This window comes from Duganella sp. Leaf61 (genome assembly GCF_001421905.1).
Lineage (GTDB): Bacteria > Pseudomonadota > Gammaproteobacteria > Burkholderiales > Burkholderiaceae_D > Rugamonas > Rugamonas zoogloeoides.
The window spans coordinates 398,348-443,800 of sequence record NZ_LMLM01000031.1 but is presented as its reverse complement, the minus strand read 5'-3'; the positions used below and the strand labels follow the sequence as shown (position 1 = coordinate 443,800).

Genomic DNA, 45,453 nt, shown 5'->3' with positions numbered 1-45,453 from the left:
ATTGACAGTCGATAAGTGTGAACGCTTGATGATGAGTGCTACTCTAGAAAGGAGGTGATCCAGCCGCACCTTCCGATACGGCTACCTTGTTACGACTTCACCCCAGTCACGAATCCTACCGTGGTAAGCGCCCTCCTTGCGGTTAAGCTACCTACTTCTGGTAAAACCCGCTCCCATGGTGTGACGGGCGGTGTGTACAAGACCCGGGAACGTATTCACCGCGACATGCTGATCCGCGATTACTAGCGATTCCAACTTCATGCAGTCGAGTTGCAGACTACAATCCGGACTACGATACACTTTCTGGGATTAGCTCCCCCTCGCGGGTTGGCGGCCCTCTGTATGTACCATTGTATGACGTGTGAAGCCCTACCCATAAGGGCCATGAGGACTTGACGTCATCCCCACCTTCCTCCGGTTTGTCACCGGCAGTCTCATTAGAGTGCTCTTTCGTAGCAACTAATGACAAGGGTTGCGCTCGTTGCGGGACTTAACCCAACATCTCACGACACGAGCTGACGACAGCCATGCAGCACCTGTGTGCAGATTCTCTTTCGAGCACTCCYMAATCTCTCSRGGATYTCTGCCATGTCAAGGGTAGGTAAGGTTTTTCGCGTTGCATCGAATTAATCCACATCATCCACCGCTTGTGCGGGTCCCCGTCAATTCCTTTGAGTTTTAATCTTGCGACCGTACTCCCCAGGCGGTCTACTTCACGCGTTAGCTGCGTTACCAAGTTAATTAAAACCCGACAACTAGTAGACATCGTTTAGGGCGTGGACTACCAGGGTATCTAATCCTGTTTGCTCCCCACGCTTTCGTGCATGAGCGTCAGTTTTGACCCAGGGGGCTGCCTTCGCCATCGGTGTTCCTCCACATATCTACGCATTTCACTGCTACACGTGGAATTCTACCCCCCTCTGCCAAACTCTAGCCTTGCAGTCACCATCGCCATTCCCAGGTTGAGCCCGGGGATTTCACGACAGTCTTACAAAACCGCCTGCGCACGCTTTACGCCCAGTAATTCCGATTAACGCTTGCACCCTACGTATTACCGCGGCTGCTGGCACGTAGTTAGCCGGTGCTTATTCTTCAGGTACCGTCATTAGATCTCTGTATTAGAAARACCCGTTTCTTCCCTGACAAAAGAGCTTTACAACCCGAAGGCCTTCTTCACTCACGCGGCATTGCTGGATCAGGCTTGCGCCCATTGTCCAAAATTCCCCACTGCTGCCTCCCGTAGGAGTCTGGACCGTGTCTCAGTTCCAGTGTGGCTGGTCGTCCTCTCAGACCAGCTACTGATCGATGCCTTGGTAGGCTTTTACCCTACCAACTAGCTAATCAGATATCGGCCGCTCCAGGAGCATGAGGTTCTTGCGAATCCCCCACTTTCATCCTKAGATCGTATGCGGTATTAGCGTAACTTTCGCTACGTTATCCCCCACTCCAGGGTACGTTCCGATATATTACTCACCCGTTCGCCACTCGCCGCCAGGTTGCCCCGCGCTGCCGTTCGACTTGCATGTGTAAGGCATGCCGCCAGCGTTCAATCTGAGCCAGGATCAAACTCTTCAGTTCCACTCGCCGCCAGGTTGCCCCGCGCTGCCGTTCGACTTGCATGTGTAAGGCATGCCGCCAGCGTTCAATCTGAGCCAGGATCAAACTCTTCAGTTTAATCTCTGTTTATTTGCCGATTTCTCGGCACCGTCTTTCGACGGGTCGCTCACTCAAAATACTGACAGGCCACTATTTTCATAGCGCCTATTTCATTACTTCTTGTGAACATTTGATAWTTTAAGTATCACTCGGCACCGTCTTTCGACGGGTCGCTCACTCAAAATACTGACAGGCCACTATTTTCATAGCGCCTATTTCATTACTTCTTGTGAACATTTGATAWTTWAAGTATCACGCTGCAAGCAGCGTGYGCACTGTCATCAAACGTCCACACTTATCGACTGTTAATTTTTAAAGAACTTATTCGGTRCTGCGTTTCGCGTCGATCGTTTTGTCTGCCGCGAAGAAGRAAGAGTATGAAGCGTTTAGCTTGTTTCGTCAACCTTCTTTTTTCTCGCTTTACTTAACATTTACATGCGGTGTTCTGCGAGGGGGCGAATTATAGCCAAGCCCGCAGGGGCTTGGCAAGAGGCTTTTTTACACGGTGCCGGCAACGTCCGGATACAGTCGTACCAGGGTCGCGGAAATGATTTGCTTGATCAGTAATGCTGCGCGGTCGCCGGTGATGGCGACCTTCTCGCGGCGCACGTCTTGCCACAGTTCGACCAGGCCGGCGTCGTGCTGGCTGACGACCTGCTCCACTTCTTCCTGCCAGAATGCCGGCGCTTCGTTTTCAACAAAATTGCCACGACCCCGGCCGAAGTGCGCCACGGCCAGATAGCGCAGCACACCGACAATCACCAGGTTGCGCATGAACGCGTCGGTAAACTGCACGGCGGCCACGTTGCGGTCGGTGCTGGCGTTGAAACCCCAGGCGGCACCGGCAAACGTCAGCGCACCGACCACGCCGCCGATGATGGCGCCGCCGCCCAATGTAAGGCCGCCAGCCATGACGTCGGCCGACAAGCCGGTGGCAGCACCCGAGAGCATGGCGCCCAGCAAGCCGGCCTGCGCCTTGTCGATCGGTGCACGCACGGCAAAACTCTCGCGCACGCGTTCGTTGATCTTGCCGGCGTCGGTGGGATCGAGCTGGTGCAGGATCAGCAGTTCGCGCGTGCTGTCGATGGACCGCTGGTTCAGGCGCGCAACCAGCGTGGCCATCGCCCGGTCCTGGCGCTGCTGTTCTTCGTTCTTGCCGATGCCCACCACCTTGAGCGCGGACTTGAGCATGCTCTTGCCCTCTTCCACGACCTGCTCGCTGTCGCGTGCGGCCGTGGACAATTGCGCAGCCAGCAGGTGAACGGCGCGGTCGTAGCGCTCGGTGTTGCGCGCCTGCCAGGTGGCAAACAGCCGGGCGTAACCCGCCTGCAACGACACGTCGAGCAACTTGCCCACGGTGTCGTAGAACACGCGCTCGTGCACCCAGCAGCGGGCAAAGGCGTCCAGCGCCAGAACTTCCCGCACGGCCGGATACTGGCGCAGGTGCTGGCGCCAACGCTCCTGCTCGGCGTGTTCCTCGCCTACCGGGCGCGGCCGGCCCACCTGGTTGAGCAGCACCACTACCGGCTTGTCCAGCCATTCGAGGATTTTCATTTCCGCCGGCAGGTAACCAGTGTCGCGTGGATCTTCCGACGAATTGACCAAATAAAGCACGAGGTCGGCCGATTCGCGCGCCGTGCGCATTGCTTGCTGGCTGAGCCAGAATGGCCGGTCGCGGTAGCGGTCGATCACTTCGCGCAGGAACCAGCCGACCGGGTTACCCGATTGGCCCAGCCGCTTGAGCAGGCGCACCGAGTCGCCAAAGCCCGGCGTATCCCACAGTTGCAGCGAGTCTCCCTGCGGCGTGGTTAATAAAGTGTGCGATTCGGCAAAGATGGTGACATGGGCAGCGTCGCGCACTTCGCCGATATCGACGCCGACCAGGGTGCGGGCCAGCGTGGTCTTGCCATTATTGGTGTGCGAAATCAGGGCAAACTGGATCTGCACACCGTCTTTTTGTATGGAAACGGTCATTGTGGTGTCGAGAGTGGCAGCCCGGCTTCGAGCGGATGGGCGCCGGGGTTGAGCAAGTTGACTACCGTGGCCCTGGTGTGATGGAAGTGGCAGAACTGCTGCCACAACGCCACGCGCTCGGCCAGGCGGGCGCGGTCGTCGGGGTGGTCGCCCATGCGCTCGACGTAGCTCGATTGATCGAGCAGCACGGCGATGCCGCGCGGCGATGACTTGACCAGGTAGTCGAGGAAGGCGCCGTGGTTTTCCTTCTCCGGCGTGGCGGTGATGTTGAACAGCACGGCGGTGATATTAACGTTGGGGTCGGTCAGATCGACTTCACGCAGCAGTTCGCGTGCATCTTCGCCATAGGCGCTTGATGGCCGCAACATCATGCGGCCCTGCTCGCCGAACGCCATCACCGCGACCTGCACCAGGCCCTGGTGGCGCGCCTCGTCCACGGTAAAGCTGTAGGGCAGCACGCGCAGCAGGCCGCCGGTGGACACGCCGATGGTGTCATTGAGGCGACGGAAATAAGGATGGTCGAGGTCGAGCGGGAAGCGTTTGGCGAAATGCGCCGCGCGCAGGTTGTAGGCCAGCGCCAGCAGCAGGCGTGGCAGCACCACGAACAGGAAAATGGTCGCCGCATATAAATGCACCCAGCGCGCACCGCCCTCGGCTGCCGTGGTCTGCGGGAAGCGCAGCGCCTCGATCTCGGCCAGGGTAAAGCCTTGCAGGTTAAATACAAACATCGCCGGCGCGAACAGGAAAGACAACAGGCCATGCACTTGCGACGCATTCAGGAAGGTGCTTTCCCAGCCGGCGCCGTACTGGGCCAGCAAGCCGCGCGCATACAGCGAGGCGACGGCGCCGATGGAAAACAGCGCCGCGCTCAGGTGCACGGTGCGATTGAGACGGGCTGCCGTCAGCTTGGCGCCCAGTTGCGCCCATTCGCCCATAAAGCTGAGCAAGGCGGTGGAGAGTACCGGCGGCATCTTGCGCGGCAGCGCCAGCTTGCCCACGCTCAGGCGACGCACCATGCCGTCCTTGGGCCAGCCGGGCGCGCGCGATGGAACCACCAGGCTGATCAGCAATCCTATATAAACCACAAAGTTCCAGGCAAGGATCAGCAGCAAGGGAGCGGAGAGCAGATCGACGCGGTGCGGATCGGTGATGCGGTCGAGCGCCACGCCCAGTACCAGGGCCAGCAACGGCAGCGCCCAGGTGAGCCCTTGCAGGCCGTAGCGGCGCTTAGCGAAACTGGCAAAGGCAGGATTGCGCTCGGCCAGGCGCTTGAGCAGCAGTTCCGAGCGCTGCTGCAGGAAATCGTCGCCGGTCACCTCGGCATGCTTGCCGGAAGCCTGCCATTGCGCCAGTTCGCGCGCGCTGCGGCTGGCGTACAGGCGGTCGTCCTCGCTGAGAATTTCTTTCTTTTGATCGGTGGTCTCGATGGCGCGGACCATCACCACATCTCTCGCGATTAGCTCGTTCATGGAATCCCCGTTATGAGTTAAACAACCTGACAACCGGGATTGTGGCGTACTTTATGAAATCAAGCCAACGCTGCACGCCCTTTACGTGAGCCGAGTATCTCATACAGAAAATAGACGATGGCGACCGCGATCCAGACCGACCACAGAGTGTGAGTGAGGAAATGAGCGCCGCGCAACTGCTGCATCCAGCCCACGGCAAAGCCGAACGCCAGCATGGCCGCACCGACAGCCGCTGCCATGCGCGGGCGCGCGGGCAGCCAGAACACGACCACCGCCAGCAGCCACAGCGCGCTCGACGCGTGGCCGGCCGGCAGGCAGTGACCGGAAGGTATCCCGGCCGGCATCATTTCCAGTAAGCGTACATACGGCTCGTTGCCGCCATAGCGCTGCAAATCCCACGGGCAGTGCGAATCGCTGAAACGCTTGAGCAGGCTGATCGCCGCCGGCACCAGCAGCGCCGACAGCGCCAGCACGCGCATGCCGGTGCGGTGCGCCACGGTCCAGCTGCGGAACGGCTTGAAGCAATCCCAGCTGGCCACACCGACCACCGTAAAACCCAGTACCTGCAGCACGGTTTTCAAAATTTCGTGGTTGAAGCGCTCGGCCAGCCACGCGTGCTGCCAGGGAAACACGTTACGGGCGCGGTCGAACATGGCGTCGGCCAGGGCCAGGTCGATATCGGTGTTGTTGCCGATCCATAGTATCAGCAGGCTTGACACCAGCAGCGCCCACTCCACCGGCCGCAGCAGGCCGATGCGGCGAGATGTCGAAGGCGTATCAAGGCTGGTTGGCAAGGGTACAGGCATGGAACATATCCAGTTGCGGGTTATACACGGCGGTGTTGATGTTCAACATGCCCAGGAACGAGTGGAACACATTATCGTGGGAGAAATCCTGATCGCGCCGCGCTTCCATGCAGCGCTGGTCGATATTGAAGCGGTCGCGGAAGTTCTGATCCAGCCACAGCATGAACGGGACGTGGCGTTGTTCTTCAGGCGAAATGATGTACGGCGCGCCATGCAGGTACATATTTTTCTCGCCCAGCGATTCGCCATGGTCGGAGAAATACATCATGGCGGTATCGACGTTGCTCTCGGCGCCGGCAGCGCGCAGCATGTCGATGGTCTTGCTGAGGAAATAGTCGGTGTACAGGATGGTGTTGTCGTACGCCGCGACGATCGACTCGCGCGAGCATTTTTCCAGCTCATTGCTGCTGCACACGGGGCCAAAGCGCTGGAACGCTGGCGGGTAGCGCTTCCAGTAGGCCGGGCCGTGGCTGCCCTTCTGGTGCAGCACGATCACCAGGTCGCGCCGGGCGTTGCGGATGATGTCGGGCAAGCCTTGCAGCATGCGCTCGTCGTAGCACTCGTCCTTGCCGCAGAACGGATCGCCGGCTTTGACCTCCGACATGTCTTCGTAGGTGACGCGGTCGCAGGCGCCCTTGCAGCCGGAATTGTTATCGCGCCACAGCACGTCGATGCCGGCGTGGCTGATCACGTCCAGCAGCCCCTCCTGGGACTTGGCCTTGTCTTCCGAATACTTTTCCCGCGTCATGCCCGAGAACAGGCAAGGCACGGAAATCGCCGTGGCCGTACCGCACGAATAGACATTCTTGAAATTGATCAGGCCAGCCTGGTGCGACAGCAGCGGGTTGGTGTCACGGCTGTAACCGTTAAGCGAGAAATTCATGGCGCGCGCAGTCTCGCCCACCACCATGATGGTCACCGTGCGGCGCGGCACCTGCACGCCCGGCGTCGGATGATCGGGGGGTTGCGACCACAGCTTGCCCTTCATGGCGTCGCGGCCCATCGGTTCGATCACCAGCGGCTTGGCAAAGTGATGCTTGAAATAGCTGTTGGTTGCCTGGATGACATTGGTGGGCGTGAGCAGGAAGCGCATTTCGCGGTACTCGCGCACGGCCGGCGCCAGGGTCTTGAAAAAGGTCATCATCAAAATGCCGGCTGCACACACGGACAGCAGGACCACGATGGCATTGGTCACCACGCTCCGGGTCAACGACGGATAACGCAGCTTGACGTGGTACACGAACAGCGACGGCAACACGCCCAGCAGGCTCAAGGTGAACAACAAATCCCAGCTCAGCAGCTCCTCGGCTTCGTGCGGGTCGGTCTCCATCACGTTCTGGACCATGGCGGCATCGATGGCGATGCCGTAGCGGTTCATGAAATAGCTGGCGCCGGCTGTGACGAAAAACAGCACGATCAGCACCGGTTTGAGCAGGTAACGGAAACCGACCAGGCTCAAAAACGCGTTGAACACCAGCGCCAGCATGGTAAATGCGCCCAGGTACAGCGGAATATTGGAAGCGTGCAAGCCACCGGTGGCAACCACGAAAGTTTTCCAGAAGCTGAAGTTGTAAGCCAGTACCAGGAATATCGAGGCGGCCAGCGTTAGTTGCATCGGATGCAAGGTCAGCTTGCGCAGTCGCGGCAGGATGGCGGTGCGCAGTGCCAGCGGCACCTGCAAGGTCAGGTTGTGAACGTTCACGCGAGGCTCCAGAAGTCTAGCCTCTACCTTACAAACGCGGCGGTCAAATCGCCGTCATGGCGGCGTTAAGATTGCGTTAAACCAATTTTATATGTGTGGAAAACGAATCTCGAACACGCTGCCGCCCCCTGGCCTCTCGCTGTAATGCAGGCTGGCGCCCAGGTAAGCGCAGATGCGCTGCACCAGCCCCAAGCCGAGGCCGGTACCGGACGAGCCGCTGGCGCCAACCGGTGCCGCCTCGTGCAGCACGCGGGCGCGCGCGGCCGGTGGCAAACCGGGGCCGGTATCTTCGACGAACAGCGACCGGTCTTGCAGCATCACCAGCACTTCGCCCTCCAATGTATACAGGCAGGCGTTGCGCACCAGGTTGCCGACGGCAGCGATCATCAGTTCGCGCGGCGCGGTCACCGTGAAATCGGCGCCGCCTGCATACCGCACGCTCAACGGTTTATTACCCACCAGCGGCTGGCTGCGCGCGCACTCATCGGCAGCGAGCGCAGCCATCGACACCGGCGTTGCCTCCAGCTGCTCGGGCGAACGGGCCAGGCGCAGCAGCACGGTGACCGAATCGGATGCATCGCGCGCAGCGCGATAAATGCGCTCGGAAGCGGCCTGGATCGCCGGGTTGCCCGGCGCCTGCGCCATGATCACCTCGGCCGCGCCGCTGATGACGGTGAGTGGCGTGCGCAATTCGTGGCTGACATCGCCGGTAAAGAAGCGCTCGCGGTCCAGCACCTCGGTCAGCTCAGTGGTGCGGGCGGCAAAGGCGCGGGCCAGGATGCCCAGTTCGTCGGGACTGTCCTGCTGCGGCAGGTCGGTGCGGCGCGCCTGCACGGCCGTGGCCAGGTCCATGATGGGACGCACCACGCTGTTGCCGATAAACGCCCCGAACATCAGCGACGAGACCAGGAAACCGGCAAAGCCGACGGCAAACATGCTGTACACGACCAGCTCGATTTTTTCATATGCACTGGCGTGGTCCACCACCACGTAGTTGCCGGCAGGATCGCGCCCGGCCAGCACGTGCAGGTCAACACCATCGACCGTGATTTCATTGGCGCCCTGCGGCAAGCCGCGCAGCGACTGGGGAATCTCGGCGTCATGGAAGAAACTGAGACCGGCCGGCATTTCCACCGGCAAGCCGCCGGCCTGGCGCGGCGAGGCCCAAGCCGCCACTTCCTCGAGGCGTTCATCGACCAGCTTGACCTCGATGCCTTCGACCGCCACGGCCGCGATGATGGCAAAGAACAGGCTGGCGACGGCGGCAAACAGCAGGTAGGCGACGACGATGCGGCGGCGCAGGGATTTAAACTGGGACATCGGTAGCAAGCAATTTGTAGCCGATGCCGGACACGGTGCGCAGCATGGCGAAGTCGAAAGGTTTGTCGAGCACCTGGCGCAGCGCATGGATGTGCGTGCGCAAGGCGTCGCTGTCGGGGCGGTCCTCCCCCCATACTTGCTGTTCCAGCATGTCGCGCGTGACCAGCTTGGGCGCCTGGGTCATCAGGCACTTGAGGATAACGTAACCGGTCTTGGTCAGTACCAGCGGCGTGCCGGCGCGGTGCACCTCGAATTTCTCGGTATCGAAACGCAAATCGCCCACGGCCAGCACGGCCGCACCGGCGGTTTGCCCGCGCGCGCGGCGCACCAGCGCATTGAGCCGCACTTCCAGCTCCACCAGCGAGAACGGTTTGACCAGGTAATCGTCGGCGCCGCTGTCGAAGCCGGCCACCTTATCCTGCACCGTGTCGCGCGCGGTGAGCATCAGTACCGGCGTCGTCTGGCGCAGCTCGGTGCGGATCTTGTGGCACAGTTCCAGCCCCGTCATCCCGGGCAGCATGACATCGAGCACCATCACGTCGTACTCGTGCTGGGCCGCCAGCGCCAGCCCGGCATAGCCGTTGGCGGCCGAGTCGAGCACATGGCCTTTCGGCTCCAGGAAGGCGTACAGGTTGGCCAGGATGTCCGGGTTGTCTTCGATGATCAGGATCCGCATGGAGGAGACGTCACAGTCCGTCAAAGTTGGCCGGGCGCTTGGCCAGGAATGCCTGCATGCCTTCTTTCTGCGCCGGCGTGCCGAAAGCGGCCTGGAACAGGCGACGCTCGTAGGCCACGCCGTCGGTCAGCGGGGTCTCGAAGGCGCGGTTGACGGCATCCTTGACCATCATTGCCACCGAGGTGGGCATGGCGGCAATTTGCTCGGCAATCACCAGCACTTCCTCGATCAGCTTTTCGGCCGACACCACGCGCGACACCAGGCCGATGCGTTCGGCTTCGGCGGCGTCGATGGTGCGCGCGGTAAGCAGCATGTCCATGGCCTTGGCCTTGCCGATGGCGCGCGGCAGGCGCTGGGTGGCGCCGGCGCCGGGCGGCACGCCGATCTTGATTTCGGGCTGGCCGAACTTGGCGGTATCAGCGGCGACGACGAAGTCGCACATCATGGCCAGCTCGCAGCCGCCGCCCAAGGCAAAGCCGGCCACGGCGCCGATCACCGGCTTGCGCACCTTCAGGATGTGCTCCCAGTTGCGGCTGATGTAGTTGTCGCGGTAGGTGTCGGCATACGTGTAATCGACCATGGCGGCAATGTCGGCGCCGGCGGCAAAGGCTTTTTCGCTGCCCGTGAGGACGATGCAGCCGATGGCAGGATCGGCGTCGAACGTGCGCAAGGCGTCGCCAAGTTCGTCCATCATGTTGTCATTGAGCGCGTTGAGCGCCTTGGGACGGTTCAGGCGGATCAGCGCGGTCTTGCCGTGCACTTCGACGATCAGGTCTGCATATTGCATGATGTTCTCCAAGGTGGCATAGGTATGGCGTCGATTGTAGCGTCTATCCCGGCGCCGGGTATGATCGGTCTCCTGTCAGCGGGGATAGGCAAAACTTGTCAGTCGTGCCATAACGTGCGACAAGAAACGCGCCGAGATATTAGTCTCACTGCCATCAACCGCCAACTGGAGTGCGCCATGTTCAAATCGATTCTCTTCCCCACCGATGGCTCCGAGCTGTCGGAAAAAGCCACCGCCACTGCGGTGCAATTCGCCATGTTGCACCAGGCCCGCATGATCGGCATCACGGTCGTGCAACCGATCGCCATGACCCCGATCAGCGACGTGGGCGTGGTGGTGGACGTGGGCGACTTCTCGGTACAGATGCAGGAAGCCGCGCGCGAGCACATCGACAAGCTGGCGGCCGCCGCCAATATCGCCGGCGTGCCGTTCGAAGGCATCATTTCCACGTCCACCGTGCCGTTCGAGGAAATCATCGAAGCGTCGAAACGCTTCAATTGCGACCTGATCATCATGGCCACCCACGGCCACACTGGGCTGGACAAATTCCTGCTGGGCAGCCAGACCGACAAGGTGTTGTCGAACACCACCCTGCCGGTACTGGTGTTGCGTTAATTTTTGCGCTGATTATTTAGGCAGCAGCACCCAGACGTTGCCGCGCTGCTTCATGCGGCCGGCGTTTTCAGCCGCCTCGGTGCCGAAGCCGAAGAAGTAATCGACGCGGATGGCGCCACGAATGGCCCCGCCCGTATCCTGCGCCATCACCAGGCGCTGCATCGGGATATCGCTGTTGGCCTGAGTGGTGTTGAGGAAAATCGGCGCGCCCAGCGGCAGTTGGGTCGGATCGATTGCTACCGAGCGCTGCGGCGTCAGCGGCAAGCCCATCGCGCCTTTCGGGCCGATCTTCGGATCTGGCAGCCGCTCTTCCTTGAAAAATACATAACTCGGGTTGGCGTTGAACAGTTCCTGCATGCGGGTGGGGTGACCGGCGATCCACGCCTTGATGCCCTGTGCCGACGCCTGGTCCAGCCGCAGCTCCCCCTTCTCTACCAGGTATTTGCCGATCGACTTATACGGATGGCCGTTCTGGTCGGCGTACGCCACGCGCACGGTTTCCTGGGTATCGGTCAGTTGCACCCGGCCCGAACCCTGCACTTCCAGGAAAAACGCTTCCACCGGATCATCGACCCACAACAATTCCTTGCCCTTCAGTTCGCCCGTATCGATCTCGGCGCGGCTGGAATAAGGCACCAGTTTCTTGCCCACCAGCTTGCCGCGCAGGCGCATGCCTTTCAAATCGGGATAAACGCTGGCCAGGTCCACGGTGATCATGTCGTCGGGCACCTTGTACAGCGGCGTCTGGTATGGACCGCCCTTCTTGCGGGCGCCGCGCAGCAGCGGCTCGTAGTAGCCGGTGACCAGGCCGTCGGTGGCGCCATCGGGCGCGACCACCTGGTTCGGCACCATGAACGCCTCGAAGAAGGTGCGGATGGCCTTGTCGTCGTTGCCATTGACGGTGCGGGCGATGCTGCACGATTCTTTCCAGATGGTCTGCTTGGCCAGCGACGTGCACGAAGCCATGAAGGCTGGCCAGGCGGCGCGAACGTCGTCGCGGTCCCAGCCTGGCAGGGCCGAGAAGGTGCTGGGCACCAGTTGCAGCTTGGCCGGCGCGGTGGACGGGGTGGCCGGCGTGGTGGGCGTCGCTGGCGTGGCCGGCTGCGCGGGTTTTGCAGCCGGTGCCGGCGTTGCGGACTGGTCGGGTGGAATCGGGGTGGTGGTACAAGCGGCCAGCGCGAGCATGGCAACGCTCGCCGGAACGAGTAGACTACGGCGGGAAAAGTTCATGGGGAATCGCTATGTGGATATTGTTGTTGGAAGTGTGCGTGGCGCTGGGCCTGCTGGTGTTCCTGGTGTGGTGGACGATGTTCCACGGCCGAACCCGGCGCAAGAACAAGCACCGGGACCGTGACCGGGACAAACAGTAATCAGTGCAGCGTGCGCGGCAGCGACAGCACGAATTCGGGAATTTTCGCTTCGAACTGGTGGCCGTCTTCCGCCACGCAGAAGTATTCGCCCACCATCGAGCCCTGCGGCGTTTGCAGCGCCGAACCGCTGGTGTATTCGAACTGCTCGCCCGGTTGCAGCAGCGGCTGGTGGCCCACCACGCCCAGCCCGCGCACTTCCTCGACATGGTTGTTGGCATCGGTAATCACCCAGTGGCGCGAGATCAGCTGCGCCGCCACCGTGCCGGTGTTCTTGATGGTGATGGAATAGGTGAACACGAAACTCGTGCGCTCCGGGTCCGACTGCTCAGGCAGGTATTGGGTTCTGACTGATACAGTGAATTCGTAAGTGGCCATCAACTTTCCTTAATAGATACAATGTCTTTGAATGCAAGTCCTTCATTGCACCGCAAATCGGCAACCTGCGCAAGGACGACTTGGGACAAATCGGGCCTATCTGCTCTCTAATTAGGCAGAGCGGCCGCGACCAGCGTAAAATGACGCATCTTTTTTTACGCCAGGCCCATTGCGGCCCCCTGCCATGACCCAATACCGCATCGCACCCAGCATCCTGTCCGCCGATTTCGCCCGCCTGGGCGAGGAAGTGCGCAATGTCGTCGCCGCCGGCGCCGACATCATCCACTTTGACGTGATGGACAACCATTATGTTCCCAATCTGACCATCGGCCCGCTGGTGTGCGAAGCGATCCGTCCGCACGTGCAGGTACCGATCGACGTCCACCTGATGGTCAAGCCGGTGGACCGCATCATCCCGGACTTCGCCAAGGCCGGCGCCAACATCATCACCTTCCACCCGGAAGCGTCCGATCACGTCGATCGCTCGCTGCAGCTGATCCGCGACCACGGCTGCAAGGCCGGCCTGGTGTTCAACCCGGCCACGCCGCTCAGCTACCTCGAGCACGTGATGGACAAGATCGACATCATCCTGATCATGTCGGTCAACCCGGGCTTCGGCGGCCAGTCGTTCATTCCGCATGCGCTGAAAAAGATCGCGGACGCCCGTCGCCTGATCGATGAATCGGGCCGCGACATCATGCTCGAGGTCGATGGCGGCATCAAGATCGAGAACATCGCCGCCGCCGCTGCTGCCGGCGCCGACACCTTTGTCGCCGGCTCCGCCATCTTCGGCAAGCCCGACTACAAGGCCGTGATCGACGCCATGCGCGCCAACCTGGCCAAGGTCGGCGCTTGATGGCTAGCGTAATGGCTACCGTGCTGGCAGGCGTACGCGCAGCCATCATCGACCTCGATGGCACCATGCTCGACACCATCCCCGACTTCCACGTGGCGATTACCGGCATGCTGGCCGAGCTGGAGCTGCCGCCGGTAGCGCAAGAGCAGATCGCGGTCATGGTGGGCAAGGGATCGGAAAACCTGATCCGCGCCGTGCTGGCACTGCAACTGAACGAAGCGCCGCATTCGCCGCCGGTGGAAGCACGCTTCAACTTTGCGATGGAAGCGTACCAGCGCCACTACCTGGCGATCAACGGCCAGCACAGCGCGCTGTACCCGGACGTGCTCGAAGGCTTGACCGCCATGAAAGCAGCCGGCCTGCGCCTGGCCTGCGTGACCAACAAGCCGATCGCGTTTACCACCCCGCTGTTAAAACTCAAGGGTTTGAGCGGCTTTTTCGAGGTGGTGTACGGCGGCGACTCGCTGGCGCGCAAGAAGCCGGACCCGCTGCCTTTGCTGACCGTGTGCGCCGACTTTGGCCTGCAACCGGCGCAAGTGGTGGCGATTGGTGACTCGTCCAACGACGCGCAAGCGGCCCGGGCTGCGGGTTGCCCGGTGTTGACGGTACCGTATGGTTACAACCACGGTGAATCTGTACACGATATCGATTCCGATGGTATAGTTACCTCGCTGCTAGAAGCGGCTAGCCTGATTCGTTCGCAAAATATACCAACTTAGCAGAACACCTGACCGAAATGTCTCTCACCAAAAAACACACCGTCAACCAACCAGGCTCGATTGAGGCCTGGCTTTGGCGACGCTGGCAATCCTGGCAGGGCTGATCGCCCGAGCCGTATTGCTGCCGTCCGCACCCCGCGTGCCCGGCAGGTTTTTTGAACAGCGCCGCCCTCTCCCCTCACCTTAGCGTGATCGCGCGGCGCCATGGAGAGCACACATGACCGAACTCGAATTCAAATCGTTGGCCAACGAAGGCTACAACCGCATCCCGCTGATCGCCGAAGCCTTTGCCGATCTCGAAACCCCGCTCACGCTGTACCTGAAACTGGCCCAGTCCCAGAACACGGGCAAGAACACGTTCCTGCTCGAGTCGGTCGTCGGTGGCGAGCGTTTCGGCCGCTTCTCGTTCATCGGCCTGCCGGCCAACACCATCCTGCGCACGTTCGGCACCCGCACCGAGATCGTGAAAAACGGCGCCGTGATCGAAACCCATGACGGCAATCCGCTCGACTTCATCGAAACCTATCAAAAGCGCTTTAAAGTAGCGGTACGCCCCGGCATGCCGCGCTTCTGCGGTGGCCTGGCCGGCTACTTCGGCTACGACACCGTGCGCCACATCGAAAAGACTTTGGCCCAATCGCCCAACCAGCCGAAAGATGACCTGGGCCTGCCCGACATCCAGCTGATGGTGACCGAAGAACTGGCCGTGATCGACAACCTGTCCGGCAAGCTGTACCTGATCGTGTATGCGGATACCACCCAGCCCGAGTCGTTCAGCAAAGCGCGCCAGCGCCTGAAAGATTTGCGCATGATGCTGCGCCGGGGCGTGGAAGCGCCGGTCACCAGCGCCTCGGTACGCACCGAGATCACGCGCGACTTCGCCAAGGAAGATTATTTAAAGGCGGTGGCCCGCGCCCACGAATACGTGATGGCCGGCGACCTGATGCAGGTGCAAATCGGCCAGCGCCTGCGCAAACCGTACGTCGATTCGCCGCTGTCGCTGTACCGCGCGCTGCGTTCGCTGAACCCGTCGCCGTATATGTACTTCTACAATTTCGGCGACATGCAGATCGTCGGCGCGTCGCCCGAAATCTTGGTGCGCAACGAGACCCTGCCTGATGGCGAAAAGAAAGTCACGCTGCGCCCGATCGCCGGCACCCGCCCGCGCGGCGCCACGCCCGAGCGCGACGCCGAACTGGCCACAGAACTGCTGGCCGACCCGAAAGAAATCGCCGAACACGTGATGCTGATCGACCTGGCGCGCAATGACCTGGGCCGCATCTCCGAGACCGGCACCGTCAAGGTCACCGACCGCCTGGTCATCGAAAAGTATTCGCACGTGCAGCACATCGTGTCCAACGTCGAGGGCAAGCTGAAAAGCGGCCTGTCGAACCTGGACGTGCTGCGCGCCACCTTCCCGGCCGGTACCCTCACCGGCGCGCCGAAAGTGCGCGCCATGGAAGTGATCGACGAGCTCGAAATTTCCAAGCGCGGCATTTACGGCGGCGCCTGCGGCTACCTGTCGTTTGGCGGCGAGATGGACGTGGCGATTGCGATCCGCACCGGCGTGATCAAGGACGGCATGTTGTACGTGCAGGCGGCCGCCGGCATCGTGGCCGACTCCGTGGCTGAGATGGAATGGCAGGAAACCGAAAACAAGGCGCGCGCCGTGCTGCGCGCTGCCGAACAAGTACAAGATGGCCTGGATGGGGAGTTCTGACATGCTGCTGATGATCGACAACTACGACTCCTTCACCTACAACATCGTCCAGTATTTCGGCGAACTCGGTGAAGACGTGCGCGTGTACCGCAACGATGAAATCACGATCGAACAGATCGAAGCGCTGAACCCCGACCGCATCTGCATCTCGCCCGGCCCGAAAGATCCGGCGCAGGCCGGCATTTCGATCGCCGTATTAAAACACTTCGCTGGCAAGAAGCCGATTCTGGGCGTCTGCCTCGGCCACCAGGCCATCGGCGAAGCGTTCGGCGGCAAGGTGATCCGCGCCAAGCAGGTCATGCACGGCAAAACCTCTCTTATCGCGCATACCGGCGTGGGCGTCTTCAAGGACTTGCCCTCGCCGTTTACGGTGATCCGCTATCACTCCCTGGCCATCGAGCGCAGCTCGTTGCCAGCCTGCCTCGAAGTGACGGCATGGACGGATGACGGCGAAATCATGGGCGTGCGGCACAAGGATTACGACATCGAGGGGGTGCAGTTCCACCCCGAGTCGATCCTGTCCGAACACGGCCACGCCTTGCTGAAGAACTTCCTGGTTCGTTAAGCATTCCGCTGTCGTACACCTGCGTAAAAATTTGAGAGAAGGATTGGTCATGGCGATTACCCATCAAGAAGCACTGCTGCGCTGTATCGAACACCGCGAGATTTTCCACGACGAGATGCTGCACCTGTTCCGCCAGATCATGTCCGGCGAAATGTCGCCCACCATGATCGCGGCCCTGACCATGGGCCTGCGCGTGAAAAAGGAAACCATCGGCGAGATCGCCGCCGCCGCGCAAGTGATGCGCGAGTTTTCCACCAAGGTGCCGATGGCCGACACCACCGGCCTGCTCGACATCGTCGGCACCGGCGGCGACGGCGCCCACACGTTTAATATTTCCACCACCGCCATGTTCGTGGCAGCGGCGGCCGGCGCGCGTGTGGCCAAGCATGGCGGGCGCAGCGTGTCGTCGTCGTCAGGCAGCGCCGACGTCATCGAGGCGCTCGGCGCCAACATCAATTTGAAACCCGAGCAGATCGCGCAGTCGATCGCGCAAACCGGCATCGGCTTCATGTTCGCGCCGAACCACCATGCGGCCATGCGCCATGTGGCCCCGGTACGCAAGGAGCTTGGCGTGCGCTCGATCTTCAACATCCTGGGCCCCTTGACCAACCCGGCCGGCGCGCCGAATATCCTGATGGGCGTATTCCATGCCGACCTGGTCGGCATCCAGGTACGGGTGCTGCAACGCCTCGGTGCGCAGCACGCGATCGTGGTCTATGGCCGCGACAATATGGACGAAGTGTCGCTGGGCGCGGGCACCATGATCGGTGAACTGGTCAACGGCGAAATCCGCGAATACGAAATCCACCCGGAAGACTTCGGCCTGCCGATGATCGCCAGCCGCAACCTGAAGGTGGCCGATGCAGCCGAATCGAAAGCAAAGATGATGGAAGCGCTGCGCGGCGAACCGGGTCCGGCCTTCGACATCGTGGCGCTCAATGCCGGCACCGCACTGTACGCGGCCGGCGTGGCCAGCTCGATCGAAGACGGCCTGCAACGCGCGCGCGCGGCGATTACCTCGGGCGATGCGTTGAAGAAGGTCGAGCAGTTTGTGAGCGTGACGCAAACCCTGGGCGCTGCCAACTGAGGCGATGTAAGGCCAACTGACGGCGAACTGAATAGCGTCGTCCAGAAACAGGCCCCGTCAACACGTCCGCTACACGCAATTTCCGTCATCCCCGCGAACACGGGGATCCATAGAACACCCGAATAAACGAACCGCCGACCATGTCCGACATCCTCAACAAAATCCTCGCCGTCAAAGCCGACGAAGTGGCCGCCGCCAAAAAACACCGCAGCTTCGCCAGCCTGCGCGACGACGTCGAATCGCACACCGAACTGCGCGCCCAGATGCGCGGTTTTGAAGCGAGCCTGCGTGCAAAAATCGATGCCGGCAAACCGGGCGTGATCACCGAAATCAAGAAGGCGTCGCCGTCGAAAGGCGTGATCCGCGCCGACTTCCGCCCGGCCGACATCGCCAAAACCTATGAAGCCAACGGCTCCGCGTGCCTGTCGGTGTTGACCGACGAGCAGTTCTTCCAGGGTTCGGTGGCGTACCTGGAGCAAGCCCGCGCCGCGTGTGCACTACCGGTGCTGCGCAAGGACTTCATGATCGACATCTACCAGATCTATGAAGCGCGCGCGATGGGGGCCGATGCGATCCTGTTGATCGTCTCGGCGCTCGATCACGGCTTGATGGCGGAGATGGAAGCGGTTGCCCACGAACTGGGCATGGGCGTGCTGGTGGAAACGCATGATGGCGACGAACTGACCGCCGCGCTGCGCCTGAAAACCCGGCTGCTGGGGATTAACAACCGCAACCTGCGCACGTTCGAGGTATCGCTGGAAAATACCCTGGGGCTGCTGGACCGCATCCCCGAAGACAAGCTGGTGATCACCGAATCGGGCATCATGGTGCCGGCCGACGTGGAACGCATGCGCGCAGCAAACGTGCACGCGTTCCTGGTAGGCGAAGCCTTTATGCGCGCGGAAGATCCGGGCGCAGAACTGGCCCGGCTCTTTAATTAACGTTAAGCCTTCGTCCAGAACACCAGGGGAGCCAGCGCGCTGGCTTTCCAGGTGAGCGTAAATGCGACGATCACCGCCGCACCGGCCACACTCATCACCCACACCAGCGACGCCATCGACGCCGAGTCGACCATCAGGCACAGCACCAGCGACGTCACCAACGCAACCGCGCCGAGCACCCGCAGCGACTTGACCGTGGCTGGCGGACAGGCCGCCTTGCCGCGTACCTGCTCCCAGTGGTTTTCCATCGACAGGGCCAGCCAGGCCATGCCCATCACGGTGACGACCAGCGCCGCCAACAACATCAATGCATCAGGCATGGCCTGCCTCCATCACGGGGGTGTTCGCAGTAACCTTGCTCTCGGCGCGCAATTGCAGCTTGCGCGCGGCTAATATTGCCAGCACCGCGCCGGTCAGCATGAACAGGTCGGCGCCGGCCACCGGCCAGTAGCCGTTGCCGATGGTGCGCAGCAGGTGGTCGCCGGTGGTGACCCAGTTCAGTACCGGCGCGGTCACGCCCAGTACGGCAATCGCCAGGCATTGCTCGCGCCAGGCCGGGGCGATGCGCCCTTCGGCCACCGGCGCGGTGCGCCAGAACGCGTGCGCCATCGCCACCACCCAGGTCCCCCAGAAGCAGTATTTTTCCATGTCGCCGCGCAGCGGCCAGCCGTCGGGCATGACGTCCGGCAGCAGGCGGTTGGCGATCAGCATGCCCAGCGCCGCGATCATCATGCCGGTGAGCGTGGTCACGCCCAAGGCATCGACAACCCGGGCGCCGCTGCTGCCTTGCTTGGCGTGCTGGCGCTTGCGCTTTTCAACGAAGAACAGGAAGCCGGTGGCGATACACGCGCAACCGAGCAGGCCACCGAGCACATACAGCCAGCGCAACAGCCAGTGGCGGAAATGCTGCAAGTGCAGGCCTGTGAGGAATTCGTTGATGCGGCCGACGGCGGTGGGCGGCGGGTCTTCGCGCATCACGACGCCGGTGGACGCCTTGAAGTGGATGCCCTCGCCGGTGAGCGCGATACGGTCGGTACCGGCGCGGTAGATGCTGACATAGCCGTTGGCGTCGCCCACGTGCTGCACTTGCAGGAAACCGACGTCGCCAGCCATGCCCTTCTCGGCCCAGCGGCGCTGCGCTTCCTTGACCATGGCATCGACCGACGCCATTTTTGCCGGAACGCCGGCCGGGTCGTGCGGCAGGCCGGTTTCCAGCGCTTCGTGTATCTCGTGCTGGTCGTGCAAGGCTTGCAGCTGGGTGTGGCCGATCGGGAAATAGATTCCGGCGAAAATCACCAGGCCGGTAAAGGCAAAGAAGAAGTGGAACGGCAGTGCGACCACGCCAGTGAGATTATGCAGGTCGAGCATGCTGCGCTGGGTGGTCTTTTTCGGCCGGAACGTGAACAGCTCGCGGAAGATCTTGCGGTGCATGACCACGCCCGTCACCAGCGCGACCAGCATCATCAGTGCGGCAAAGCCGACGATCCAGTAGCCGACGTTTTTCCAGTAGAAGGTGAGGCTGTAATGCAGCGGGTAGAAGAAACCGCTGCCGACCTTGAGGCGGTCGTCGGGCAAGGCGGCGCCGGTGCGCGGATCGACCGTGCGCTGGGCGAAGATCATGGTTTCCGGATCCTTGGCGTTCGGTACCTCGTAACCGGCAAACATGGTTAGCACCGGATCGCGGTGGGTGGTGTACGCGCCCCAGCTCTTCACCTTGTCGAAATGGTCAGGCAACGGACCGTTGACCAGCGGCGCAGTGAACGCGCGCGCGTCCGGCAGCGGCTGCATATCCTCGAAAATCGGGCGCATCAGCTTGTCGAACGACGGCATCGGTTGCGGCTCGAAGCGCGAGGCGGGGATGGCCCAGCGGTCGATTTCGCGGTCGAACACCGACAGCGAACCGAAGAAAAATACAACCACTAGTACAAATCCGAGGGCCAGTCCGAACCAGGTATGCACCCAGGCCATCGACTGTCTGAAATTCTGCAGCATTGGAAAAACTCCGTAATGTCAGCGTTGGTTACGTGATCAGGTTCTTGATAAGTTCGGCAGCCGAGGCCATGACCACGGCGCCACCGGCCAGTACCAGCCACACGCGTACGATGTTGCGCGCAGCGAATGCGGTCAGGAAGATGGTCAAAAACACCAGGAAACCGATGATGGCGGTCAGGTGCTCGGCGTCATGGAATTCCATGTCGGCGGCAACCATTGCAGCCATGCCGAAGGCGATCAGCCCCCAGGTAAAGGCATAGCCGCCGAAGACGGCAGCCAGCGTGCGCCAGACGATGTCGGAGCGGGAAATCGATGCAGTGGCCATGATAAGCACATTTAGCGAATGAGAATTATTCGCATGATAGCAGCATTAATCGGTGCTCGGTAACCATCTTTATGCCAAAGGGGACAGTGGACGGGGCCGATCACGGGGTTTTGTGCCGGATGATGGCGTGTTTATGCCGGAATCTGGCACATCCAGTGTGAAAAAAATGGCCGCACGGTGAGTGCGGCCATCGAAGACTGGGGCGGCCCGGATGCGGCCAGCGCTTTATCGCGCTGCGCTCGGCCGCAACGGCCCGGCCGATTTCTTCGCGACCGGATCGAGCGTGAGCGTGATGCCGGGCACCCGCTCGCCCTGCAACACGGCACTGAACACCATCAGCTCGTCGCGGCGGAAGGCATGGATTTGCACCGTGCTGCCCACCGCGTAGCGCGCCAGCAGATTGTCCAGGTTGGTGGCGGTCACGCGCAAGCCATCGACCGCCACCAGCAGGTCGCCGGCCGACAAACCGGCCAGGTGCGCGGCGCCATTTTCGTGCACGGCCGCTAACTTGCAGTCACTGCCGTCGCGGCCCAGGTTGGCATCGAGACTAGGCTTGGACGACTTGCGGTCGTCGGCGTACTTGACGCCGAACGGCGCCAGCAGCTTGGCCAGCGGCACGTCCTCGGTGCCGCGGATGTACTTGTCGAAGAACGGCTTGAAGCGCGCGCCGCCGATTTCGTCGAACAGCGCTTCCACTTCGGCCGGCGTCACGCCGCGGCCACCGCCCTGGTAAAAGTCGCGGCCGAAACGCTCCCACAAGGTGCGCATCACATCGTCGAGCGACTTCTTGCCGCCGGTCTTGGCGCGGATGGTCAGGTCGAGCGCCAGCGCGATCAGCGAACCCTTGGTGTAATAGCTGATGATGGCGTTGGGCGCGTTTTCGTCCTGGCGGTAGTACTTGCCCCAGGCATCGAAACTCGACTCGGCCACGCTTTGCTTGGTGCGGCCGCTGCCGCGCAGCACGCTGCCGATGGTCTTGCCCAGCAATTTGAAATAACTGGGTTCGGCGATCAGGCCCGAACGTACCAGCATCAGGTCGTCGTAGTAGCTGGTAAAGCCCTCGAACAGCCACAGCAGCGGGGAATAATTCTCCACTTGCAGGTTGTACGGCGCAAACGCGGCCGGCTTGATGCGCTTGACGTTCCAGGTGTGGAAGTACTCGTGGCTGCACAGCCCGAGGTATTGCAGGTAGCCGTCGCCGATGTCCTTGTTCACCGCTGCGGTGGTGGGCAAATCGCCGCGATTGCAGATCAGCGCGGTGGAGGCCCGGTGTTCGAGGCCGCCATAGCCGTCGCCCACCGCCATGGTCATGAACACGTAGCGGTCCATCGGCGCTTTTTTCGATTTTGGCTCGAAGAAGGTGATTTGCGTCTCGCAAATGCGTTTGAGGTCGGTGCACAGACGCGCGAGGTCCAGGTTCGGCACGCGGCCGGTGACCACCACATCGTGCGGGATGCCGTGTGCCTTGAAGGTGGCCAGCGCGAAGTCGCCCTGCTCCACCGGGTGGTCGATCAATTCGTCATAGTTGGCGGCAACATAGGTGCCGTAGCCATAGCGCTTGGCTTTCAATTCCGGCAGCGCGGTGGCCACGCGCCAGGTCTTGGCCGCATCGTCGTCCGGGCGCTGGAGATCGACCACGTGCGGCGTTTCTTCCTGGCCCAGCACGCGCAGGAACACGCTGGTGCCGTTGAAAAAGGCGTGGTTCTGGTCCAGGTGGGCGGCGCGCACCGACAGGTCCCAGGCATAGACTTCGTAGTGCAGCGTAAGCGGCGCCGCCTGGTCTTTCAGTGGTGCGGCCTGCCAGCTGTGTTTATCGAGCTTGGTCAGTTCGACCGGCTGGCCGTCCGACTCGGCGCGGATGCGCACGATATTGCGCGAAAACTCGCGGATCATGTAGCTGCCCGGGATCCAGGCCGGCAGTGCGAATACCTGCCCTGCTTCGGACGGCGCCGCCACGGTCAAGGTCACGTGGAACAGGTGGGCCGCCAGGTCGTGGCCCACGATGGTATAGACGATGGCCGGGGTTTTAGTCGTTTTCTTCATCTTGATCCTGGTGTTTACTATGTCAAATCGGCAGGCATATCGATATCGCGCACCACGCCGCCGTCGTCCACCACCACCTCGTGCACGGGATGGCTGTTGACGATGGCGCGCGCGCCCTGGTCGCCGTCCAGCGCCAGCAGCAAGGGTAAATGATAACCGCTGAACGCGACCGGGTTGCCGCGCCGGCCTCGATGGACCGGCGCGGCGATGTTGGCACCACTTTCAATGGCGGCGGCCAGCGACCGCATGGTGGCCGGCTGCACCCACGGCATGTCGCCCAGCGCGATCAGCCAGCCTTCGGCGCCACGCGTGTATTCGATGGCGGTGGCCAGCGATTCGCCCATGCCCAGGTCGGCATTGTCGGCCACGCGCACCTCACAGCCCAAACGGCCCAGCAGCGCTGCCACGCGGTCATCGCCGGGACGCACCACGGCCAGCACGCGCGGCAGCGCGGCCAGCATATTGCGCGCGCTGGTTGCTACCACCGGTTCGCCATCAACCAGTTGCAGCAGCTTGTTTTGCACACCGGACGGGTCGAACCGCTTGCCCCGTCCGGCCGCCAGCAAAATACCGGTCAGCGCCATACAGCTTTTTACGCCGACGCCAGATCGAACGGCAGCTTGCGCAAGCGCTTGCCGGTGATCTTGAACAGTGCATTGGCAAAGGCCGGCGCCAGTGGCGGCAAGCCTGGTTCACCCATGCCGGTCGGCGCATCGTTCGATGGCACGATGTGGACGTCGATGGCTGGCATATCGGTCATGCGCGCCACCGAGTAGTCGCTGAAGTTCTGCTGCTCGACCACGCCGTCCTTGAGCGTGATGGCCGCGCCGGGTATCGTCATGCCCAGGCCCATCAGCGCCGCGCCCTGCACCTGCGCTTCGATGGTGAGCGGGTTGACGGCGGTATTGCAATGCACGCCGGCCGTCACTTTATGCAGCTTCGGCACGCCATCCTTGACGGACGCTACCACCACGTAGGCCACCACGGTATTGAACGATTCGTGCACGGCCACGCCCCACGCCTGCCCTTTCGGCAGCGCTTTTTTGCCATAACCCGACTTGGCCACGGCCAGATCCAGCGCGGCGACGTGGCGCTTGCCTTTCCCACCCATGATTTTTTTGCGGTACGCCACCGGGTCCATTTTGGCCGCGTGCGCGGCTTCGTCGATCAGCGTTTCCATCACGTAGGCGGTATGGGTGGAACCCACCGAGCGCCACCACAGCACCGGCACATTGGCCTTGGCGATGTGGGCGCTCAGGTTGAGCGGCACGTCGTACGGCTCGCCCATGCCTTCGACCATGGTGGAATCGACGCCGTCCTTGATCATCATCGGCTCGAACATGGTGCCGGCGGCGATCGACTGGCCCACGATCACGTGGTCCCACGCGACGATATTGCCCTTGGCATCGAGGCCGATGTCGGCGCGGTGCACGTGCGACGGCCGGTAGTAGCCGCCCTTGATGTCGTCCTCGCGGCTCCACACCACCTTGACCGGATCGGTCTTGCCGGCGGCGCGCCACACCTTGGCAACGTTGACCGCTTCAACCAGGTAGTCGGACGTCGGCACGCCACGGCGCCCGAAACCGCCGCCGGCCATCATGGTGTTTAGTACCACCTGTTCCGGCTTCAGGCCGGCCGTGGCCGCAATTGCGCCCTGGTCCACGGTCTGGAACTGGGTGCCGGCCCACACCGTGCAGCCGTCCGCGCGCAGATCGACCACGCAGTTGAGCGGCTCCATCGGCGCGTGCGCCAGGTACGGGAATTCATAGACGGCGTTGATTTTCTTCGGCGCACCGGCCAGCTTCGACGTATCGGCACGGCGGGCGGAGGCGCCCGGCTTTTGCGCCAGCGCCTTGAAATCCTTCAACTGCTGTTCGCTGCTGACCTTTTCCACCGCGCTGGTGTCCCAGTCGATAACCAATGCATCGCGGCCCATCTTGGCTGGCCAGTAGCCGTCGGCCACCACCACCACGCCGCTGCCGCCCCGGTCGGTTTTTACTTCCAGCACCTCGAGCACGCCCTTGATGGCCTTGGCTTTGCTGGCGTCCAGCTTGCCCACCTTGGCGCCGAACACGGGTGGACGGGCGACTAACGCAACCTTGCTGTCGGGCGCCTTGAAGTCCATGCCAAATTGCTGCTTGCCGGTGGCTTTGAGCCTGGCGTCCAGGCGCTTGACCGGCTTGCCGATGATCTTGAAGTCTTTCGGGTCCTTGAGCACGACGGTGGCAGGCACCGGCTGCTTCATGGCCGCATCGGCCATGGCGCCAAAGGTGGCAGTCTGGCCGGCAGGACCGGTCAGCACGCCGTTGCCGGCTTTTACTTGAGCGGGTGCCACTTGCCATTGTTCGGCAGCGGCAGCGACCAGCATCGCGCGCGCCTTGGCGCCGATCTCGCGGTACTGGATGTACGAGTGGGCGATACTGCCCGAGCCGCCGGTGATCTGGATGCCGAACGCGGGGTCCTTGTATTGGTCGCCGGCCGGCGCCAGCGCGCCGTTGACCTTCGACCAGTCGGCGTCCAGTTCCTCGGCGATCAGCATCGGCATCGACGTCTGCACGCCCTGGCCGAATTCCAGGCGGTTCACCTGCACCGTCACGGTGTTGTCGGGGGCGATGTGCAGGAACGCGTTCGGCTCGTACACCTTGGCCGGCGGCTGCTGGGCATGGGCGAAACGACCGGCGCCGGGCATGAAGAAGCCCAGCACCAGTCCACCGCCGGCGACAGCGCCGGTTTTCAGGAAGCCGCGGCGCGACACGCCGGCAGGGGCAGCAGTTTGCGATGCCAGGGCGGCATCGACGTTATCCTTATTGATCCATTCGATACGCATACGTCCCCCTTAAGCGATGGTGCTGGCGGCGTCTTTGATGGCGGCGCGGATGCGTTGGTAGGTGCCGCAGCGGCAGATATTGCCGCTCATGGCGTTGTCGATATCGGCGTCGCTCGGCCTTTTATTGGTGCGCAGCAGCGCGGTGGCGCTCATGATTTGCCCGCTCTGACAGTAGCCGCATTGCGGCACATCGAGTTTGACCCAGGCGTCCTGCACGGCCTTGCCGATCTTGTCGGACTCCATCGCTTCGATGGTGGTGATCTTCTGGCCGACGGCGGCCGAAATCGGCATCACGCACGAGCGCACCGGCTCCCCTGCCAGGTGCACGGTGCAGGCGCCGCACAGGGCGGCGCCGCAACCGAACTTGGTGCCGGTCATATTCAGGTTGTCGCGCAGCGCCCACAGGATGGGCGTCGATGGATCGGCATCGACTTGTACGTCCTTGCCGTTGATATTTAAAGTGATCATGAAAATCTCCTGGAGGACGATACAGCTGGTTTTGGACTTGCGACTACGATTTTATTTTTGCGAACTTCGCTTCAAGCGTCTTGGTGTCTACCGCACCTGGCAAACGCGAACCATCGGTAAAGATGATGGTGGGGGTGCCGCTGACGCCGATCTTGCGGCCCAGCGCGACGATTTCTTGGTTGGGCGTGGTGCACGCTGCAGGCGCCGCCGGCGGCAATTTACCGTTCAACATCCAGTCGTCCCAGGCCTTGTTGCGGTCGGTGGCGCACCATACGCCGGCGGACTTGGTGAACGAATCTTCGCGCAGAATGTTGTACAGGAAAGTGTACACGGTGACGTTGTCGATTTCGGTGAGCGTGGTTTTGCGGAACTGCTTGCAGTAGCCGCAGTTCGGGTCTTCGAACACCGCGATCACGCGCGAGCCGTCGCCCTTGACGGTTTTCAGCGCTTTGTCCAGCGGCAGGTCGGAGAACTTCACGCGGCTCAATTCATCGATGCGCTCGCGCGTCAGGTCGGTGCCGTTGGTGATGTTGAAGACATGGCCGTTGAACACGTAGGTGGCGGTTTTGTCGGTGTACAGAATGTCGTTACCCATGCGGATTTCATACAGTCCGCTGTACGGCGTAAGCTTGACCGAATCGACCTTCACGCCCTCGCCCAGGCGCGGCTCCACCAGCTTGCGGATTTCTTCTTCGGTTGGCGCTTTCGCCGCATCCTGCGCATTCCCGCACGACGCCATCAGCGCCGACAACATCACCAATACCAACTTACTCAATTTCATAACTTCTCCGGTAACTTCATCATGACGGGATTGTACTTATTTGCCCATGGCGTGCGAGATCAGGCGGCGCTTGAGCACAGGGATTTTATCGAGCAGGTTCAGGCCCAGATTGCGCACCACGCGCAGCGGCTCGATATCGGCGCCGAACAGGCGCGCCAGGCCATCGGTGGTGACCTGCATCAGCAGCACGTCTTCCTTGCGCGCGCGCTCGTAGCGCGCCAGCACACGGGCGTCGCCCACGCCGCGTTGCGGCTCGCGGCCGGCTAGTGTTTCGATCAGTTGGGCGACGTCGCCGAAGCCCAGGTTCATGCCGTGGCCCGCCATCGGATGGACCACGTGGGCAGCGTCGCCGACCAGCGCCACGTGCGGCGACGTCATCGCGTGCGGGCGGATCAGGCGCAGCGGAAAATCGCGCACCAGTTCCGGCTGCAACGGCGTGAGCGCGCCCAGTTTTTCAGATGCGTAGACGGCCAGGCGGTCGGCAATCTGCTGCGCCGATTCGGCGCGCAAGGCATCGGCCAGCGCGTCGGGCGCGGACCACACCAGCGAGACCTGGTTGCCGGGCAGCGGCAGCAGCGCCACGATGCCCTGCTCGCCCGTGAACCACTGGTGCGCAGCGCCATGGTGCGGCTTTTCGCACGCGAAGTTGGACACCACGCCGCGCTGGCCGTAGCTGCGGTAATCGAGGCCGATATCGCACTGGCCCCGCACCCACGATTCGGCGCCGTCGGCGCCCACCACCAGTTGCGCTTCGAGGCGGCCGCCATCGGCCAGCGTGACAGTGGCACGATCGTCACCGCGCAGCAGCGCCGTGGCGCGGCCGCCGACGATGGTGACGTTTTGCGCAAAACGCAGCGCGGCGTCAAGCGCCTGGTTCAGATTGCGTTCTTCGAGTATCCACGCCAGCGTGTCGGTATGGGCGCCATACGCGTCGAATGCGAGCGCCCCGGCAGCGGCGCCATCGCCCTGCACGATCATCGCATCGACCGGCGTCACGCGCGCGGCATCGAGCGCGCCCCATACCTTGAGCGACGACAGCAGCCGGTGCGCGGTGTGATTCAGAGCGTACACGCGGGCGTCCCACCCTGCCTCGGCCGGTGGCGCGACCGGCGGCGCAGGCGGCCCCAGCAGAATAACCTTGAGCCCGGCGTTCGCCAGGCCCAGTGCCGTGGTCTTGGCAATCGCACCATTGCCAACAATGCAAATCTCGGCGCTGACCGTGGAGGCGGTGGCGGCGGCGGAGGCGGACAGGGACATGGATTTATTCATCCAACCATTATAGCGTTTGTCGGCAACAGAATTTGGTGCTTGCGCTTTTATGGGAGCCTGCTATAATTCTGGTCCTTGGCCTGGTAGCTCAGTTGGTAGAGCAGAGGATTGAAAATCCTTGTGTCGGTGGTTCGATTCCGCCCCGGGCCACCAAGAACATCGTTCACGCAACGCCCACTCATGCAAGTGGGCGTTGTCGTTTGTGGACTCCACGGTCCTTGGGTCCGGTTTATTTCCGGTACCTTTACCCATTAGCGATGGGTGAAGTCCGGACTGCGACTTTCCCGCTTACATTGCAGCACAGGCCGAAGCTATCGCCCTGCCGCCTGCGTAACCCGAGGCGCCTTCAGCAGCCTCGGTACAAGATCTTGCCAGTCGTCCTACCCACCCTATCGTGCGCGCTGCATTGCAGCCTCGCCGATAAAAGCGTGGAACGACGCGGCAGCCTGCTTCGGCTGCTCCAGCGCCGGCAAGTGACCGCATTGCGACAGCAATTCGAAGCGCGCGTGCGGCATCGCTTGAGCGAGCTGCTGCCCGCACGCCGGCGGTGCAATCGGATCTTCGTCACCAGACAGGATCAGCGCAGGCATGCGCAGCTCGCCCAGCCTGGCCCAGATATCGTCCCGGCTGGCCAGCGCACGCGCCTGCGCCGCGCCAGCCGCCGCGCCGACGCGGTGCGCCATGGCTTTGAAGGCGGCCGTTGCTGCGTGATCAGCCGGGCGCACGACGATTCCCGCCAAAAAATCAATGATCGCCTCTGGCGTCGCTTCGAGTCCGGCGGCAAGATCGGGCCCGCCGGCGGCCGGGACGCCGGCGTTGCAGCCCATTAGCCAGAGTGCGGAAACACGCTCCGGTGCGGCAACGGCAATTGCAAGCGCCAGATTGGCGCCGTATGAGGTGCCTACCAGCGCAAAGGTGCGCGGCGCGCGCGCAAGAATATCGGCGACGCTATCGGACAGGCGCGCTTGCGGCGACATCAGGATTTGCGGTTCGATAGCGTCGCCGAGGGCGGCGATGACATCCTGGTACAGCATTTCGTCGCACAGCAAGGCGGGAAGGAAGACAGTGGGCAGGCGTGGTGACATGGGTGGCTCCATTAAATAGAAGAAGTGGTATCGGCGAGCAACAGCTGCGCCTGGTTCAGGATTGTCAGTAGCTCCGGTGCTGGCAGGCCGGCCTTGCGCAGCGTGATGGTGCCGATCACCAGCGCCAACAAGGCGGCGGCGCGCGTTTGCGCCAGCTCCGGGGTAAATCCGGCCCGCTCGAGCAGGCCGACGACCAGCTTGCCGATGCGGGCAACGTGACGCTGACCGAAGGCCGCCAGGGCCGCATCATGCGGTGCAAGTTCAGTCACACAATTGACAAAAAAACAGCCACGGCGGCCTGCATCGACGGCGGCAATCGCGGCCAGTACGGCATGGACGGCCTCGAGGGCAGGCATGGACGACGCCATGGCCTCGAGCCTGGCAAATAGCTCATCGGCATAGAGTTCGACAGCGGCCATCAACACGGCGTGCTTGGAACCGAAGCAGGCATAAAAACTCGACCGGCTCAAGTGCATGGCAGCGGTCAGATCGTCAAGCGAGGTTGCCTGGTACCCTTTTTCCCAAAACACCTCCAGTGCATCCCTGAGTGCTTCGGCAGGCACGAACTGGCGTGGCCGCCCCAGCATTGGGGAGGTCGGTTGCGTGTGGTTATGTGTGGAGCGGCGTGTAAGTCTGGACATGGCTATAATTATAGATCGATCAGTCCACAATGTGTGTCTAACCTCAAAGGAAATCAGCGATGACCACCCCAACCACTTTCGAGCTGTATGCTTACTGGCGCACGTCGGCCACTTACCGGGTACGCGTCGCCCTCAATCTAAAGGGGCTGACGGCGAACGAACGCATCGTCAATATCGATGCCGGCGAGCAGCGCGACGAGAAATTTTTGAAGATCAATCCCCTTGGCGCGATCCCAGCCTTGGTTGAGATCGGCCATGCGCCGCTGACACAGTCGCTGGCGATCCTGGAATTTCTGGACGAATACCAGCCGGCGCCCCCGTTGCTGCCGCAGGACCTGCATGGGCGCGCCCGAGTCCGCTCAATCGCTGCAATGCTCGCTGCTGATACCCATCCGTTGATCACGGGGCGCGTCAAAAAATACTTGACTGCCGCCACTGGAATGGACGACACGGCTTGGCGTGCATGGCAGATCCAGTGGTTTGGGACCGGCTTGGCCGCGCTCGAACAACGTCTTGCCGCCGAGCCGCAGACAGGCGTATTTTGTCATGGCGACACGCCGACGATGGCCGACATCTGTCTTGCCAGCATTGTGGAAATGGTGCGGATTTTTAAGATTACGATCCCGGATATACCGACGATCGACCGGATCATGGAAGCTTGCGACACCCATCCGGCGTTCATCGAAGCCAAGCCGAGTCGTCAGATAGGTGCTCCGGCCTGAACAGGCGCGCCAAAAAAGTGGCCGGGGGCTATGAAGCCCCGGCAAACCGGATGACAGGCTCACTCATCGCGCGAGAGGGCCGCACGGCTAGGCATGCAACGACGAGCAACGCAGCACCCGCTTGTCAGGCGCGCCAGCAGCGACTCCGGCCTATAGGAATAGGCTCTTAATACACGAAAGATTTCCATGACTGAACGGCTCAAACTGTATACATCACCCTCAGCGTTTCCCAATCCCCAGCGCCTGCGCTTGTTCCTGCATGAGAAAGGGATCGCGGAGCAATTTGAGGAAACAATTTACGATATGTCGCCTGGCGGAGATCAACGCAAGTGGCCACACCTGAAGATGAATCCGTGGGGTGAAACCCCCACTTTGGTGTTATCCGACGGGCACTATCTGTCAGAAGCAGCAGCGATCGCGCGTTACCTCGACCAACTGCACGACGGTAGAAAAATCATGGGGCAGTCGCCGCTAGAGCAGGGGATGGACACCATGTGGGAAAACCGGATCTTCACGCACATTCTGTACCGTATTGTGACCATGTTTCACGTCATGCACGAAGGGTTAGGTCCGAAACTCGAGCTGACGCAGAACCGCCAGTGGGGCGAACATTGTCGCAAAGAGGCGTTGGCACACGCCGCTCTGGTAGATCGCCATTTATCCGACGGCCGTGCATGGATGCTTGGCGGCGACGAACCGACATTCGCCGACATTACATTATGTACAGCGATCGCTTTTTCTAAATTTCCAGTGAATGCCACGCCTCTTGATGAGCGGTTCGAACATCTTGACGCGATATGGCAACGATGGAAGACGCGTCCCGGCTTTCAACGCGCATACGCGGATGGAAGCAGCGGCCTCGCTGAGTTGGCGCATTTGCACAAACTTTAAGCCGACGGTATTTCATCACCAAACCAGCATCGGGAAGGTTCAGATGCTGGAATTTCGAGTAAGCACTTCTCCAAAAACACGTGTCAACAGATCGTCGATTGACTGTCACGCCCGCTTGCTCACGAATAGGCAGCTTCGCAAAAAATACTAAAGAGATTTGAACGACCTGGCTTTGCTGCACAGGTAGCAACCATGCTTTTCTAAAGGAACCAAACATGACCAGCAACCCGATTCTATTCACGGAGACCAGCATAGGCAAGCTGGCATTGAAGAACCGCCTCGCGGTCGCGCCGATGACCCGTATTAGCGCATCAGCGGAAGGCTTGGCGAGTGACGACATGACGCGCTATTACGCGCGCTTTGCGCGCGGTGGTTACGGTCTTTTGATTACTGAGGGGGTGTACCCGGATGTACGGCATAGCCAGGGTTATCTATACCAGCCCGGCATTGGGAACGATGCCCAGGCACGCGCGTGGCGCAAGGTGATCGAAGGCGTGCATGCGGAAGGGGCAAAAATCTTTATCCAGCTGATGCATGCGGGCGCGCTGAGCCAGGGCAGTCACTGGAGCACGGAAACGATTGGGCCATCTGCCGTGCAACCGGTCGGGGAACAGATGAGCTTCTATCGCGGTAAGGGAGCCTATCCAATTCCGCGGGAGATAACGCCCGATGAGATTACGCAACTCATACAAGACTTCGCCGATGCCGCGGCCCGTGCCAAGGCCGTCGGCTTTGATGGTATCGAAATCCATGGCGCCAACGGCTATATTCTCGACCAGTTCCTGACCGCCTACAGCAACCAGCGCGAGGACCGTTATGGCGGCGCCACTGAAAACCGTGTGCGGCTGCTGGTCGAGGTAAGCCAGGCGGTACGGCATGCTGTCGGACCGGAGTTCCCAGTTGGCATCCGCATTTCACAGGGCAAGGTCAACGATTTCGTACACAAATGGGGGAACGGAGTAGACGATGCGAGCGTGATTTTCGGAAATTTGGGTAAAGCCGGCCTCGACTATATTCATGTCACCGAGTACGATGCGACCCAACCAGGCTTTGGCACCGGGCCTGCACTGGTCGAGCTGGCCAAACGCTACGCAGGCCTGCCGATCATTGCAAATGGTCAGCTCGAGGAACCGGCCAAAGCCGCCGCGCTGCTGGCCACTGGCACCGTTGACGTCATTGCGCTTGGCAAAGGCGCGCTAGCAGACCGCGATTGGCCGCAAAAGGTCCTGCGAAACGAACCGCTGACCGAATTCGATAACGCTTTGTTGCAGCCGCTAGCCCATATCAAACCGAGCGAAATCTGATCGAACCGCGCGGTGCGGACATCGGAGACCTGAAGATTGAAAATCCTTGTGTCGGTGGTTCGATTCCGCCCCGGGCCACCAAGAACATCGCTCAGTTCGTCTTGAGCAGTCTGAAAAACCGCATTCTTCATGGGAGACTGCGGTTTTTTTACGTCCCAAACAATCCAGCAGAGTCCGCCTTCAGCCATGCACCTGGCAGGGCAACATCAAGCCCGAGTGGCCCTTTCGGGGTCAGAGTTGCCCCGAAAGGAGGCCTGCCATGGCTCTGACCGATGGAGGACTTCGATAACCGCTAGAAAAAAACGCCAACCATCGCCGGTTGGCGTTTTTTTGGGGCAATTCATTTTCCCCGTGCCCGGTAACCTGCTGCTCATCGGCGACACGTTGAAACAACTGCTACCCTGCCCTTTACGCTTTGAACACTGAACCATTTTCGAGATGCACAAGGAACCCGCCATGATGGACAGCCTTCCCGACCAATTTCACGCGCTGGTAATCGGCGCCTCCGGCACCATCGGCGCCGCCTTTGTCGATCTGCTGCGCGCCTCGCCGCGCTGCGCATCGGTGCGCGAACTGCATCGCCACTCATTACCGCCAATCGACTTTGCCGATGAGGATAGCGTCGCCGAGGCCGCGCGGCAGTGCGCGGCCGGTCCGCGCCTGCACCTGGTCATCAACGCCGCCGGCGTGCTGCACACGCCCGCGTTCATGCCGGAAAAACGCCTCGCCGACCTCAATACCGTGCAAATGCAGGCCACGTTCACGGCCAACGTGTTCGGCCCGGCGCTGCTGCTGCGCCACTTCGTACCATTGCTCGATAGCCAGCGCGCCGTCATGGCCATGCTGTCGGCCAAGGTCGGCAGCATCGGCGACAACCGGCTCGGCGGCTGGTACAGCTACCGCGCCTCGAAGGCGGCCCTTAACATGATGGTCAGGACGGCGGCCATCGAAGTGGCGCGCCAGCAGAAGAACAGCGTGCTGGTCGCGCTGCATCCGGGCACCGTCAACTCGCATCTGTCGCAGCCGTTTCGCGGTAACGCCATCGGCCGCCCGGCGCACGATGCCGCCACCGACATGCTGCATGTGCTCGATGCGCTCACCCCGGCCGACAGCGGGTCGTTCCGGTCGTACAACGGCGTCGAACTGCCGTGGTAGTGACCGCTAATCCGTGACCGCGCCATCTTTATATCCCTTGCCCACGCCAGTTCATCTAGAATGGTTGCATTTCCATCACTACATGGGCGTGCGATGAAACGGGTGATCTTCAATCAAAAAGGCGGCGTGGGTAAATCGACCATCGCGGTAAACCTGGCAGCGATCGCTGCCAGCCAAGGCAAGCGCACGCTTCTGATCGACATCGACCCGCAATGCAATTCCAGCCGCTACGTGCTGGGCGCAGTGGCGCACGAGACGACGCCGACTTTGAAAGACTATTTCGAACAGGTGCTCAGCTTCAGCCAGTTTGCCCAGCCGGCCGGCCACTACGTTCATTCCACGCCGTTCGAGAACCTGTCCATCATCGTCGCTCACCCCGAACTGGGCGATCTGCAGTCGAAGCTCGAATCGCGCAACAAGATCTACAAGCTGCGCGACTTGCTGCGGGAACTGGGCAAGGAATACGACGACATCTTTATCGATACGCCGCCCGCCTATAATTTCTTCAGCCAGGCTGCCCTGATTGGTGCGGACAGTTGCCTGATTCCGTTCGATTGCGACGATTTTTCACGCCAAGCCTTATACACGCTGATCAACAACATCAAGGAAATCAAGGCCGACCATAATGCCGACCTCATCATCGAGGGCATCGTGGTCAACCAGTTCCAGCCGCGCGCCAGCTTGCCGCGCCGCATGGTCGAGCAGCTCACGGAAGAAGGCTTGCCCGTCTTCGACAACAAGCTGTCGAGTTCAATCCGCATCCGCGAATCGCACGAGCGCAACCTGCCAATGATCCACCTCGACCGGAATCACAAGCTGAGCCAGGAATACCTGGCACTATACGGCGAACTGACAGGTTCCTGAGCGACCGTTGGCAGTTGCCATATGTCTCCCACCGAACTTACATCCTCAGCAATTTCAATTAATCTGCACAAGATTGATGCTAAGAAATTGCTAAGGATTCAGTCATGCCCTCCCATTCAGAACCGCCCGCCAAGGCGGTCCCGCCCGATACCAAGGAAAGCCGCTTTGTCTTCAAGGTAGCCATCGCCGCTACCATGGGCGCGCTGGCGTTCGGTTACGACACCGGCGTCATTTCCGGCGCCCTGCCCTTCATGAGCGCGCCGCTCGAACAGGGCGGCCTGGGCCTGACCCCGGTCACTGACGGCATCGTCACATCTGCCCTGGTGTTTGGTGCCGCCATCGGTTCGCTGATGGCCGGTACGCTGTCGGATAAATATGGCCGCCGTAGCACTCTGATGGGCTTGTCATTGGTGTTCCTGATTGGCGTACTGGGCACAACATTTGCCCCGTCGGTCGCGATCATGGTGGCAATGCGCTTCGTGCTCGGCCTTGCCGTGGGCGGCGCCTCGTCCACCGTGCCGGTGTTCATTGCCGAGATGGCAGGCCCCAGCCGGCGCGCGCGGCTGGTCAGCCAGAACGAGCTGATGATCGTCAGCGGCCAGTTGATCGCATATATCCTCAACGCAGCGCTCGCACACTTTTATGGTTCGCCCGACGTCTGGCGCTACATGCTGGCGATTGCAGCGGTGCCGGCCATCCTGCTGGGACTGGGCATGCTGATGGTGCCGGCCTCGCCGCGCTGGCTGGCCAGCAAGAACCGGATGGATGAGGCGCGCGCCGTGCTGGAACAGATACGCTCGAGCGAAAAACAAGTCGAGCGTGAGCTCGACGAAATGGTCAAGCTCAACGAGATCGATCGCGACCAGGCCGGCTGGTCTGCCGTGATGGGCACACCGTGGATCCGCAAGTTGCTGTGGATCGGCATCGGCCTGGGCTTCGTAGCCCAGTTCACCGGCGTCAACGCCTTCATGTATTTCACGCCGATCATCTTGAAGTCAACCGGTCTCGGCACCAATGCGGCGTTGACTGCCACTATCGGCAACGGCGTGGTCGCACTGATCGCCACCTTTATCGGCATCTGGCTGATCGGCAAACATGGCCGCCGGCCAATGCTGATGACGGGCCTCGGCTTCGTGATCGCTACCCAGGCCGCGCTCGGTGCGGTGCTGCTGTTGATGCCCGAGGGCCTGCTCAAAAGCTACGCTGCCCTGGCCTGCATCCTGTGCTTCCTGCTGTTCATGCAGATGCTCATTTCGCCCGTGTACTGGCTGCTCATGTCGGAGCTGTTCCCGATGCATGTGCGCGGCGTGTTGACCGGCACTGCCGTGGCGTGCCAATGGGTATTCAACGGCCTGGTGGCGCTGCTGTTCCCGATTGCCATGGCGCAGTTCGGCAGCGCGACGTTCTTCGTGTTTGCCGGCATCAATGTGCTATCGCTGATTTTTGTCACGACCTGTCTGCCGGAAACCAGGGGCAAGTCGCTGGAAGGCCTGGAAACCTTCCTGGAGAAGGAGCTCGGCAAGAGCAACTAAGGAGAACATCGCATGGCGAAAATGCGCAAAAAATCGGAGCTGCCGACCAAGCTGTGTGCGCATTGCCAGCTGCCTTTTACGTGGCGCAAGAAATGGGAGCGTGATTGGGTGCAGGTGAAGTATTGTTCGGAGCGGTGTCGACGGGCTGGCGCGCCCGCAGAAGCAATGGAACACTCTCCAATGTCGCGGCACTAGAGTCCGGATAATCCAAAAATACTGTCCCGGGCGCGCGACCTGATCGACTTCTTGCAGCGACGCTGGGGCAAAGCCGAGGTCGTGCAAATTCCGGCTGCCGATGGCGGCGCACTGGCTGGCAAACAAGGCATGATTCTGTTCCGGGTATCCGGCTGGTCGAACGCCCAGGGCCATCCTATGCTGTTCGACGGACGCACCTGCTAAGACCGCTGCCACTTGAAATTGCTGATATATTGATAATATTCCCGGCTGCCGGGCACCCCGCCTGTCCCGCTAACAAGGTCCCCCCGTGATCAAAAAATACCTGCTGATGTTGATATTGGCCCTGATCAATGCTGCCTGCCTGGCGCAAGAAACGGTAAAGGCGGAAAAAATGGACGTATTGCTGACGCCCGACATCGGCGGCATCAAGCAGGCGATCGAGATCAAAACGGACGATGCGCGCAAGCCCGTGCTGCTATTCCTGTCCGGCGGTCCCGGCAGCTCCATGATGAAGAACGCCGATGCGTTCACCACAATATTAAAAAGCAGGTTCACCATTATTCAATGGGATCAGCGCGATGCCGGAAAAACGCTCAAGCTCAACCCGTCTCCAGACCAGCCAACGTTGGCGCAAATGACAGAAGATACGCGCCAGGTGGTCGAATTCATCAGGAAAACACTGCACCAGGAAAAGATCTATTTATTGGGCAGTTCCTGGGGCAACGTACTGGGTTTCGACATGGTGAAAAACCACCCGGAATGGCTGCATGCCTACCTTGCAGTCAATCCCGTCGTCAGCCAGATGGACAGTGAAAATGAACTGCTGCAAACGCTCAAACTTCATCTCAAGGATAATCCCGCCGCCAGCAAGGAACTTGCTCAGGTAGCCGCTCCCTTCGCTACCGAGCAGGATCTGTTTTACCTCAGAAAATGGCTGTTCTACAAAGAAGGTAAGAAATTCGTATTCGACCCGGAATTCAAAGCCTTTTTTGGCGAATGGGCGAAGACCTGGACGCCGGTGTGGACCGACGTGATGCGCATCGATCTGCGCCAGACTTTACCAGCGGTTCAGTGCCCGGTGTATTTCTTCGTCGGCAAGAACGATATCCAGACTTCCGCTGGTATCACGACCGGGTATTTTGAAAAGCTCCGCGCTCCGAACAAGCAGTTATTCCTGTTCGAGCATTCAGGCCATCAAATACACCAGGAAGAAGCCGAGAAATTTCAACATACAATCATCGGCATATTGGACGCCACCATCGCCGGGCAGCGGTAGCGTCATCCTCACACCTTTTTCAACGCCTGCGCCTTGTGCGCCGCCTCTGCCCCGGTCTTGTCGCTCACCACCAGGTATTCAGGGTGCGCGGCCGACGCCGCCACGTGGTGGCCCTTGATGTCCGTCGGCGCGGTCAGTTTCTGTTTGATGGTGCCGTGCACCGTGCCCTGCGACGATTCCCATTGCACCTTGTCGCCGACTTTGAATGTGTGTTTCATGGCCGCTCCCGTATCAACGCAATACGATGATTTGACCATGATTTGGCGCAGAAGCGCGCCCCGTCGATGCAACCGGACGCGCCTTGCCGCACACAGGCAGACTACTGCGGCGCCGCATCCTTCGGCAGCACTTTCACCACCGCCAGGTCGCCGGCCAGTTTGAACTCCTGCGCCAGTGCGCGCACGCTCTCGGGCGTGAGGCCAACGGCCAGTTGCTGGCTGTCTTTCAGGTACCGGGCGTCGCCATAGCGCGCGTAGCTCAGTTGCAGGCGGTTGAACTGGGCCGTGGCGTCGGTCTTGCGCTTGCTTTCGTCGCTGCGCATCTGGCCGATTTCTTCTTCCAGCATGGCGGTGTCTATCCGCGCTGGCAATTTTTCCAGCACCGCCCTGGCGGACGCCCACAGCGCATCGAGCCGTTCCGGCGCGGCGGTGAACGACAGTTCGCTGGTGAGGCGGCCCTGCGGCTCCAGGCTCAGCTTGTAAGTCAGGCGATAGATGCCCGCCTCTTTTTCGCGCAGCTCGGTGCGCAGCTGGCGATACACGATGCGCGAAACAATGGCCGTGCGCATGGCCCGCTCCGGCGACCACGCCAGCGGCTGGCTGCCGTGCGCACGCACGCTGCCCTGCGGCTCGATGCCGATCGCCAGCCGGCTCTCGCGGTAGCCGCCCACCTGCTGCAGCGCCGTGGCAGACGCTGATACATCCTGGCGCGAAATACCGGCCAGGCGGCGTGCCACCAGCGCTTTTACGGTGGCGGTATCGGCCGGGCCACTGACGAAATACGTCACCGGCAGCGCGCCCAGCTGCTGCCACTGGCGCCGCACCAGCTGCAAACCGGCCTGGCTGTCGAGTTCCTGCACCGCCGCCACGTCCGGCATGGCGTCGGCCGGCAGCCGTTCGCCATAGCGCAGGCGGCTCATCTCGCGGCTGGCGCGGTCGCCGGCGCTGTCGGGGCGGCGTGCGCTCACGCGCGCCAGTTGTTCGCCGGCGTCGCTCAGGGCCGCCTGCGCTATCTCGGACTGTGCCTGGCCGGCTGCGTAAAGCAGGAACAAGTCGTCCAGCTGCGCCGCCGGCACCTGCGCCGTGTAGGTCAGCTGGGTTTCGGTCTGCTGTTGCGACAGCCGCACCTTGTTGGCCGCGCTCCAGCGCGCCATCTCGCCACGCTCCTGGCCTTCGAGGTCGGCGGCGTTGCCCAGTTGCGCAGCCAGCTGCCATTGCCATCCGGGCGCACCCGGCAACCGGTAGCCTGCGCCCGACTGGGCGGCAAACCGCATCACCGTGTCGTTCGGGGTGTGACGCCAAACCACCACGTCGCCATTGCCCAGGCTCCAGCGCTGCACGCCCTCGCCCAGGTCGTCCTGGCGCACCACGGCGCCCGACGATTCGATCTCTGGCAGCACCACTGCCGGCAAGGCGGTCTGCGCCTCCTTGTTCACCTTCACCAGTGCCGGCAACCGTTCCGCCGCCAGCGTCTTCTGCATCGCCAGCACTTCTGCTGCTGTCGGCAAGGTGAGCGGGCTCAGTCCCGGCGCCAGCATGAACACTGCGCGGTCGGGGGCATCAATCCACTGGCGCACGCGCGCGTTCACTTCCGCCGGGGTGATGGCATCGGCGATGCGTGCGATCTGCGCCTGCTTTTGCTGCGGGTCTTGCAGCACGCGTTCGGCCTGCACCGCGCCGACCAGCATTTGCTGCCAGCCCTGGAAATCGCGCGCGGCCTGCTGCTGCGGACCCTTGGCATTGAGGCGGCGGATCTCGGCGATCTCGCTGCGGATGTCGTCCTCGCGCAGGCCATCACGCCGTACGCGCTCGCGTATCACGAGGATTTGGCGCAGGCCGGCCTGGTGGCTGCCAACCGCCACGCTGGACGCAAAGCCCAGCGACGCCGTGGCTTCGCCGAGCTCGCCCTTGCTGCTGGTAAGTGACGATACGCCCGCCGGCAAGCTCTCTGCGGCCTGGCGCACCAGCGCGCGCAGGCTACGTTCGGCCACGCGGTCCACTAGCCGTGCACGCAAACCTTGGTCGTCCTGGCGCTTGTCCACGGCAAAGCGGTTGACGAAGCCTACCTGGCTGGTGCCGCTTTCCGAATCCTGCAGGCGCAGGATTTGCAGCTGGTCGCGCAACACCGGATCGGCGGCATTGCGTGCGGGCAGCGCGGCCGGCTTCAAGCCGTTGAAGGCGGCTGCGATTTGCGCACGCAGGGTCTTGGCATCGACGTCGCCCACCACCACCAGCGCCATATTGCCGGGACGGTACCAGTCCTGGTAAAACTTGCGCAGCGATTCGGCCGGCTGCGTGCGGATGCTCGCCTCGGTGCCGATGGTGGGTCGCTGCGGATACAGCGAGCCTTCGCGCAGCATGGCGCGGCGCTGGCGGTCCATGCGCTCGCGCACACCGAGCTTGCCGCGCCACTCTTCCAGGATCACCTGGCGTTCGCGCTCGAGCGCATCGGCCGGGATGTGTGCGCCGCCGGCGATTTGCGCCAGCGCGTTCACGCCAGCCGCGATCGTGTCCGGTTTTTTATCGGCCATCAGCTGGTACAGGGTGCGCTCGAAATTGGTCTGCGCGTTGTAGTGCTTGCCGATGCGCCAGCCCTGGCTTTCCATGTACTTGCCCACGCCCTCGGGGTGGGCGGCAGATGCCTTGAACACCATGTGCTCGACCATGTGCGCCACGCCCGACTGGTCGTCGCGCTCGTCGAGCGAACCGGCGCGCACCACCAGTTGCAGCGAGACCGTGTCGCCCATGCTTTTGCCATCGACGATGTAATACGTAAAACCGTTATCGAGCTGGCCGCGCTGCACGCGTTCGTCCCAGCGGAAGGCTTCGGCCGCCGTGGCAGCCGACATGGTGAACCACAGGCCGACGACGGCAAACAGTTTGAATTTAGAAGTCATAGCCAATCTCCAGTGCGATGGTGCGGCCGCGTTCGTAACTCGCATAGGTATCGTTTACCGCGATCATGTTCTTGTGATTGGTAATATTTTCGATGGTCAGTTTCACTTCGAGTTCCTGCCGCTTGTAGATCCGTGGCGTCCAGCGGATCACGGTATCCAGCGCCACCGAGCGCGGCATATTGGTGCGCTCGAAATTGACCAGGCTCACGCCATCGACCACCGCCGAACCGCGTTGCAGTATCTGCTCGAAACCGCCGCGCACGCGCAGCATGTTGTTGATGGTCAGGTGCTGCGCCGGCAAGGTGGTCATGGCGCCCAGCCGGGCGGTCCAGGGACGGTTGTAGTTGGCTGCCGGGATATCCGAATAGCGCATCACGGTGCCGTCATACATCACCATTGCGTCGTTGAGCATGGCGGTGCTGTAGCTGGCCGCATAGGTCGAGTAGTTGGCCTTCGTATCGCTCTTGTTGACAGCCACCCAGAACCGGTTGGCGCTCTTGAGTATCTTGAATGCGCGCGCGTTCGACCAGCTGACCGTGATGTCCCTGGTGGTGCTCTGGCCGTTGTTGGTGAAGATGAAGCAGCTGTTGTTGGCGCAGTCGGACTGGTTGGTTCTCGACACCCGCACGATCTGGTCGTTGCCGTCGCGGTGGGTATAGCGCACGCTCAGCGGCCCGGCCAGCAAATCCGACTCGTAAGTCAGGCCGGCAGTCAGTTCATCGTCGTACGGCGAATCCATGTCCTCGAGGCGGTTCGACGGCTTGGTGGTGGTCGGCGCGCCCCAGACCAGCGACGACGAACTGCGGGTGCGCTGGGTCTTGAACGCATTAACCTTTTCCTGCATGGCAAAAGCAAACAGGTTACGGCCGTAATAACGGTTGGCGCCCAGGTCCAGCGCCAGCACGTCGCTGGCCTGCCAGCCCAGTTTGACGCGCGGTGCAATATTGGTCTTGCCGATCAGTGAATCGCGGTCGCCGCGCACGCCGGCCCGCAGCGAAAAGTCGCCCCACGTGGCTTCGTCTTCGAGATAGGCGGAAGACGAATGGGCTTTGACGTCGATGGTGCCGACGTTATAGACAATCTCGGTGCGGAAGTACTGTCCCACGCCTTGCCGGCTGGGCGCGGCGGAGCAAGCCACGGTATCGGTAATGCCATCGGTGCCCAGGCAGCGCGCCATGATGCCGGTGGCCGGCAGGCTCGAGACGGTGGAATAGTTGTACTGGGTTTTCAGGCGCGCATACGTGCCTTCCTGGTTGCGCAGCTCCAGGCCGCTGGCCACGCGGTGCCTGACCGGTCCGGTGTTGAAAGGCGTGAAGGCGGCGCGCAGCTTGTATTCGGCGGTCTTGATTTCCTGGTCCACATCGCCTTGTGCGCCCTCGCCGCTCATCGGGTTGATGCCGAGGGTCGGGTCGCCCCAGTTCTTGTCGGCCGACCAGCGCCAGTTCATATAGGTGTCCGCTTCGCCCCGACGCGATTGCTTGTTACGCGACCAGGATAGCTGGTTGGTCACGGTCGCCAGGTCGTAGCGCGATTCGATCCGTCCGCTCAGATTGAGGCCGCCCGATTTGATGGTGTAGTCGCTGTCGCGGTAGTTTTCGATGAAATAGCTGTTGTTCGACGGCGCATGAGCGAGCGTCATTTCACCCTTGTGAATGCCGGTCGCGGGCGTGTAGTCGGCCTTGACCACCAGCGTATCCTGCTCGCGCTTTTGCGTCACTTCGCGGCTGACGGTGGTGCCTTCGTTGCTAGTGGTAAAGCGGTTGAGCGGAATTTCGGAAGTGCGGCGCACACCGCTCACCAACATACCCCAGGCGTCGCCGAACCGGGCTTGGGCCGTGGTTTTATAGGTCCATTTCTTGAAACGCGGTTGCAGGTCGGCGTTCGACGACTCTTCGAACTCCCGTTCCCGCGCCGGATCGATCAGCAGCTTGCTCCAGCTCGACGAGGTATAGCCGATGGCGACCTTGCCGCCGAACTGCTTGCGCGCCGCGCAGATGCGCGACTTGACCACGCCACCGACGAAACGGCCATATTCGGCCGAAACGTTCGAATCGAGCACCTCGATATCGCACAGGATGCTGGCGTCCACCGCCAGCGATTGCGCCGAACCCGGTATCAGGTCGGGACTGGTGGTAGTGATCTTGTTGCCCGGGTCGATATCATTGGAAATCGATACGCCATCGAGCAGGATTTCGTTCTGGTAGGCCTTGGCGCCGTGGATGCTGATCTCGGCCGGCGCAATCTCGCCGCCGGTGGCCGACGACAGCAGCGCGTCGTCGAACTGCACGTTCGGATTAATGCGCAACATGCTGGTCATGTCGCCGTTGACGGCGGCGGCATTGCTGATCATTTCGCGGTCGAGCCGTTCCACCGTCCCCAGCGAGGACGCCTGCACGTGAATCGGCTGCAGCGTCGATTCGGGTTCGGCGCCAGCCGCCTTGTCGCCACGCGCAGCGGCAGCGGCCGGGCGTTCGCGCAGCACGAAGCCGCCCGACCTGTTCATCACCGCATCGTATTTGGTACCGGCCAGCAGCGCCTGGAAGCCGCCCTGCACATCGTACTTGCCCTGCAAGCCTTTCGACTGGGCGCCGCCGAGCTGGCCGGCGTCGAACACCAGTACCACGCCCGCTTCGGCGGCGTAGCGGTTCAGCACATCGGCCAGCGGCGCGGAGGCGATGGCATAGGTTTTGGCGGGCTGGCTGCGCAAGGCATCGCCATCGGCAGCAATCGCCACGGTGGCCGGCAGCAGGATGCCGGCGCTGAGCAAGGCGGCCAGCAAGGGGCGGATACGCAGTTGACGATTGCGCGCTCGGCCGGTGACGGCACTCTGGAGGACAAGGTTCATTTTTGATGGAAAAGTGATCGACTTCCCTGTAGGCCGGATCACCAGTCAAAAAGTACCGTCTTTTTGCAAAATATTTTTTGCGCCCTTCGGGCAAGCCTATCTGGGCCGCAGGCGCCAGCCGTCGCCGGCCTGGTCCAGGCGCAGCCCGAGGCCGTCGGCTAGGGTGTGCAGCGAGCGCTCGGCGGCGTCGATGCGGAAGGTGCCGGAGACGCGTCGCACCGCCAGCGCCGGCGCCACCTCGATGCGCTGCCCCGAGTACAGCGCGAAGCGCTCGGCAAATTCGGTCAGCGGCATGTTGAGCGCGGTGAGCAGGCCCCGGGTCCAGGCGTCTTCCGGGAACAGTGCGGCTTCCGGGCGGCCGCTGGCGGTTTTGGAAAACAGCACGCGCTGCCCCGCTTCCACCCGCACCCGCGAACCGGACAGCGGTTGCGCCTCGGCCGCGCTTTGCTGCACTGCCAGCACGGTGTGGGTATCGAACAGGCTCACGGTCAGGCGCGTGCCCAGCGGCCGGATCACGCCATCGCGCGCCAGGATGCGCAGCGTGCGGCCCTGCGGATCGCGCCCGCTGGTCAGTTGCAGCACGCCGGCGGTCAGGTACAGGTCGCGGTGATTGGCATCGTAGGCAATTCCCACCCGGGTGCCGGACGCGAGCCACAAGCGGCCGCCGTCAGGCAAGGCCACTTCGCGCCGCTCGCCTTTGGCGGCGACGATCCATTCGATGTGCGGCACATCCGCCGCGCCCTGCCAGCTGGATGCCAGCCGGTAGCCGATGGCGCCGGTGGCGATCACGCCCAGCATGGCGAGAACCTGGCGCCGGGTGCTGTGGCTCTGGCGCTCGGCCTGCTTGCGGTCGGTCTGCTGGAATACATGCGGCGCCTGGCGCGGCGCCGCCGCCAGCAGGCTTTGCAGCTTTTCCACTTTTTCCCACGCCCAGCGATTGGACGGATCGGCGTCGTGCCAGCGCTGCCAGCGCCGGCGGTTCTCGGACGAGTCATCCTCGGCCAGCAGCAGGAACCAGTCGGCCGCCGCTTCCAGCGGCAAGTCGGCAGCAGCGGCGGCGGACGGCGCTGATGTCATCACAGGCACTTCAGGCATTGCACCACCGCCTGCTGCATATATTTTTTGACACTGCTTACCGACACTCCGAGCTGCGCGGCGATGGTGGCCTGGTCCAGCCCCTCCACCTGCGCCAGCAGGAACGCCTGGCGCACCTTGGGGCCCAGGTCGGCCAGCAGGCGGTCGATGGTGAGCAGGGTTTCAAGCAGGATGGCGCGTTCTTCGAGCGATGGTTGCAGCGCGGGCGGCACCAGCGCCAGCTCGGCCAGGTAGGCCTGCTCGATGTCGTGGCGGCGGAAATGATCGATCATCAGGCCGCGCGCGATGGTGGCCAGGTACGAACGCGGCTGCGTCACGTCGGCCACGCAGGCGCCCGATTGCAGGATGCGCACGAAAGTATCTTGCGCGAAGTCAGCAGCGCGGTCGGAGCAGTGTCCAAGGCGCGCG

Annotated in this window: 42 protein-coding genes, 1 tRNA gene and 1 rRNA gene (1 of these 44 running past the window's edge); 18 read left to right on the top strand and 26 right to left on the bottom strand. The window is 61.9% G+C overall.

The features are described from left to right. Positions 1 to 47: 47 nt before the first annotated feature. The 8 genes from ASF04_RS23665 to ASF04_RS23630 form a co-directional block, all read right to left on the bottom strand. Positions 48 to 1,578, bottom strand: a 16S ribosomal RNA gene (locus tag ASF04_RS23665). A 576-nt stretch (positions 1,579 to 2,154) separates the two neighbouring features. Beyond that, positions 2,155 to 3,630, bottom strand: coding sequence for a GTPase domain-containing protein (locus ASF04_RS23660; RefSeq protein WP_056147201.1), 1,476 nt, complete (start codon positions 3,628 to 3,630; stop codon positions 2,155 to 2,157). Continuing rightward, positions 3,627 to 5,099: a DUF2868 domain-containing protein gene (locus ASF04_RS23655; protein ID WP_056147200.1), complete on the bottom strand. Its 1,473-nt coding sequence runs from the start codon at positions 5,097 to 5,099 to the stop codon at positions 3,627 to 3,629. Before ASF04_RS23655 ends, ASF04_RS23660 begins: the two co-directional genes overlap by 4 nt. Before the next feature lie 59 nt (positions 5,100 to 5,158). Then, entirely contained in the window at positions 5,159 to 5,905 is a 747-nt protein-coding gene (locus tag ASF04_RS23650; protein WP_082488980.1) for a phosphatase PAP2 family protein, read from the bottom strand. Beyond that, positions 5,877 to 7,607: a phosphoethanolamine transferase gene (locus ASF04_RS23645; protein WP_082488979.1), complete on the bottom strand. Its 1,731-nt coding sequence runs from the start codon at positions 7,605 to 7,607 to the stop codon at positions 5,877 to 5,879. Before ASF04_RS23645 ends, ASF04_RS23650 begins: the two co-directional genes overlap by 29 nt. Before the next feature lie 87 nt (positions 7,608 to 7,694). Beyond that, positions 7,695 to 8,927, bottom strand: a complete 1,233-nt coding sequence (locus tag ASF04_RS23640) for a HAMP domain-containing sensor histidine kinase (protein ID WP_056147198.1) — start codon at positions 8,925 to 8,927, stop codon at positions 7,695 to 7,697. Beyond that, a complete protein-coding gene (locus ASF04_RS23635) occupies positions 8,914 to 9,603 on the bottom strand; it encodes a response regulator transcription factor (protein ID WP_056147196.1) in 690 nt (229 codons plus the stop codon). The genes ASF04_RS23640 and ASF04_RS23635 overlap by 14 nt, the downstream gene beginning before the upstream one ends. 10 nt (positions 9,604 to 9,613) lie before the next feature. Continuing rightward, the gene (locus ASF04_RS23630; RefSeq protein WP_056147194.1) at positions 9,614 to 10,390 is read right to left on the bottom strand and encodes an enoyl-CoA hydratase; all 777 of its coding nucleotides are present in this window, start codon (positions 10,388 to 10,390) and stop codon (positions 9,614 to 9,616) included. A 177-nt stretch (positions 10,391 to 10,567) separates the two neighbouring features. Between ASF04_RS23630 and ASF04_RS23625 the strand changes: the two genes are divergently transcribed. Further along, positions 10,568 to 11,005 (top strand): universal stress protein, encoded by a 438-nt coding sequence (locus ASF04_RS23625; protein ID WP_056147192.1) that lies wholly within the window; start codon positions 10,568 to 10,570, stop codon positions 11,003 to 11,005. A gap of 12 nt (positions 11,006 to 11,017) precedes the next feature. Here ASF04_RS23625 and ASF04_RS23620 read toward each other — a convergent pair whose 3' ends face one another. Beyond that, positions 11,018 to 12,190: a murein transglycosylase A gene (locus ASF04_RS23620; RefSeq protein WP_082488978.1), complete on the bottom strand. Its 1,173-nt coding sequence runs from the start codon at positions 12,188 to 12,190 to the stop codon at positions 11,018 to 11,020. A gap of 56 nt (positions 12,191 to 12,246) precedes the next feature. Here ASF04_RS23620 and ASF04_RS28525 point away from each other — a divergent pair, with 56 nt between their 5' ends. Beyond that, a complete protein-coding gene (locus ASF04_RS28525; protein WP_255360925.1) occupies positions 12,247 to 12,375 on the top strand; it encodes a hypothetical protein in 129 nt (42 codons plus the stop codon). On the opposite strand, the gene apaG is transcribed toward ASF04_RS28525, so the two are convergent. After that, the gene (gene apaG, locus ASF04_RS23615; RefSeq protein ID WP_019923875.1) at positions 12,376 to 12,750 is read right to left on the bottom strand and encodes a Co2+/Mg2+ efflux protein ApaG; all 375 of its coding nucleotides are present in this window, start codon (positions 12,748 to 12,750) and stop codon (positions 12,376 to 12,378) included. Positions 12,751 to 12,934: 184 nt separating this feature from the next. Here apaG and rpe point away from each other — a divergent pair, with 184 nt between their 5' ends. The 6 genes from rpe (at position 12,935) to trpC (ending at position 18,638) form a co-directional block, all read left to right on the top strand. Then, a complete protein-coding gene (rpe, locus tag ASF04_RS23610) occupies positions 12,935 to 13,606 on the top strand; it encodes a ribulose-phosphate 3-epimerase (RefSeq protein WP_019923874.1) in 672 nt (223 codons plus the stop codon). Further along, positions 13,606 to 14,325 (top strand): phosphoglycolate phosphatase, encoded by a 720-nt coding sequence (locus tag ASF04_RS23605; protein ID WP_056147188.1) that lies wholly within the window; start codon positions 13,606 to 13,608, stop codon positions 14,323 to 14,325. Before rpe ends, ASF04_RS23605 begins: the two co-directional genes overlap by 1 nt. Positions 14,326 to 14,542: 217 nt before the next feature. Beyond that, complete coding sequence (gene trpE, locus ASF04_RS23600) at positions 14,543 to 16,045, top strand: anthranilate synthase component I (RefSeq protein WP_056147187.1); 1,503 nt, start codon at positions 14,543 to 14,545, stop codon at positions 16,043 to 16,045. A gap of 1 nt (position 16,046) precedes the next feature. Beyond that, positions 16,047 to 16,610, top strand: a complete 564-nt coding sequence (locus ASF04_RS23595; RefSeq protein ID WP_056147185.1) for an aminodeoxychorismate/anthranilate synthase component II — start codon at positions 16,047 to 16,049, stop codon at positions 16,608 to 16,610. A gap of 49 nt (positions 16,611 to 16,659) precedes the next feature. After that, entirely contained in the window at positions 16,660 to 17,697 is a 1,038-nt protein-coding gene (gene trpD, locus ASF04_RS23590; RefSeq protein WP_056147183.1) for an anthranilate phosphoribosyltransferase, read from the top strand. A 140-nt stretch (positions 17,698 to 17,837) separates the two neighbouring features. Continuing rightward, a complete protein-coding gene (trpC, locus tag ASF04_RS23585; RefSeq protein ID WP_056147180.1) occupies positions 17,838 to 18,638 on the top strand; it encodes an indole-3-glycerol phosphate synthase TrpC in 801 nt (266 codons plus the stop codon). Between the two features lie 2 nt (positions 18,639 to 18,640). Here the strand turns inward: trpC and ASF04_RS23580 are convergent, their stop codons facing one another. The 9 genes from ASF04_RS23580 to ASF04_RS23540 all read right to left on the bottom strand — a co-directional run bounded on the left by ASF04_RS23580 (position 18,641) and on the right by ASF04_RS23540 (position 28,343). After that, on the bottom strand, positions 18,641 to 18,958 hold the full coding sequence (locus tag ASF04_RS23580) for a DUF3325 domain-containing protein (protein WP_056147179.1): 318 nt from the start codon (positions 18,956 to 18,958) through the stop codon (positions 18,641 to 18,643). Further along, positions 18,951 to 20,630 (bottom strand): PepSY domain-containing protein, encoded by a 1,680-nt coding sequence (locus tag ASF04_RS23575; protein ID WP_056147176.1) that lies wholly within the window; start codon positions 20,628 to 20,630, stop codon positions 18,951 to 18,953. Before ASF04_RS23575 ends, ASF04_RS23580 begins: the two co-directional genes overlap by 8 nt. 28 nt (positions 20,631 to 20,658) lie before the next feature. Next, a complete protein-coding gene (locus tag ASF04_RS23570; protein WP_056147174.1) occupies positions 20,659 to 20,955 on the bottom strand; it encodes a hypothetical protein in 297 nt (98 codons plus the stop codon). A 225-nt stretch (positions 20,956 to 21,180) separates the two neighbouring features. Continuing rightward, a complete protein-coding gene (locus ASF04_RS23565; RefSeq protein WP_056147172.1) occupies positions 21,181 to 22,998 on the bottom strand; it encodes a M61 family metallopeptidase in 1,818 nt (605 codons plus the stop codon). Positions 22,999 to 23,015: 17 nt separating this feature from the next. Continuing rightward, the gene (locus ASF04_RS23560; RefSeq protein WP_056147170.1) at positions 23,016 to 23,582 is read right to left on the bottom strand and encodes an NTP transferase domain-containing protein; all 567 of its coding nucleotides are present in this window, start codon (positions 23,580 to 23,582) and stop codon (positions 23,016 to 23,018) included. A gap of 8 nt (positions 23,583 to 23,590) precedes the next feature. Beyond that, positions 23,591 to 25,825 (bottom strand): xanthine dehydrogenase family protein molybdopterin-binding subunit, encoded by a 2,235-nt coding sequence (locus ASF04_RS23555; protein WP_056147169.1) that lies wholly within the window; start codon positions 25,823 to 25,825, stop codon positions 23,591 to 23,593. A gap of 9 nt (positions 25,826 to 25,834) precedes the next feature. Beyond that, positions 25,835 to 26,293 (bottom strand): (2Fe-2S)-binding protein, encoded by a 459-nt coding sequence (locus ASF04_RS23550; protein WP_056147167.1) that lies wholly within the window; start codon positions 26,291 to 26,293, stop codon positions 25,835 to 25,837. Positions 26,294 to 26,336: 43 nt separating this feature from the next. After that, entirely contained in the window at positions 26,337 to 27,074 is a 738-nt protein-coding gene (locus tag ASF04_RS23545; RefSeq protein WP_056147165.1) for a DsbC family protein, read from the bottom strand. Positions 27,075 to 27,110: 36 nt separating this feature from the next. After that, entirely contained in the window at positions 27,111 to 28,343 is a 1,233-nt protein-coding gene (locus ASF04_RS23540) for an FAD-dependent monooxygenase (RefSeq protein WP_056147163.1), read from the bottom strand. A gap of 77 nt (positions 28,344 to 28,420) precedes the next feature. On the opposite strand from ASF04_RS23540, the gene ASF04_RS23535 reads away from it, so the two are divergent. Then, a tRNA-Phe gene (locus ASF04_RS23535) sits at positions 28,421 to 28,496 on the top strand. Positions 28,497 to 28,732: 236 nt separating this feature from the next. On the opposite strand, the gene ASF04_RS23530 is transcribed toward ASF04_RS23535, so the two are convergent. Both ASF04_RS23530 and ASF04_RS23525 read right to left on the bottom strand, forming a co-directional pair. Next, positions 28,733 to 29,428 carry an alpha/beta fold hydrolase gene (locus tag ASF04_RS23530; RefSeq protein WP_056147161.1) on the bottom strand — a complete coding sequence of 232 codons (696 nt, stop codon included), beginning with the start codon at positions 29,426 to 29,428 and terminating at the stop codon, positions 28,733 to 28,735. 11 nt (positions 29,429 to 29,439) lie between these two features. After that, positions 29,440 to 30,015 (bottom strand): TetR/AcrR family transcriptional regulator, encoded by a 576-nt coding sequence (locus ASF04_RS23525; protein WP_056147159.1) that lies wholly within the window; start codon positions 30,013 to 30,015, stop codon positions 29,440 to 29,442. Between the two features lie 113 nt (positions 30,016 to 30,128). On the opposite strand from ASF04_RS23525, the gene maiA reads away from it, so the two are divergent. The 9 genes from maiA (at position 30,129) to ASF04_RS23490 (ending at position 37,990) form a co-directional block, all read left to right on the top strand. Then, a complete protein-coding gene (maiA, locus tag ASF04_RS23520) occupies positions 30,129 to 30,791 on the top strand; it encodes a maleylacetoacetate isomerase (RefSeq protein WP_056147157.1) in 663 nt (220 codons plus the stop codon). 186 nt (positions 30,792 to 30,977) lie between these two features. Beyond that, on the top strand, positions 30,978 to 31,682 hold the full coding sequence (locus tag ASF04_RS23515) for a glutathione S-transferase family protein (protein ID WP_056147155.1): 705 nt from the start codon (positions 30,978 to 30,980) through the stop codon (positions 31,680 to 31,682). 215 nt (positions 31,683 to 31,897) lie between these two features. After that, positions 31,898 to 32,986, top strand: coding sequence for an NADH:flavin oxidoreductase (locus ASF04_RS23510; RefSeq protein ID WP_056147153.1), 1,089 nt, complete (start codon positions 31,898 to 31,900; stop codon positions 32,984 to 32,986). Positions 32,987 to 33,445: 459 nt separating this feature from the next. After that, positions 33,446 to 34,141, top strand: a complete 696-nt coding sequence (locus ASF04_RS23505) for an SDR family NAD(P)-dependent oxidoreductase (protein ID WP_229205174.1) — start codon at positions 33,446 to 33,448, stop codon at positions 34,139 to 34,141. A 93-nt stretch (positions 34,142 to 34,234) separates the two neighbouring features. After that, positions 34,235 to 35,005 carry a ParA family protein gene (locus ASF04_RS23500; protein ID WP_056147150.1) on the top strand — a complete coding sequence of 257 codons (771 nt, stop codon included), beginning with the start codon at positions 34,235 to 34,237 and terminating at the stop codon, positions 35,003 to 35,005. Positions 35,006 to 35,109: 104 nt separating this feature from the next. Further along, complete coding sequence (locus tag ASF04_RS23495; protein ID WP_056147148.1) at positions 35,110 to 36,537, top strand: sugar porter family MFS transporter; 1,428 nt, start codon at positions 35,110 to 35,112, stop codon at positions 36,535 to 36,537. A 12-nt stretch (positions 36,538 to 36,549) separates the two neighbouring features. Next, entirely contained in the window at positions 36,550 to 36,732 is a 183-nt protein-coding gene (locus tag ASF04_RS27100) for a DUF2256 domain-containing protein (protein WP_082488974.1), read from the top strand. An 18-nt stretch (positions 36,733 to 36,750) separates the two neighbouring features. Continuing rightward, the gene (locus tag ASF04_RS27095; protein WP_082488973.1) at positions 36,751 to 36,936 is read left to right on the top strand and encodes a T6SS effector amidase Tae4 family protein; all 186 of its coding nucleotides are present in this window, start codon (positions 36,751 to 36,753) and stop codon (positions 36,934 to 36,936) included. Positions 36,937 to 37,021: 85 nt separating this feature from the next. Beyond that, a complete protein-coding gene (locus ASF04_RS23490) occupies positions 37,022 to 37,990 on the top strand; it encodes an alpha/beta fold hydrolase (RefSeq protein WP_229205171.1) in 969 nt (322 codons plus the stop codon). Between the two features lie 8 nt (positions 37,991 to 37,998). Here the strand turns inward: ASF04_RS23490 and ASF04_RS23485 are convergent, their stop codons facing one another. The 5 genes from ASF04_RS23485 to ASF04_RS23465 all read right to left on the bottom strand — a co-directional run. Further along, the gene (locus ASF04_RS23485; protein WP_056147147.1) at positions 37,999 to 38,208 is read right to left on the bottom strand and encodes a DUF2945 domain-containing protein; all 210 of its coding nucleotides are present in this window, start codon (positions 38,206 to 38,208) and stop codon (positions 37,999 to 38,001) included. 101 nt (positions 38,209 to 38,309) lie between these two features. Next, positions 38,310 to 41,105, bottom strand: coding sequence for a M16 family metallopeptidase (locus tag ASF04_RS23480; protein WP_056147144.1), 2,796 nt, complete (start codon positions 41,103 to 41,105; stop codon positions 38,310 to 38,312). Further along, positions 41,095 to 43,950, bottom strand: coding sequence for a TonB-dependent receptor (locus tag ASF04_RS23475; protein ID WP_082488971.1), 2,856 nt, complete (start codon positions 43,948 to 43,950; stop codon positions 41,095 to 41,097). The genes ASF04_RS23480 and ASF04_RS23475 overlap by 11 nt, the downstream gene beginning before the upstream one ends. A gap of 96 nt (positions 43,951 to 44,046) precedes the next feature. Further along, positions 44,047 to 45,045 carry a FecR domain-containing protein gene (locus tag ASF04_RS23470; RefSeq protein WP_082488970.1) on the bottom strand — a complete coding sequence of 333 codons (999 nt, stop codon included), beginning with the start codon at positions 45,043 to 45,045 and terminating at the stop codon, positions 44,047 to 44,049. Further along, positions 45,027 to 45,453, bottom strand: partial view of a sigma-70 family RNA polymerase sigma factor gene (locus tag ASF04_RS23465; RefSeq protein WP_056147137.1) — the 3' portion only. 62 nt of this gene lie beyond the right edge of the window; only the last 427 of its 489 coding nucleotides appear in the window; its start codon lies beyond the right edge, outside the window — the gene reads right to left on this strand; it ends in the stop codon at positions 45,027 to 45,029. Before ASF04_RS23465 ends, ASF04_RS23470 begins: the two co-directional genes overlap by 19 nt.

Excerpts from the sequence above, each read along its gene's own strand:
- ASF04_RS23575 (WP_056147176.1), bottom strand. The coding sequence starts at position 20,630 with ATGCTGCAGAATTTCAGACAGTCGATGGCCTGGGTGCATACCTGGTTC.
- ASF04_RS23550 (WP_056147167.1), bottom strand. The coding sequence starts at position 26,293 with ATGATCACTTTAAATATCAACGGCAAGGACGTACAAGTCGATGCCGAT.
- ASF04_RS23525 (WP_056147159.1), bottom strand. The coding sequence starts at position 30,015 with ATGCTGGGGCGGCCACGCCAGTTCGTGCCTGCCGAAGCACTCAGGGAT.
- ASF04_RS23595 (WP_056147185.1), top strand. The coding sequence starts at position 16,047 with ATGCTGCTGATGATCGACAACTACGACTCCTTCACCTACAACATCGTC.
- ASF04_RS23650 (WP_082488980.1), bottom strand. The coding sequence starts at position 5,905 with ATGCCTGTACCCTTGCCAACCAGCCTTGATACGCCTTCGACATCTCGC.
- ASF04_RS23485 (WP_056147147.1), bottom strand. The coding sequence starts at position 38,208 with ATGAAACACACATTCAAAGTCGGCGACAAGGTGCAATGGGAATCGTCG.
- ASF04_RS23660 (WP_056147201.1), bottom strand. The coding sequence starts at position 3,630 with ATGACCGTTTCCATACAAAAAGACGGTGTGCAGATCCAGTTTGCCCTG.
- ASF04_RS23555 (WP_056147169.1), bottom strand. The coding sequence starts at position 25,825 with ATGCGTATCGAATGGATCAATAAGGATAACGTCGATGCCGCCCTGGCA.
- ASF04_RS23515 (WP_056147155.1), top strand. The coding sequence starts at position 30,978 with ATGACTGAACGGCTCAAACTGTATACATCACCCTCAGCGTTTCCCAAT.
- ASF04_RS23505 (WP_229205174.1), top strand. The coding sequence starts at position 33,446 with ATGGACAGCCTTCCCGACCAATTTCACGCGCTGGTAATCGGCGCCTCC.
- ASF04_RS23570 (WP_056147174.1), bottom strand. The coding sequence starts at position 20,955 with ATGGCCACTGCATCGATTTCCCGCTCCGACATCGTCTGGCGCACGCTG.
- ASF04_RS28525 (WP_255360925.1), top strand. The coding sequence starts at position 12,247 with ATGTGGATATTGTTGTTGGAAGTGTGCGTGGCGCTGGGCCTGCTGGTG.
- ASF04_RS23640 (WP_056147198.1), bottom strand. The coding sequence starts at position 8,927 with ATGTCCCAGTTTAAATCCCTGCGCCGCCGCATCGTCGTCGCCTACCTG.
- trpD (WP_056147183.1), top strand. The coding sequence starts at position 16,660 with ATGGCGATTACCCATCAAGAAGCACTGCTGCGCTGTATCGAACACCGC.
- ASF04_RS23500 (WP_056147150.1), top strand. The coding sequence starts at position 34,235 with ATGAAACGGGTGATCTTCAATCAAAAAGGCGGCGTGGGTAAATCGACC.
- ASF04_RS23580 (WP_056147179.1), bottom strand. The coding sequence starts at position 18,958 with ATGCCTGATGCATTGATGTTGTTGGCGGCGCTGGTCGTCACCGTGATG.
- ASF04_RS23620 (WP_082488978.1), bottom strand. The coding sequence starts at position 12,190 with ATGCTCGCGCTGGCCGCTTGTACCACCACCCCGATTCCACCCGACCAG.
- ASF04_RS23495 (WP_056147148.1), top strand. The coding sequence starts at position 35,110 with ATGCCCTCCCATTCAGAACCGCCCGCCAAGGCGGTCCCGCCCGATACC.
- ASF04_RS23475 (WP_082488971.1), bottom strand. The coding sequence starts at position 43,950 with ATGAACCTTGTCCTCCAGAGTGCCGTCACCGGCCGAGCGCGCAATCGT.
- ASF04_RS27100 (WP_082488974.1), top strand. The coding sequence starts at position 36,550 with ATGGCGAAAATGCGCAAAAAATCGGAGCTGCCGACCAAGCTGTGTGCG.
- ASF04_RS23560 (WP_056147170.1), bottom strand. The coding sequence starts at position 23,582 with ATGGCGCTGACCGGTATTTTGCTGGCGGCCGGACGGGGCAAGCGGTTC.
- ASF04_RS23540 (WP_056147163.1), bottom strand. The coding sequence starts at position 28,343 with ATGAATAAATCCATGTCCCTGTCCGCCTCCGCCGCCGCCACCGCCTCC.
- ASF04_RS23480 (WP_056147144.1), bottom strand. The coding sequence starts at position 41,105 with ATGACTTCTAAATTCAAACTGTTTGCCGTCGTCGGCCTGTGGTTCACC.
- rpe (WP_019923874.1), top strand. The coding sequence starts at position 12,935 with ATGACCCAATACCGCATCGCACCCAGCATCCTGTCCGCCGATTTCGCC.
- trpC (WP_056147180.1), top strand. The coding sequence starts at position 17,838 with ATGTCCGACATCCTCAACAAAATCCTCGCCGTCAAAGCCGACGAAGTG.
- ASF04_RS23630 (WP_056147194.1), bottom strand. The coding sequence starts at position 10,390 with ATGCAATATGCAGACCTGATCGTCGAAGTGCACGGCAAGACCGCGCTG.
- ASF04_RS23470 (WP_082488970.1), bottom strand. The coding sequence starts at position 45,045 with ATGCCTGAAGTGCCTGTGATGACATCAGCGCCGTCCGCCGCCGCTGCT.
- apaG (WP_019923875.1), bottom strand. The coding sequence starts at position 12,750 with ATGGCCACTTACGAATTCACTGTATCAGTCAGAACCCAATACCTGCCT.
- trpE (WP_056147187.1), top strand. The coding sequence starts at position 14,543 with ATGACCGAACTCGAATTCAAATCGTTGGCCAACGAAGGCTACAACCGC.
- ASF04_RS23545 (WP_056147165.1), bottom strand. The coding sequence starts at position 27,074 with ATGAAATTGAGTAAGTTGGTATTGGTGATGTTGTCGGCGCTGATGGCG.
- maiA (WP_056147157.1), top strand. The coding sequence starts at position 30,129 with ATGACCACCCCAACCACTTTCGAGCTGTATGCTTACTGGCGCACGTCG.
- ASF04_RS23625 (WP_056147192.1), top strand. The coding sequence starts at position 10,568 with ATGTTCAAATCGATTCTCTTCCCCACCGATGGCTCCGAGCTGTCGGAA.
- ASF04_RS23635 (WP_056147196.1), bottom strand. The coding sequence starts at position 9,603 with ATGCGGATCCTGATCATCGAAGACAACCCGGACATCCTGGCCAACCTG.
- ASF04_RS23605 (WP_056147188.1), top strand. The coding sequence starts at position 13,606 with ATGGCTAGCGTAATGGCTACCGTGCTGGCAGGCGTACGCGCAGCCATC.
- ASF04_RS23655 (WP_056147200.1), bottom strand. The coding sequence starts at position 5,099 with ATGAACGAGCTAATCGCGAGAGATGTGGTGATGGTCCGCGCCATCGAG.
- ASF04_RS23530 (WP_056147161.1), bottom strand. The coding sequence starts at position 29,428 with ATGTCACCACGCCTGCCCACTGTCTTCCTTCCCGCCTTGCTGTGCGAC.
- ASF04_RS23565 (WP_056147172.1), bottom strand. The coding sequence starts at position 22,998 with ATGAAGAAAACGACTAAAACCCCGGCCATCGTCTATACCATCGTGGGC.
- ASF04_RS23510 (WP_056147153.1), top strand. The coding sequence starts at position 31,898 with ATGACCAGCAACCCGATTCTATTCACGGAGACCAGCATAGGCAAGCTG.